45 protein-coding genes, 1 tRNA gene, 2 pseudogenes and 3 riboswitches (2 of these 51 only partly in view) are annotated in these 57,671 nt (G+C 62.0%); of the genes and pseudogenes, 24 read left to right on the top strand and 24 right to left on the bottom strand.

Annotated elements, in window-relative coordinates; translation table 11 throughout:
• The 4 genes from fliD to A3AC_RS0107800 all read left to right on the top strand — a co-directional run.
• Nucleotides 1-846, top strand: partial view of a flagellar filament capping protein FliD gene (gene fliD / locus A3AC_RS0107815; protein WP_025598209.1) — the 3' portion only. The gene continues 681 nt to the left of window position 1, outside the view; only the last 846 of its 1,527 coding nucleotides appear in the window; the start codon falls outside the window, past its left edge; it ends in the stop codon at nucleotides 844-846.
• An 18-nt stretch (nucleotides 847-864) separates the two neighbouring features.
• The gene (gene fliT / locus A3AC_RS0107810) at nucleotides 865-1,164 is read left to right on the top strand and encodes a flagellar protein FliT (protein ID WP_025598208.1); all 300 of its coding nucleotides are present in this window, start codon (nucleotides 865-867) and stop codon (nucleotides 1,162-1,164) included.
• A 226-nt stretch (nucleotides 1,165-1,390) separates the two neighbouring features.
• Nucleotides 1,391-3,859, top strand: a complete 2,469-nt coding sequence (locus A3AC_RS0107805) for an O-linked N-acetylglucosamine transferase family protein (RefSeq protein ID WP_025598207.1) — start codon at nucleotides 1,391-1,393, stop codon at nucleotides 3,857-3,859.
• Nucleotides 3,860-3,904: 45 nt separating this feature from the next.
• Nucleotides 3,905-5,050, top strand: coding sequence for a DegT/DnrJ/EryC1/StrS family aminotransferase (locus tag A3AC_RS0107800; protein ID WP_025598206.1), 1,146 nt, complete (start codon nucleotides 3,905-3,907; stop codon nucleotides 5,048-5,050).
• A 118-nt stretch (nucleotides 5,051-5,168) separates the two neighbouring features.
• Here the strand turns inward: A3AC_RS0107800 and A3AC_RS0107795 are convergent, their stop codons facing one another.
• The 13 genes from A3AC_RS0107795 to A3AC_RS0107735 all read right to left on the bottom strand — a co-directional run bounded on the left by A3AC_RS0107795 (nucleotide 5,169) and on the right by A3AC_RS0107735 (nucleotide 17,174).
• A complete protein-coding gene (locus A3AC_RS0107795) occupies nucleotides 5,169-5,897 on the bottom strand; it encodes an acetyltransferase (protein ID WP_025598205.1) in 729 nt (242 codons plus the stop codon).
• Nucleotides 5,898-5,977: 80 nt separating this feature from the next.
• Nucleotides 5,978-6,958 (bottom strand): transketolase family protein, encoded by a 981-nt coding sequence (locus A3AC_RS0107790; RefSeq protein WP_025598204.1) that lies wholly within the window; start codon nucleotides 6,956-6,958, stop codon nucleotides 5,978-5,980.
• 17 nt (nucleotides 6,959-6,975) lie between these two features.
• On the bottom strand, nucleotides 6,976-7,797 hold the full coding sequence (locus A3AC_RS0107785; RefSeq protein ID WP_025598203.1) for a transketolase: 822 nt from the start codon (nucleotides 7,795-7,797) through the stop codon (nucleotides 6,976-6,978).
• Between the two features lie 17 nt (nucleotides 7,798-7,814).
• On the bottom strand, nucleotides 7,815-8,558 hold the full coding sequence (locus tag A3AC_RS0107780; protein WP_025598202.1) for an SDR family NAD(P)-dependent oxidoreductase: 744 nt from the start codon (nucleotides 8,556-8,558) through the stop codon (nucleotides 7,815-7,817).
• A 17-nt stretch (nucleotides 8,559-8,575) separates the two neighbouring features.
• A complete protein-coding gene (locus A3AC_RS0107775; RefSeq protein WP_025598201.1) occupies nucleotides 8,576-8,992 on the bottom strand; it encodes a hypothetical protein in 417 nt (138 codons plus the stop codon).
• Nucleotides 8,993-8,994: 2 nt separating this feature from the next.
• Nucleotides 8,995-10,599: a GMC family oxidoreductase gene (locus A3AC_RS0107770; protein WP_025598200.1), complete on the bottom strand. Its 1,605-nt coding sequence runs from the start codon at nucleotides 10,597-10,599 to the stop codon at nucleotides 8,995-8,997.
• Nucleotides 10,596-11,096, bottom strand: coding sequence for a beta-hydroxyacyl-ACP dehydratase (locus A3AC_RS0107765; protein WP_232231912.1), 501 nt, complete (start codon nucleotides 11,094-11,096; stop codon nucleotides 10,596-10,598). The genes A3AC_RS0107770 and A3AC_RS0107765 overlap by 4 nt, the downstream gene beginning before the upstream one ends.
• Nucleotides 11,093-12,310 carry an acyl-CoA reductase gene (locus tag A3AC_RS0107760; protein WP_025598198.1) on the bottom strand — a complete coding sequence of 406 codons (1,218 nt, stop codon included), beginning with the start codon at nucleotides 12,308-12,310 and terminating at the stop codon, nucleotides 11,093-11,095. Before A3AC_RS0107760 ends, A3AC_RS0107765 begins: the two co-directional genes overlap by 4 nt.
• Nucleotides 12,291-13,373, bottom strand: coding sequence for a LuxE/PaaK family acyltransferase (locus A3AC_RS29105; RefSeq protein WP_035474907.1), 1,083 nt, complete (start codon nucleotides 13,371-13,373; stop codon nucleotides 12,291-12,293). Before A3AC_RS29105 ends, A3AC_RS0107760 begins: the two co-directional genes overlap by 20 nt.
• Entirely contained in the window at nucleotides 13,352-14,767 is a 1,416-nt protein-coding gene (locus tag A3AC_RS0107750; RefSeq protein WP_025598197.1) for an AMP-binding protein, read from the bottom strand. Before A3AC_RS0107750 ends, A3AC_RS29105 begins: the two co-directional genes overlap by 22 nt.
• Nucleotides 14,764-15,003: a hypothetical protein gene (locus A3AC_RS0107745; RefSeq protein WP_025598196.1), complete on the bottom strand. Its 240-nt coding sequence runs from the start codon at nucleotides 15,001-15,003 to the stop codon at nucleotides 14,764-14,766. Before A3AC_RS0107745 ends, A3AC_RS0107750 begins: the two co-directional genes overlap by 4 nt.
• A gap of 12 nt (nucleotides 15,004-15,015) precedes the next feature.
• On the bottom strand, nucleotides 15,016-15,678 hold the full coding sequence (locus tag A3AC_RS0107740) for a NeuD/PglB/VioB family sugar acetyltransferase (RefSeq protein WP_025598195.1): 663 nt from the start codon (nucleotides 15,676-15,678) through the stop codon (nucleotides 15,016-15,018).
• 485 nt (nucleotides 15,679-16,163) lie between these two features.
• Nucleotides 16,164-17,174 carry a sodium:calcium antiporter gene (locus A3AC_RS0107735; RefSeq protein WP_025598193.1) on the bottom strand — a complete coding sequence of 337 codons (1,011 nt, stop codon included), beginning with the start codon at nucleotides 17,172-17,174 and terminating at the stop codon, nucleotides 16,164-16,166.
• A gap of 92 nt (nucleotides 17,175-17,266) precedes the next feature.
• Nucleotides 17,267-17,444: riboswitch (yybP-ykoY riboswitch) on the bottom strand.
• A gap of 504 nt (nucleotides 17,445-17,948) precedes the next feature.
• On the opposite strand from A3AC_RS0107735, the gene A3AC_RS29860 reads away from it, so the two are divergent.
• The 6 genes from A3AC_RS29860 to A3AC_RS0107700 all read left to right on the top strand — a co-directional run bounded on the left by A3AC_RS29860 (nucleotide 17,949) and on the right by A3AC_RS0107700 (nucleotide 23,128).
• Nucleotides 17,949-18,749: a TIGR04255 family protein gene (locus A3AC_RS29860; RefSeq protein WP_084515403.1), complete on the top strand. Its 801-nt coding sequence runs from the start codon at nucleotides 17,949-17,951 to the stop codon at nucleotides 18,747-18,749.
• Nucleotides 18,746-19,318: a hypothetical protein gene (locus A3AC_RS0107725; protein WP_025598191.1), complete on the top strand. Its 573-nt coding sequence runs from the start codon at nucleotides 18,746-18,748 to the stop codon at nucleotides 19,316-19,318. Before A3AC_RS29860 ends, A3AC_RS0107725 begins: the two co-directional genes overlap by 4 nt.
• A gap of 7 nt (nucleotides 19,319-19,325) precedes the next feature.
• Nucleotides 19,326-19,952, top strand: a complete 627-nt coding sequence (locus tag A3AC_RS0107720; protein WP_025598190.1) for a hypothetical protein — start codon at nucleotides 19,326-19,328, stop codon at nucleotides 19,950-19,952.
• A gap of 553 nt (nucleotides 19,953-20,505) precedes the next feature.
• Nucleotides 20,506-21,414 carry an endonuclease/exonuclease/phosphatase family protein gene (locus A3AC_RS0107710; protein ID WP_035474872.1) on the top strand — a complete coding sequence of 303 codons (909 nt, stop codon included), beginning with the start codon at nucleotides 20,506-20,508 and terminating at the stop codon, nucleotides 21,412-21,414.
• Complete coding sequence (locus A3AC_RS0107705) at nucleotides 21,407-21,844, top strand: hypothetical protein (RefSeq protein ID WP_025598188.1); 438 nt, start codon at nucleotides 21,407-21,409, stop codon at nucleotides 21,842-21,844. Before A3AC_RS0107710 ends, A3AC_RS0107705 begins: the two co-directional genes overlap by 8 nt.
• 99 nt (nucleotides 21,845-21,943) lie before the next feature.
• Nucleotides 21,944-23,128, top strand: coding sequence for a hypothetical protein (locus A3AC_RS0107700; RefSeq protein WP_025598187.1), 1,185 nt, complete (start codon nucleotides 21,944-21,946; stop codon nucleotides 23,126-23,128).
• 172 nt (nucleotides 23,129-23,300) lie between these two features.
• Here the strand turns inward: A3AC_RS0107700 and A3AC_RS0107695 are convergent, their stop codons facing one another.
• Nucleotides 23,301-24,305, bottom strand: coding sequence for a phage portal protein (locus A3AC_RS0107695; protein WP_025598186.1), 1,005 nt, complete (start codon nucleotides 24,303-24,305; stop codon nucleotides 23,301-23,303).
• Nucleotides 24,305-25,266: pseudogene (locus A3AC_RS30355) on the bottom strand (phage terminase large subunit family protein); the annotation flags it as partial. The pseudogene A3AC_RS30355 and the gene A3AC_RS0107695, both read right to left, overlap by 1 nt.
• Before the next feature lie 170 nt (nucleotides 25,267-25,436).
• Between A3AC_RS30355 and A3AC_RS30350 the strand changes: the two are divergent.
• The 3 genes and pseudogenes from A3AC_RS30350 to A3AC_RS29095 all read left to right on the top strand — a co-directional run bounded on the left by A3AC_RS30350 (nucleotide 25,437) and on the right by A3AC_RS29095 (nucleotide 26,712).
• Nucleotides 25,437-25,649, top strand: coding sequence for a hypothetical protein (locus A3AC_RS30350; protein WP_156924584.1), 213 nt, complete (start codon nucleotides 25,437-25,439; stop codon nucleotides 25,647-25,649).
• Nucleotides 25,636-25,815, top strand: coding sequence for a hypothetical protein (locus tag A3AC_RS31275; protein WP_232231911.1), 180 nt, complete (start codon nucleotides 25,636-25,638; stop codon nucleotides 25,813-25,815). The genes A3AC_RS30350 and A3AC_RS31275 overlap by 14 nt, the downstream gene beginning before the upstream one ends.
• A gap of 27 nt (nucleotides 25,816-25,842) precedes the next feature.
• Nucleotides 25,843-26,712: pseudogene (locus tag A3AC_RS29095) on the top strand (tyrosine-type recombinase/integrase).
• A gap of 74 nt (nucleotides 26,713-26,786) precedes the next feature.
• On the opposite strand, the gene A3AC_RS0107670 reads toward A3AC_RS29095, so the two are convergent.
• Nucleotides 26,787-26,862 (bottom strand) — tRNA-Arg (locus A3AC_RS0107670).
• A 317-nt stretch (nucleotides 26,863-27,179) separates the two neighbouring features.
• On the opposite strand from A3AC_RS0107670, the gene A3AC_RS0107665 reads away from it, so the two are divergent.
• A complete protein-coding gene (locus tag A3AC_RS0107665; RefSeq protein WP_025598182.1) occupies nucleotides 27,180-28,088 on the top strand; it encodes a c-type cytochrome in 909 nt (302 codons plus the stop codon).
• 163 nt (nucleotides 28,089-28,251) lie between these two features.
• On the opposite strand, the gene A3AC_RS0107660 is transcribed toward A3AC_RS0107665, so the two are convergent.
• The gene (locus A3AC_RS0107660; RefSeq protein ID WP_025598181.1) at nucleotides 28,252-30,351 is read right to left on the bottom strand and encodes a UvrD-helicase domain-containing protein; all 2,100 of its coding nucleotides are present in this window, start codon (nucleotides 30,349-30,351) and stop codon (nucleotides 28,252-28,254) included.
• A gap of 276 nt (nucleotides 30,352-30,627) precedes the next feature.
• On the opposite strand from A3AC_RS0107660, the gene A3AC_RS0107655 reads away from it, so the two are divergent.
• The 8 genes from A3AC_RS0107655 to A3AC_RS0107620 all read left to right on the top strand — a co-directional run bounded on the left by A3AC_RS0107655 (nucleotide 30,628) and on the right by A3AC_RS0107620 (nucleotide 41,872).
• Entirely contained in the window at nucleotides 30,628-31,677 is a 1,050-nt protein-coding gene (locus tag A3AC_RS0107655) for an oxidoreductase (protein WP_025598180.1), read from the top strand.
• 178 nt (nucleotides 31,678-31,855) lie between these two features.
• A complete protein-coding gene (locus A3AC_RS0107650; protein WP_025598179.1) occupies nucleotides 31,856-32,206 on the top strand; it encodes a hypothetical protein in 351 nt (116 codons plus the stop codon).
• A 69-nt stretch (nucleotides 32,207-32,275) separates the two neighbouring features.
• Nucleotides 32,276-32,374, top strand: a riboswitch (glycine riboswitch).
• A 43-nt stretch (nucleotides 32,375-32,417) separates the two neighbouring features.
• Nucleotides 32,418-32,571, top strand: a riboswitch (glycine riboswitch).
• Between the two features lie 79 nt (nucleotides 32,572-32,650).
• Entirely contained in the window at nucleotides 32,651-33,769 is a 1,119-nt protein-coding gene (gene gcvT / locus A3AC_RS0107645) for a glycine cleavage system aminomethyltransferase GcvT (protein ID WP_025598178.1), read from the top strand.
• Between the two features lie 72 nt (nucleotides 33,770-33,841).
• Nucleotides 33,842-34,222, top strand: coding sequence for a glycine cleavage system protein GcvH (gcvH, locus tag A3AC_RS0107640; RefSeq protein ID WP_025598177.1), 381 nt, complete (start codon nucleotides 33,842-33,844; stop codon nucleotides 34,220-34,222).
• 72 nt (nucleotides 34,223-34,294) lie between these two features.
• Nucleotides 34,295-37,234 (top strand): aminomethyl-transferring glycine dehydrogenase, encoded by a 2,940-nt coding sequence (gene gcvP / locus A3AC_RS0107635; RefSeq protein WP_025598176.1) that lies wholly within the window; start codon nucleotides 34,295-34,297, stop codon nucleotides 37,232-37,234.
• 115 nt (nucleotides 37,235-37,349) lie between these two features.
• Nucleotides 37,350-38,480 carry an alginate lyase family protein gene (locus tag A3AC_RS0107630; RefSeq protein ID WP_025598175.1) on the top strand — a complete coding sequence of 377 codons (1,131 nt, stop codon included), beginning with the start codon at nucleotides 37,350-37,352 and terminating at the stop codon, nucleotides 38,478-38,480.
• A gap of 26 nt (nucleotides 38,481-38,506) precedes the next feature.
• On the top strand, nucleotides 38,507-39,895 hold the full coding sequence (locus A3AC_RS0107625; protein WP_025598174.1) for an L-serine ammonia-lyase: 1,389 nt from the start codon (nucleotides 38,507-38,509) through the stop codon (nucleotides 39,893-39,895).
• 258 nt (nucleotides 39,896-40,153) lie between these two features.
• Nucleotides 40,154-41,872, top strand: a complete 1,719-nt coding sequence (locus A3AC_RS0107620) for a thiamine pyrophosphate-binding protein (protein ID WP_025598173.1) — start codon at nucleotides 40,154-40,156, stop codon at nucleotides 41,870-41,872.
• A 160-nt stretch (nucleotides 41,873-42,032) separates the two neighbouring features.
• On the opposite strand, the gene A3AC_RS0107615 is transcribed toward A3AC_RS0107620, so the two are convergent.
• Together A3AC_RS0107615 and putA are read right to left on the bottom strand one after the other, a co-directional pair.
• Nucleotides 42,033-43,181, bottom strand: coding sequence for a branched-chain amino acid ABC transporter substrate-binding protein (locus A3AC_RS0107615; protein WP_025598172.1), 1,149 nt, complete (start codon nucleotides 43,179-43,181; stop codon nucleotides 42,033-42,035).
• A gap of 93 nt (nucleotides 43,182-43,274) precedes the next feature.
• A complete protein-coding gene (gene putA, locus A3AC_RS0107610; protein WP_025598171.1) occupies nucleotides 43,275-47,213 on the bottom strand; it encodes a trifunctional transcriptional regulator/proline dehydrogenase/L-glutamate gamma-semialdehyde dehydrogenase in 3,939 nt (1,312 codons plus the stop codon).
• Between the two features lie 153 nt (nucleotides 47,214-47,366).
• Between putA and A3AC_RS29090 the strand changes: the two genes are divergently transcribed.
• Nucleotides 47,367-47,672: a hypothetical protein gene (locus A3AC_RS29090; RefSeq protein WP_035474869.1), complete on the top strand. Its 306-nt coding sequence runs from the start codon at nucleotides 47,367-47,369 to the stop codon at nucleotides 47,670-47,672.
• Between the two features lie 336 nt (nucleotides 47,673-48,008).
• Here the strand turns inward: A3AC_RS29090 and A3AC_RS0107600 are convergent, their stop codons facing one another.
• Both A3AC_RS0107600 and hemE read right to left on the bottom strand, forming a co-directional pair.
• Nucleotides 48,009-50,264 (bottom strand): primosomal protein N', encoded by a 2,256-nt coding sequence (locus tag A3AC_RS0107600; protein WP_025598170.1) that lies wholly within the window; start codon nucleotides 50,262-50,264, stop codon nucleotides 48,009-48,011.
• Between the two features lie 475 nt (nucleotides 50,265-50,739).
• Nucleotides 50,740-51,840 (bottom strand): uroporphyrinogen decarboxylase, encoded by a 1,101-nt coding sequence (hemE, locus tag A3AC_RS0107595; protein WP_025598169.1) that lies wholly within the window; start codon nucleotides 51,838-51,840, stop codon nucleotides 50,740-50,742.
• 213 nt (nucleotides 51,841-52,053) lie between these two features.
• Between hemE and A3AC_RS0107590 the strand changes: the two genes are divergently transcribed.
• The gene (locus A3AC_RS0107590) at nucleotides 52,054-52,869 is read left to right on the top strand and encodes a transporter substrate-binding domain-containing protein (RefSeq protein WP_025598168.1); all 816 of its coding nucleotides are present in this window, start codon (nucleotides 52,054-52,056) and stop codon (nucleotides 52,867-52,869) included.
• A gap of 928 nt (nucleotides 52,870-53,797) precedes the next feature.
• Here A3AC_RS0107590 and A3AC_RS0107585 read toward each other — a convergent pair.
• The 3 genes from A3AC_RS0107585 to atpD form a co-directional block, all read right to left on the bottom strand.
• On the bottom strand, nucleotides 53,798-55,528 hold the full coding sequence (locus A3AC_RS0107585; protein ID WP_025598167.1) for an AMP-binding protein: 1,731 nt from the start codon (nucleotides 55,526-55,528) through the stop codon (nucleotides 53,798-53,800).
• 242 nt (nucleotides 55,529-55,770) lie between these two features.
• Nucleotides 55,771-56,196: a F0F1 ATP synthase subunit epsilon gene (locus tag A3AC_RS0107580; protein WP_020067428.1), complete on the bottom strand. Its 426-nt coding sequence runs from the start codon at nucleotides 56,194-56,196 to the stop codon at nucleotides 55,771-55,773.
• Between the two features lie 111 nt (nucleotides 56,197-56,307).
• Nucleotides 56,308-57,671, bottom strand: partial view of a F0F1 ATP synthase subunit beta gene (gene atpD, locus A3AC_RS0107575; RefSeq protein ID WP_013340936.1) — the 3' portion only. 31 nt of this gene lie beyond the right edge of the window; 1,364 of the gene's 1,395 nt are visible here — the last part of the coding sequence; its start codon lies off the right edge, out of view; its stop codon occupies nucleotides 56,308-56,310.

The raw sequence follows: 57,671 nt of genomic DNA, 5'->3' as shown, positions 1-57,671 counted from the left end.
GGTCTGTCGAGCCTCGGCGTGACGTCCACGGCGAGCACTACAGGCGGCCAGTCGACGATTGCGTCGGCAAACAGCAGCAACGCATGGACGCAAAGCGCGGTGGCGCAGGACGCGGCATTCACGGTCAATGGTATAGCGGCGACCAGCTCGACCAATGCCGTCACCAGCGCGATCGCGGGCGTCACATTGAACCTGACATCGGCTGCGGTGACGACTCCGGCGACCACGCAAACGCTGACCGTCGCAGCGGACACGACGACCCAGGCAAGCACGATCAACAACTTCGTTTCGCTGTACAACACTGTGGTGACCACGATGGGCACGCTCGCCCAGTACACCTCGGGTGCGACGACGCAAGGGCCGCTGCTTGGCGATTCCACGCTCAACACGATCAAGAACTCGCTCGCGTCGATCATCGCCGGCGGCGTGAAGAGCGGCAGCACGACCACCAGCCTCGGCTCGATCGGCATCTCGCTGCAGGCCGACGGCACGCTGCAGGTGGACAGCACGGCGCTCAACAATGCACTGACGACCAACTCGGCAACCGTCGCCTCGTTGTTCAATTCCACGGACGGCATAGGCGCCAAGCTCAGCGCCAGCATCACCAACTTCACGCAGACGGGCGGCATGATCGACGCGCGAACCAGCGCGCTGAACGCCGACCTGACGAGCATCACGACGCAGCAGACGAGCCTGAACGATTACATTGCGCAGTTGACGAGCCAGTACTCCGCGCAGTTCACGGCGCTCAACACGTTGATGGCGACGACGACGAACAACTCGCAGTACCTGACGCAGCTCTTCGGCGGCACGAACAGCGCCGGCGCGCTCGCGACCAACAAGTAAGAGCACGGAGAATCGCACATGGATCAATCTGCCCTGATCGGGAAAGTGCTGTCGCTGACCGACGAAATCGAGCACGCGGCCGCGCTGGCCGACTGGCCCGAAGCCGCGCGGCTTGCCGAGATCCGTTCGCCGCTCATCATGTCGCTCAGCGCTCAGGACGTGCAGGCGTCGGCCGACGCGATCCGCTCGATCATCGCGCGCAATGCCGCCATCTTCGCCGACGCGCAAACCACCCAGATCGAACTGGAGGCCGAGTACACCGCTGCGATGCGCCGCGTGAGCGCTGCAAACCAGTATCAGAAGGCCGCGCAACTGTGAGCAGATGAGCAGGGCGCACGCCCTCCCAGGCTAACTAACAACAACCGCGCACTCGAATGATGGTGCGCTCGTTTCACTCTCGCCCGCCTTGTGCGGGCGCTTCTTTTTGCGCTCCCGGCAGTCTGCGTAATCAGGTGAATTGGTGGCCATTTTGCCGTCACTTCCACCCTTCAGGCCGCGAATTCCGACTTGATAATCCAACGTACAGCTTCCTCGTGCGAGCATCATGTCCATCCAATTCGACTTCCCGGCTTCCCAGCCTCTTTCCCCTGAACAGCAGCGCGCTCAGGACATCGCTCTCGTCATGCAGAGCGCCATCGAGCAATATCACAAGGGTGAGATCGACGACGCGCGGGCGCTTTTCGAAGCCATCATCGAGGCGGTGCCGCAGCATCCGGATGCGAACTACAACCTCGGCGTGATCAAGGTCCAGACGGACCTCCCAGCCGAAGCCGTGCCGCACTTCGAGGTCGCGCTGGGCATCCGGCCGCAGAACGGTCAATACTGGGTCGCGTATATCAACGCGCTGTTCCAGAGCGATCAGGTGGCAGCCGGCTGGCTGGCTGTCGAAATGGCGCAGCAACAGGGCGTCAACGGACCCGCGCTCAACGGCCTGATTACGCAGCTCGCCTATCCGGACCGCAAGCTCGAGACCACGCCAAACGCAAGCCCCACGACGCCGAACAACATCAAACTGATCGTCAACGAGACGGCGGACGACGCGTCGCAACAGGAGCCCGCAGCACAGCCGACGGAGGCGCAACAGCAGCAGCCGCAGCAAGCGGCGCCCGTACCGCTGAAGACGACCAAGCACCGCCAGGCCGACAAGGGCGAGCTGCACAAGCACAACATGCTGGTACACAAAGGCCAGATCGCGGAGTCGGTCGCGGTGGCGCGCAAGCTGGTTGCCCGCTATCCGAAGGACAGCGAATGCTGGCGCGCGCTGTCAATTTCGCTGCACAAGAACAGCCAGTTCCGCGAGGTGATTCCGGCTGCACGCAAGGCGATCGAACTCGATCCGAACGACGTGATCTGCCGCCTGCTGCTCTCCGACACACTGCGCCACACCGGCGCATTGGCCGAAGCCGAGGTCCAGGCGCGCGAGCTGCTCGCCATCGTTCCCGATCACGCGGAGGCGCACCGCATTCTCGGCGTCACGCTTATCGCGCTCGGCAAGCGCGCGGAGGCCATCGCATCGTGCCAGCGCGCCGCCGACCTCGCGCCGCGCTCGGCTGCCGTGCATAGCTCGCTCGGCACGTTGTATCTTGGCATCGGCGCAATGGATCTCGCGGAAAAAGCGTTGCGTCTTTCGCTGGAACTCGAACCGACCAACAGCAACGCGCGCAGCAACCTGCTGTTCTGCCTGACGCACAACAGCACGATCGACAAAGCGGCGCTCTACAAGGAGCACTGCGTGTTCGGCGAGATTCACGACGTGCCCGGGGCCAGCAACCGCCGTTATCCGAACAAGCGCAATCCGGAGCGCAAGCTGCGCATCGGCTTTGTTTCCGGCGACTTCTGCAATCACGCGGTCGCGTATTACTTCCTGCCGATCGTGCAGCACCTGTACCGCGATCCGAATCTGTCGCTGCATTTCTATTACACGTTCGGCCTGCAGGATCACATGACCGCGCAATTGCGCGAGTGTGCGCACGTGTGGAACGCGGTCGCCGACATGAGCGACGCCGCGCTCGTGAAGAAGATCCGCGACGACAACATCGACATCGTGGTCGACTTGTCCGGACACACCGCGCATACGCGAATCGTCGCGCTCGCGCAGAAACCTGCGCCGGTGCAGGCATCGTGGATCGGTTATCCGGGCACCACCGGCATGGCCGCCTTCGACTACTACATCGCGGACCGTTTCGTCGCGCCTATCGAAGAGTTCACCGAGCAGTTCACCGAAAAGCTCGCGCTGCTGCCTTCGTCGACCGCCTATATGCCGCCGCCGAATTGCCCGCCGGTCAACGGTCTGCCCGCCTTGCACAAGGGCTACATCACGTATGGCAGCTTCAACCGGTTGAACAAGCTGAGCCCTGAAGTGATCGCGCTGTGGAGCACGATTCTGCGTGCGCAGCCGACTTCGCGCATGGTGATCGGCGCGATCGGCAGCAAGCTCGACGAAGAGACCTATCTGGAGTGGTTCAGAAACGAAGGCATCGACACGTCGCGGCTCACGTTCTGCCCTCGCACGACGTTGCCGGTTTACATGCAACAGCATCACCACGTGGACCTCTGCCTCGACACGTTCCCGTACGTCGGTTCGACGACGACCCTCAACGCGCTGTGGATGGGCGTGCCGACGGTGACAATGCCCGGCATTTCAATGCCGAGCCGCTGCGGCGCCGGCTGGCTCGAACAGGTCGGCCTGCATGAGTTCGTCGCGCGCGACAAGGACGAGTTCGTGAAGAAGAGCATCGAGCTGACGCGCGATCTCGACGCGCTCAGCGCGCTTCGCATCGGCATGCGCGAGCGGTGCCTGGGCTCCGTGCCGTTCCACCCGGAAAAAGTGGCCGGCGGTCTGTCGATCGCGCTGCGCACGATGTGGCAGCGATGGTGCGCCGACGAAACGCCGACTCCATTCGAGGCGACCTTGCCCGCAGACTGGTGCCCGCCGCCCGCGCCTGAGGCAAAGCCCGCAGCAAAGGCCGAAGCCGAAGCTGGCGCCGGGGCCGAAGTAAAAACAGCGGCCTGACCGATTCGTGCGGGCATTTGTCCTCAATAAAGTGAAGACACGATTATGAATGCGAGCCTACCGGCGCAAGCGCTCTCGGCGCTGACCCAGGAAACGATCTATGTCACGCAGCCGCACTTGCCGCCGCTCGACGACTTCATCCCGTATCTGCGGGAGATCTGGGACCGTAAGATCCTGACCAACGGCGGGCCGTTCCACCAGCGTCTCGAGAAGGCGCTCGAAGAATACCTCGGCGTCGATCATCTCGCGCTGCTGTCCAACGGCACGCTCGCGCTCGTCACCGCGTTGCAGGCTTTGCGCATTACCGGCGAAGTGATCACGACGCCGTATTCGTTTGTCGCGACCGGACACTCGCTGCTGTGGAACGGCATCAAGCCGGTGTTCGTCGACGTCGATCCGGTGACGCTCAACATGGACCCTGCGAAAATCGAAGCCGCCATTACGCCGCAAACCACCGCGATCCTGCCGGTGCATTGCTACGGCTATCCGTGCGACATCGACGCGATCCAGAAGATTGCGGACAACTACAACCTGAAGGTGATCTACGACGCCGCTCATGCATTCGCCGTGAAGACCGGCGGCAAGAGCGTGCTGCGCCACGGCGACCTCTCGGTGCTGAGCTTTCATGCAACAAAGGTGTTCAACACGTTTGAAGGCGGCGCAATCATCTGTCCGGACGCGAAAACCAAGCAACGTGTAGATCACCTGAAGAATTTCGGCATCGTGGACGAAACCACGGTGGTAGCGCCAGGCATCAACGGCAAGATGAGCGAGATCAACGCGGCGTTCGGTCTGCTGCAACTTGAACATATCGACGAAGCGCTTGCGCGCCGCCGCGAGATTTCCGCGCGCTACTGCCAGTTGCTGGCCGACGTGAAGGGCATTCACTGCCTGCCCGCGTGCGAGGACAACGTCTCGAATCACGCGTACTTTCCGGTTCTGGTCGGCGACGAGTATCCGCTCAGCCGTGATGCGCTGTACGAGCGGTTCCGCGAACACAACGTGATTGTGCGGCGCTACTTCTATCCGCTGATTTCCGACTTCCCGATGTACCGTGGCCTGCCGACCGCACATCGCGCGAATCTGCCGATTGCCTCCGACGCCGCGCAGCGCGTGCTGTGCCTGCCGATCTTCCCGAATCTCCCGGACGCGCAGATGGATCGGATCATCGACATCATCACGTCGTGCTGATGGTGCCAGGCGCGCGCACGGCGGTACGAGCGAGCGAGCGCTGAAGAAGCGCGATTACGGCGCGCGCCGGCGCGCGCGCCTCGCTACAATTTCGATCAACCTGAAACGGCCGCCGGTTTTACACAGCGGCCGCGCGCGTTTTCTCCAGCGCGTTGTTCTTCGCGAGCTGAAGCTCTGCGAGCATCTCAAGTGCGAGGCCTTCGTCTTTCGTGAGATCCGCGAGGAATGCGCCGTTGTTCGCCTTGATCCAGTCGAGCGGCATGTCCCACCACGCGAGTTCCAGCAGACGTTCGCGCACCTTCTCCGCAAAGCGGAAGCGCACGAGCCGCGCCGGCGATCCAACATAAATACCATACGGCTCGCTGCGGAAGTTCGGCGGCACCACCGTGCGCGCGCCGATCACACACCCGCTTTCGATTACGCTGCCTCCGAGAAACATCGCCTCGTCGCCGATCCACACGTCGTTGTGAATCACGGTGTCGCCGTATTGCGGCATCACGCAGTTGTCGAGGCCGCTGCCATAAAGCGAGAACATGGTCATCGCAATGCTCCTGATTTCGTGCTGACCGTTCAGCAGAAACTTGAGCCGCAGTCCGCCGGCGACGTTCTTGCCGATCACGAGCTTCTGCGCGTCGCCGTCGTATTTGACGATCGAGCCGACGCCGAGTCCTGAGCATCGGCCGATATGGAATGAGCCCACCGTCGCTTCCTCATCGAGCCAGTTGCGAAAGCAGTTGCGTGGAATCGTCGAGAAAGCGCCGTCCCGATAGCCGATTACGACGAAATGCTTCGAGAGAGGGTGATTGGGCACAATGCCAATGCTGTCGTCCGAGGTCACAACGTTCATATCGTTCTAATGCTTTTGTCTGGTTGAACTACCAATGAGAGGGGCGTAAAAAACCCGGCACGAGCCGGGTTGGGTATTACTCAAGCGTCGCTCGCCGCCGCAAACTCCACGATGCGCTCCGCGATCTTCGCGCCGACAAGTCCGGTTTTCTCCAGCATGTGGCGATACTCGCCGGCCTTTTCGAAGCGGTCCGGCAAGCCGAGAATCAGTTGCGGCGGCGCCGATCGCTTCGCTGCCTTGTACTCCGCAACCGCGCTGCCGAGGCCGCCGATCACCGAATGCTCCTCTACGGTGACCAGCACTTTCGATGTCGCCATGGCCGCGTCGATAGCATCGGTATCGAGCGGCTTCAACGTATGCATGTTGATCACGCCGACCGACATGCCTTGCGCTTCGAGAAGCTTCGCCGCTTCGAGCGATTCATACACCATCGTGCCGTTCGCGATGATCGTCACGTCCGAACCCTCGCGCAGCGTGATCGCGCGGCCAATGCGGAAGTCGTAGTCTTCGGTATAGACGGGCGGATTATTCACCGCACCCGTCAGGCGGATGTACATGGGCCCTTTGAAATCCGCGGCCGCTTGCACCGTCTTAACGATCTCCGCGCAATCGGCGGGACACACCACGGTCATGTTCGGAATCGAGCGCATTACGGCGGCGTCTTCAATGCCGTAGTGCGAGTTGCCGAGAAACGCCATCGACACGCCGCTGCCGATCGCCACGGCCTTCACGTTCATCTCCATGTAGCCGAGGTTCATGCGGATCTGCTCGGCCGCGCGCATCGAAATGAACGGCGCGAACGACGTGGCGAACACGTTGTAGCCTTCCTTCGCGAGGCCCGCCGCGACGCCCACCAGGTTCTGCTCGGCAATGCCGATGTTCAGGAACTTGTCCGGATAAGCCTTCTTGAAGCGGTCCAGACCGGATGAGTTGCCGAGGTCAGCGGACATCAGCATCAGATCGTCATGGGTCTCGCCAATCGACAAAGCCGCGAGACCGAACACGCCGCGCGAGCCAAGTCGCGACCACTGACGTGCATTGCTTGCATTGATTTCCAGCATTTTGATCGCGTCTCCGTTCAGTCCGCCATGACGCTCAACTCGGCGAGCGCGAGATCGTAGTTCGTCTTGGTCAGCCGGTTATGGTGCCATTCGTTGTTGTTCTCCATGAAGGAGATGCCCTTGCCCTTCACCGTGTGCGCGACCAGCACACGCGGCCGGCCGGCAACCCTGGGCGCCTCGAATGCGGCGACGAGTTGCGCGATGTCGTGGCCGTCCACTTCGTGAACGTCCCAGCGGAAACTGCGAAACTTCTCCGCAAGGTCGCCGAGGTCGACAATCTGATTCGCTTCGCCGTCGCTTTGCAGCTTGTTGTAGTCGATCATCGCGACGAGGTTGTCGAGGCGCAATTGCGCGGCGGACATGATCGCTTCCCACACCGAGCCTTCGTTGCATTCGCCGTCGCCGAGCAGCACATAGGTATTGAACGCCTTCTGCTTCTTCCTGGCTGCGAGCGCGATGCCGATCGCCATCGAAAGACCCTGCCCGAGGCTGCCGTTCGACGACTCGATGCCGAGGTCCATGTTCATCACCGGATGAGCAATCAGGTGACTGTCGTTGGTCTGAAACGTGTTGAAGACTTCGTCGTCGATGATTCCGGCTGCGCGCAGCGCCGAGAAATAGCCGAGCACGCCGTGGCCCTTGCTCAGAATGAAACGGTCGCGATCGGGCCAGCGCGGATTGCCGCGCTCATAGCGCAACTGCCGCGCATACAGCGTGGCCATGATTTCCACCATCGACAACCCGCCGCCGAGATGCGCGCTCAGATTGCAGTGGTGGCTCACCTCGAGAATTTTCTGGCGCATCAGCAGAGCCATGCGCTCGATGTCGGAATAGTTCATCGTTTCGGGTCCTGAATTCAAACCATGCCGCCGTCCACGCGCATGATCTGTCCGGTCACGACCGTGGACAGATCGGAGGCGAGGAAAAGCGCCATGTTGGCAACGTCCTGGGGTTCGACCGCGCGTTTCATCGCCGACGAAGCAATCAGCTTGTCACGTGCCGCTTCGGTCATCTGATCGTACATGTCGGTGCGCGTCACGCCCGGTGCAATCGCGTTCACGCGAATGCCCGAGGCGCCGAGTTCGGTCGCCATGCTCTCTGTCGCGCGCGCGAATGCGGCCTTGCTTGAGCCATAGGCGAGCGTGCCCGGATCGGCGACCATCGCAGCGGTAGACGCGATATTGATAATCGAACCGGCCTTGTGGCGAACCATCGCGCGTGCCAGTCCCTGCGTGAGCAGAATCTGGCTGAAGAAATTGATTTCGAAGAGCCGGCGCAATTCCGTCATCGACGTCATCTGGAAGATCGCGCCGCTCGCCACGCCGGCGTTGTTCACCAACACGTCGATGCGTGGCGCGAGGCTCGCGATCTGGCGGATCGCGGCTTTCACCGAGGCCTCGTCGGCGAGATCGAGGCTCACTGCGTGCGCTGTCACGCCATGCTGCTCAGCGAGCGACGTGAGCCATTGTTGTTTCTCGTCGTTCACCTCGCGCATGCAGGCGATCACGCTCGCGCCGTGGGCCGCGAAGGTTTCGGTAATCGCGCGACCGATGCCCCGATTGGCGCCGGTAATGACCGCGAGCTTGTCTTTTAGCAACATCGAAAATTCCTGCCTGTTCATTCGGTATCGCGCCAGATTTGGCCGCGTAGATAGACGGGCTCGAGAATGCTCCAGTCGTCGGCGGGAATCTGGTTGCCTTCGGGAAACGGCGGCACCGCGCCCGCGGACAACTGGTTCAAGACGCGGCGCTCGGTGTAATAGGCGCGCATCGCGTGAGTGACGAAAGCCGAGAAAAGACGCACGTCGACGAGCTTGCAAGCGTTGATCGCGGCGAGCCGCTGGTTTGCATCGAGCTTGTCGAACGGCTGACCGAACTTTTCATGCGCGACGTTCGCAAGCATGCTCAGAAAAGCATCCACTTGGTCCGTCACGCGATGACGCAGCTGATATCCCTCGAAATCCAGCGTGGAAGCAGACGGCATGCCGAGTGCGGCGTCGCCTGGAAGCATGGTGTCGAGAACGAGTTCGATCATGCTCATGCCACCAGTGTATTGAGGTTGCGTTGCAGATGATCGCAAGCCATCAGCGTCAAAGCCTGAGCCGTCGCGACCGGATTGACCGCGCCAGCCGTCACGAAGATGCTGCTGTCCACAACGAACAGGTTCTTCACCGCGTGCGCCTGGCCGTATTTGTTCACGACGGAAGTGGCGGCGTTCTCGCCCATGCGCGCGGTGCCCATCAGATGCCAGCCGGTGTGCTTCACTGGCGCAAATGAAGCCGTCACCTTCGCGCCCGCAGCGGCGAAAACCTGCTTGCTCATTTCAATGCCGTGCTTGAGCATGCGGCTCGTGTTGTCGCCGAGCCTGTAAAACACCTTCACGCCGGGCATGCCGCTCGAATCGCAATGTTCCATATCCAGTTCAACGCGATTCTCCGGCTCGGGCAGATCTTCGGTGATTACCGCGATGCCCGCGGTGCGATTGAAGAGCCGGCTGAATTTCGCATGATGCTCCGCGCCGAGCGGCACGTGACGCATGAAGTAACCCGACACCGCGGTTTCAACGGGCGGTGCGCCGCGCAACACCTGCATCGTGTAGCCGCGCACAAAGCCGCGTTCCGCCGCGGTCTCGTAGAACTGCTGGCTGAGAATGCAGCAGCCATGCGGGCCGATGCTCGATTGCACGTCGTGGTCGAACACCGCTTCCGTATAAGCAAGCGGATGCAGCATCAGATTGCGGCCGACCAGGCCGTTATCGTTGAGCAGTCCATCGGGAAACGCGCTCGACCTGGAGTTGAGCAAGAGCCGCGGCGTGCCGACACCGCTGCACGCGACCACCACCACGCGCGCATCCAGCCGATGCTCGGCGCCCTGCGCATCCATGTAAAGCACGCCGTCTGCGTTGCCGCGCGCATCGAGCGTGATCTCGCGCACGCGGCATTGCGTCCTCACCTCGACACCTTGCTGGCGCGCAACCGGCCAGTACGTGACGTCCACGCTAGCCTTTGCGCCTTGCGTGCAGCCGGTATTGCACGGACCGAGATTGACGCACGCGCCGCGATTGCCATGCCGGTGCGTGTTGATCGCGCTATACGACGGCCACCAGTGCCAGCCGAGTTCGTTGAACGCGCCGGCCATGGTTCGTCCCATCGGACCGAGCGGAACGGGCGGCAGCAACGACTCATAGTCCGGATTTGCTGGGTCACCGACGAGTCCGGCCACACCCATCATCCGTTCGTTTTCAGTGAAGAACGGCTTGAGTTCTTCATAGCTGAGCGGCCAGTCGTCGCCGACACCGTCGAGCGAACGGGTACGAAAATCCGACGGATGAAAGCGCGGGAAGTGCGCCGAATACAGAATGGTGCTGCCGCCAAAGCCATTGAAGTTGGCGATGGAAATGGGCGACGCGGAATCGTCGATCGGATAATCGGCGGCGTTGCGGCGCACGGACGGGTTCGAGCTATACGCGCCCGAGCGGCTCAATTCCCAGTCGACGGACGCCGACGGGTATTCGGACGGTTGGGTGACCGAGCCCTGCTCGAGACACACAATGCGCAACGAGCGATCGCGGCTCAGACTCCAGGCCGCGGCTGCGCCGCTCGCTCCCGAGCCGACGATCACAATGTCCGCCACTTCTTTCATACCGGCGACTTCTTCTTCGGCAGATACTGCTCGAGGATTTCCGGAATCGTGATCAGCATGTCCGCTTCGCACGCAATCTCACCGTCGACCTTTGCCACGCCGCGTCCCTTGCAGATGCCGCGATTCCACGACAGCACCTCAGTGTCGATCTCGAACTTCTTGCCGGGCAAGACTTCCTTGCGATAGCGCACCGTATGCTGCAACGCGTGCGTCACCTTGCCCTTCAGACCAGGCAGCGTGGTGATCGCCACGGTGAGCATTTGCGCGAGCGCTTCGAGTTGCAGCGCGCCCGGCATGTTATGGCCGCCCGGGAAATGAACCGGAAAGTACCATTCGTTCATGGTGAGGTTTTTGTAGCCGCGCGCGTACTTGCCGGGCATCACTTCGTCGACATGGTCGATCATCAGGAAGGGATAGCGATTCGGCTGATAGTCCTGCAGCTCGATGCAATTGAGACTGAACTTGTCCATCTGTTCCTCAGGTGTCCGATGCGTCATTGAATGTCCACGATACGCGAGAGAGTCGCGACGACGTCGTAGCCATCCCATACGATATTCATATCCAGCGCGCGCCCTATCGGCACCACGCGGTCGATGCCGCGCAGCCGCCGCGACACGACGAAATCCCGCAACTGCGTTTTGTCGACGCCGAAGTAGGTAAGCGTCTGATAGCGCTCGTTGACGATAGGCGCGAGTTCATCGAGCGACGCGAGCGCGACCTCGTGGATCGTGCCAAAGTAGCCGCGGCATTCGTCCTGGTCCGCCGCGAGCGCGGACAACTCGACGCGATACAGCAGGTTGGCATGCTGACGGACAGCAACGACCTGGTCGTTATCAAATGCATGGCGGCAGGCCTGCACGTACTTGTCCATCACGTTCACCGGCTCCGGCGTGTAGCGCTGTGCCACGTGCTTGACGAACGCGGGCCACAGGCGCTCTTTCGCGGCCTCAACGACCTCTTGCGCGCCGACCCATGCGACCAGTTGCGGCGAAGAGCACGCGGCCTGATCCATCAGATACAGGTCGTTGAACAGTTGATGGCAGAGCGCGCGCAAAGCTTCGTCGTCGAGCGAAAGGATCGCTTGCGGTTCCATCACGCAGAGCGAATAGCGGTCGGAAAACGCGACTTCGCGCGAGCGCGGCCGGTTCGGCAACGCGCGCATGTGCTCGACAGTTTTATCGCCGCCCCACACGAGCCGCGCATCAGCGACGGAGAGCCAGAAGCGGTTGAGCACGTCGTCGCGCTCGAAGCGGGTGAGCAGAATGCAATCGGCCAGTGCAGCATGACGCTCGTCGTTCATCAGTTCGGCAATCGCTTCGACAAGAACCGTGGCCGCGGCCGACGCGCGAGACGGCAAACGCAACACGCACGTATTGCCCGATAGCAGCCCGAACGCGAGCGAGAACGCGAAGTTGACCGGCACATTCGAGGGGCAAACATGAAACGAGAGGCCAAGTCCCATGCGAACTTCACCGCGAGCGTTGAACTTCGCGGCCAACTGAGTGAGATTCGCCCGCCGGCACCAGTAAGCAAAGCTGACCACGTCGGGCAGCGAGCGCGTTTCAGCGCGAGCGAGCAACGCGCGCGAGAGGTCCGCGAGAAACTCCACGCGCGCGGCGTCGAACACCGGTGCGGGCGCGTTCGACACGCCGTCCCGACGGCCAGCAAGAATCTCGGTCTTGCCCTGGATGTCAGCGGGAATACGTATCACTGCAACCTCTCGTCTCGGCGTTCTGAATCCGGCCATGCACCTTGAAATAGGTGCCGCGGCGGCCGCATGCGCAATCGTCGACGCCGACAATCTCGCCTTGATCCTCGCTCAGCAGCGAATGTCCCGGGTAGCTGTGCGGTATCACCGACAGCAACTGGATGAGCCCTGGCTTTCCCGGCGGCAGCGCGCTGAAGTCGAGCGGATCGCGAACGATCACCTCCGACCACGACGACGCATGCAGGTGACCGTGCTCGCATTCGACGAAAATGGAACCGGTCTGCTCGACCATGCCGTAGTAGTTGTGCACGCGGCCAACGCCCGCGACGTTGCGCAAGCGGCGCTTGAATTCATCTGCGCTCACCGCTTGCGACTGAAGCTGCTTCCAGCCGCCGCCATGAATCAGAATGCCGCGTTCCAGCGGCAAGGTTTCGCCGCTGGCTTCGAGCGCCTGAACGAGGTGCTGCCACACGATGAAGGTAAAGCCGAACAGCAGCACCGGCTGGTCGCGATGCTTGTCGAGAAAGCGCCGCGTGGCTTCGAGATTGAGCGACATGTCGTCGTTCAACGCATATTCGACATCGCGCCCGAAGATCGAAAAGCCGAGAATGCCCGCCGTTCGTGCGGAAAAACGATAGCGATCGGCCACCGTCGCGCGGCAGTCGATCACGAGCATCGGCAAACGCTTCGGCCCAATGAAATCGCCGACGATGCGCGACAGCACTTTCACCTGAAGCGCCGCGGTCTGTTTGTCGAGAAAGATCTGCGAAACGCTCTGGCCGCTCGTGCCCGACGAGGTCATCGTCTTCACCACTTCGCTTTTCGGCACGCTCAGCAACTGCTCGTGCTTGAAGAGCCGCACCGGCAGAAATGGCAGGTCGGCGAGCGTCGCGGCTTCACGGTGTGCGCCGAGCTTGTCGACGATAGCGCGATATTGCGGGCAGCCGTCGTAATGAAGGTGCGTGAGGCGCTGCAGTTCGTCGAGCAGCGCTGGCTCCTTGTCCGCCTTCGCGAGCGCGAACACCGGCCATTGCGGCACGTCGCTCAGGACAATTGGGTCAGACATTGATAGTCCACCTTTCCTGTGGGTAGGCGCGGCAATTCCGGCAAGCGGCTGACGGCGACGACAGACGGATGCAGGCCAAGCGACTTCGCCATGGCGCTCCTGAAGTCGTCGGCGACGAGCTCAGGGCTGTCCACCACATGAATGACCAGTTGTTCGTCGGTGCCCTTGGCGGCACATGAAAAGCCCTTGTCCGCGGCGACCTGCTCGACCGCGTCGAGCGAGATGCGCAGGCCGAGTATCTTCAGGAAACGATGACGGCGTCCTTCGATAAAGAAGCAACCGTCTTCGTCCACGCGCGCCAGATCGCCCGTGCGCAGCGTGCCGCCGTTCAGATCGCCCAACGCGAGATCGGCCGCCTGTTGCGCGTAGCCCATCGACACATTGCCGCCTGCGTAGACGAGTTCGCCCACTTCGCCTGGCTCGGTGATCGTGCGGCCGTCGTCACTCTCCAGCCACAGGCGCCCGCCTGGAATCGCGCGTCCGATGCTGCCCGCCTTTTGCCCGATTTCTTCCGGGCTCAGATAGGCGATGCGCGCGGTCGCTTCCGTTTGACCGTACATCGAAAAGAAACGAATGCCTTTTTCGCGGCAGATTTCGCCGACCTGGCGCAGCTTCGCGGGGTCCATGCGGCCGCCCGCCTGCGTGAGGGTGCGCACCGACGGCATGTTGATTCGCGCAAGGCGCAGCTTGAGCAGAATGTCGTAGCTGTACGGCACGCCCGCAAAGCTCGTCGCCTGATGCTCGTTGAGTTGCCGCCAGAACGCGGCGTCCATCAGCGAGCGGTCCGACACGACAAGCGACGCGCCCGCGAGCAGATGGCTGTTGATGACCGAGAGACCGTAAGAGTAGTTGAACGGCAACGACGTGATCGCGCGCTCGTCTTTGGTGATGCCGAGATACTCGACAATCGACGCCGCATTCGCGCGCAGATTCGCCGCACTCAGCCGGACGAGCTTGGGCGAGCCGGTCGAGCCCGAGGTGGTCATCAGCAACGCGAGGTCGGGGTGAAGCTCGACGCGCGGCGCCTCGGCCCGGCGATACAAACCGTAGGCGCCTTCTTCGTGGACCAGCGTGCCGTGCGCGTGCGCTTGTTCGCCGCCGGTTGCAGCGAAGACGTACGCCGGATGGTAAGTGCCGATCAGGCGATTCAGTTGCGTCTGATCGAGCCCGTTGCTGAGCAGCAGAGGCACCGTGCCTCGTGCGAGCGACGCGAGATAGCACAGTACTGTCGGCAGATCGTTCCCGCCGACGATAAAAAGCAGTTGCCGTTCAGGCAACACGGCCGCCAGCCGGTCAACGGCCTGATGCAGTTCGGCATACGTGAGCGTGACGCCGCTCTCCGTGATGAGCGCTGCACGTTCAGGATGTTGCCGGCTAACGAACCCGGATTTCATAGCTCTACGCCGTACTTTTTCAGTTTGTCCACGCCGATGGTGTACGAGCCGAACTCGATGATGTCGTCCGTCTCCATCATGATGCCGAAGGTGTCCTCGAGCGCCGCGATCATGCCCATATGGCCGACCGAGTCCCACGCCGGCACGCACTGATACACGAACGCTTCGTTGAGCGAGTCGCGCGGAACGGCGAAGCAATCCATGAACACCTGATCGTATTTATCTCTGTTCGTCATTTATTACCAATCTCACTTGAAGACCTTGCGGTCGGTATTAGGACGGGCAACGCGCGCGGGGTTGCCCAGGGCGATCACGTCGTCGGGAATGTCGGAGTACACGACCGAGCCCATGCCGACGATCGAATTGGAGCCGATGCGCACACCTTCCTTGATCAGCGCGCCCATGCCGAGGTAGCTGTTCGCGCCGATCACGCAAGCGCCGCCGATGTTGACCATCGACGAGACGACCGTGTTTTCGCCCACCTCCACGTCATGGCCGACAATCGACATGGTGTTCACACAGGCGTTGCGGCCGAGCCTGGCGTCGCTCGAAATGGAGCACAGCGGCGTGACGACGAGCCCTTCGGCCAGCAACGCAGTGTCGGCAACGAGCGAGCTGACGTCGATCACCTGGCCGAGCCGGGCGCCGGCTTCGCGCAGCTTGTTGCCGAGCTTTTCGCGTCCCGCCGGTTCGCCCACGGCAATCACGAACTCGGCTTGGTCGAGATGCTGGGCGACTTCGGCGTCGTCGAAGCGCAATACCTGGGTGCCGTAGAAAGTGCGTTCGGCGCGGATGTCGTCGACGAAGCAGATCTGATCCCAGCGCCGGGTCGCCGCGTTCCGGCGACGGGCGACGTCCATCACTTCTTTACCGAAGCCGCCGGAGCCGTACACGAAAAGTCTGAGAGTCACGATATCTATCACTCGAACATGAATGCCGGCGTCGCGCGGCCCGTATGGCGGTGGATGCCGTGAGCCGCACATCGCCAGACTGACGGGCACCGAGGCCAATGGAACATGGTCGAAATTATGCCGCCCGCCCCCTGCGGGCGATTCCGGGAGTTAGCACGGGAAAAGCCTTTAAATCGGGGTATTGCAAGGTAGGCGGGCGAAGGGGGCGGGCCGGCCCGGTAGAGCGCGGATTATGCGTGGCCGGTCAGCGCGCCGAGGCGGCACAGCATGGATTTGCGTCGCCGGTCAACGGGCAGGAGCGGCACAGCGTGGATTTGCGTCGCCGGTCAGCGGGCCGAAGCGGCACAGCATGGCTTGCCTGACGCGTCGCCGGACCCGGCGGCAGGCCCAGCGGCGAGCGCCGACCAGCTGACGGGCGGCGTAAAGCGTCCCGGCCGCGCAAAATGCCGCCCGGACCGGGTGGCCGCGCGGCGAGCGGCGTCGACCTAACGCGTCAGCGTAATCGCCAGATAAGTCGCATACAGCGCGCCGCAAAACAGCAACGCCCACACCGGCGCGCCGCGCTCGCGCGCGTTGAGCCTCAGCCAGGCGGCCGCGGCGAGCGTGATGACGATGCCGGTCAGGACTTCGATGCGCGGCGTCCACGGCGTCAGCAGAATGCCGATGGCCGGCAGCAACGTGCCCTGAAACACCATGGCGCCGGTGATGTTGCCAAACGCCAGCGTGTCCTTGCCACGGCGGATCCACAGGATGCTGTTGACCTTCTCCGGCAATTCGGTCGCGATCGGAATGATCAGCAGCGACAGCAGCAGCGGCGACACGCCGAACGCCGCGGACACGCCCCGCACGCCGTGGATAAAGCCCTCCGCGCCCCACACCAGCAAGCCCACCGCGAGCAGCAGCTGGATGGCGATAGTGGCGAGGTTGGTCGGCACGCCGAGGCGGGCGAGCATCATCTTGCCGGGCGCCTCGGTACCGTGGCCCGCATCGACGAGATCGTTCGACGCGCGGAAAGTCGCGACCACATACGCGACATAGACGCCGACGAGCGCGACGCTGAAAAGCGCGCGCACGATGCGCTGCTCGTGCGGCACATACATGGCCGCCGCAGCCAGCAGGAACGCGAATAGGAAATAGTTGAGGTCACGCGTGAAGCCCGAGCGTTCCGGCACCACACGCCCGGCCATGCCGCGCGAGCGCAGCACCGCGAGTGTCATCAGGAAAGTGGACAGGGTGGACAGCATCAGCGGCGCGCCGAGAATGGCGCCCACGCCGATCTCTTCATTGACGGCATGGTCAGCCGTGCCGCCGACGATCGCGATCAGCGGCACCAGCGTCTCCGGCAGCGCGGTGCCGACCGCCGCGAAGAGCGAGCCGGTCACGCCCTCGGATATCTTGAGCCGCTCGCCCAGGTGTTCCAACGCGTTGGTGAAAAGCTCGGCCGCCACCAGAATGACGACCAGCATGACGGCCAGTTCGAAGAGAAGACCGGTCATGCGCGGCTCCGTGCATCGACGGAAAAGGCGCGGCGCGGCAGATGGCGCAGGAAGGATTCGAAGAGGGGACGAGGTAATTTCACAGCGGCTCCGCGGTCGGACGTAAGACGAACCATGACGCACCGCTACCCGTCCGACCAGAACGAAGCGGTGCGCCAATGGTCTCGCCAAACCGACCGGTCGAACGCGCCATGACCCAAAGGCCAAGTATGTTGACGCGCTCTCCTTCACGCGACGCGTGAAGGAAGGCTACTCCCCAGTGACTGGGCGATTCTAGCGGGAGTGGGTGCGGGGAACAAGGTTGGGGTTGGAAGGCGTGAGTGCGCGGAATGCTGCGGGGAAATAGAGAAGGCTTGGGCGCGGAAGCCTAAACCCTTGATGATGAGCCAATGCTTGTTTGGCGATGTCTGGCAATTGTTTGATTGGCGCGCCCGGCTGGGATCGAACCAGCAACCCCTGCCTTCGGAGTTTTACCCGCGCGCAAGGTCTCTTTATAAATCAATGCCTTACGCAACTCGCAAACTGAAAAACCAAGGCTAAACAAGGCCATTCAAGGCCAACCAAGTCCATCCAAACTGTATTTCCACTGTACAGCGGGGATCGCGCAGGCGCCGGACGATCCATGGACCCACGGGTCTTTCACATCCTATGGTTAGGAAATCACGCCGAAATCCTGCTTGGTGGCTTACTTCGTCAGCAACGTAGCGCGGAGCAATCTTTTGGGGCCCAGGTCTGATATGCTTCACAGAAAAGCCAGCCTTATTGAAGAGTCGAATGGGCACAATTTATAAAAATCCTGCGCTGGTCGAGCTCATCGTAGAGCTACGATGGGAACTTACGCCTACAATTATGCCGCCGGGCGGCGGACTTGACCCGTTTTTTGACGTGTTACGAGCGGATATGGCTCCGCGCCTGGCGACTGCAGGGTATCCTCGCACGCAAGACCTTGTGCCTGCTAATGTGCCTCGCGAACTATTAGCATGGCAACCGTTCGTCCGCTTCGAGCCAGCGCCTGATACATGGCCAAAGGTCCAACTTGGACCCGGACTGTTTTCAGCACACATGGCGGGGCCGCAATACACCGGCTGGCCCGACTTCGAACCCTCGGTTCGCGAAGCGTTCGATCTGCTTCTGCAGTCTTTCCCAAGCTACCAAAAGCTGTTGAGGCTGAAACAGGTGGTGATTCGCTATATTAATGCGTTCACGACTTTGCACGGGCTTGAGAACTATGCTCAATTCACGTCTCGGTACTTGGGGCTCAAGTCGGTCATGCCACAACCGTTTCTCCAGTCTTTGGGGGTGCAGCTTGGAGACGTTTCGACCACGTCGCAGAGCAAGTTCCCAATTAGGGGGCTTGCAGCCTCCCATCTGAGCATCCAAGCCGCAGAGGGAGCGGTTAATGGCGCTCCAGCATGCATACTCCAGTTAGCCGTCGAGGGCGGAAATGTCATCAAGCCTGAACACGCCGATCTAATGGCATGGTTCAACGGGGCGCATGACGTGGCAAGGCAAGCGTTCACTTCACTTGTCACACCTGAACTCATCCAAGTGATGCAGCCGGAGGAGAAACCATGAGCGATATCAGTATTCGCACTCCATTTGACCTCGGCACGGATTTCGCGTCCGAGGCTGTCTCTTTCACAGGTATCTCCCGAATCACCACTTCCTTGCAAAACGGGGCGTTCGCGTTTACTCGGCCGTTTTCGGTAAGGCTCATAAAAACCTATGCCATAAATGAGTTAGAGATAGGTGCCGCAGAAAACCTATCGATGGCAGAAGAAATAGTACAAGTAAGCAAAAGCGCCGAGAAGTTAGCGCTCGAAAAAACGATTTTGGGATTTCTGGACGGCGATTATTTGGACGACTCTGAGGCGGAACAACAGCTTACGGAAGCTGTTCCCGAGGCCTTAGTATTTTTAAACGAATTACCTCCGCAAGCCCCTCTTCCAATTGCTTCATTGGCTGCAGATGGCATCATTACTCTTGAATGGAACGAAGACAATAAGAAGGCCGCAGCTATGTTTGAAGGGGAGGAAGACTACGGATACACGTATTTCAATGGGGATCGGTATATACCTGGCGAAACCACCGGCGTAGCTGGGGCTGGCATACCTCAAGACCTGAACATGTATCTTACGAAATAATTTTTCGATGGTTGACGACTACGAAATAGAAAAAAGAAAGCAAGGTCGGCTGTCACTCGGAATTGTCAAAAGAGGAGAGCGGATTCTTATTGCTTTTGTCCAACCGCTGAATTGGGAGGACAATGATTTTACGCGGGATGCTTTTAAGAAGAAGGATTTCGTCGAATGCAAGCAGTCTGTTGCAAGGCAACGGTACTCCTCACCACCGCGCATCCGCTTCTTTGTATTCGACGTCTTGCTTTCGAAAAAGCCAGGTCGTGAGGCGAAAGGGCTTATGCAGTTTTCCGCGCGCCAACTCCGCAAAATGACTACAGAGGGGGGGCAGCGAGAATTTCTTATAATCGACGCCCCGCTCGTCAGCAACGGAAAAATCGACTATGCCCACGCTCATGTTGGATTTTCCCCGGAAATAGCCTCGGCAAATAGAAGTGTGCAGGCGGCGGCGATACAGAACTTCAAAGACGTTGTGAGAGCCGGCGGCGGGCCGGCAGCTCCTGAGAAATTTTTTCTTCCATATCCGTTTCTGTATATCCGACCCGCTGAAGTCAAGCTTCTGTTTCATCGATTGCGCGTGTGGTATTTGCGAAGGATCGCCGACCCGGAAATTCGAGGCGCGATCGGCGCCCACGACTAACGCTTTGCGCTTTGCACTTTTTCTGGATCGTTGCACAGCTGACGGTCAACGCGCATCAAAGTGCAGCACGCCGGTGCGCGAAAAGTCCCCCTGCGCCCCTTGCGCTGCGGGAATCGCCAAAGTGAGTCACCCGCACTAAAACGTCTCCCCTTGGCGAGGCATCCAGGCGTGGGGGGGACTGCGGTTTGAGCAATTAGGTCCTTCATCAACGACACGACGGCCCTTTGGAGTCCCGCTTCCGCGCCGGCGATCGGTGTGAGTCCGCCACGTCTTGGCGTTCCGAGGATCGTCGCTAACGTCCGGTCCTAGTCCGGCAAGAGCCGATATGACTGGTCAGCTCGAATCGGGGAAATACAGGCCTAGCGGCGCCCGACATACCGCTAGCTAGGCATCAGCCGTTGTGGCAGGCATTAGGGTTGTCGCCAAGATAGACCCGGTCCGAAAGATTCGACGAAGAAATACGTCATAATGCGCGTTTCTCGGCCGTTCGAAGGAGGACGACTCCTAGGCTATCGATTGATAGGTATTGACGCCGCCAGCCAGGAACCTAAACATGCAGATATCAATGATCTGGTGGAATACCAGTCTTTCCCCGACCGCTAAGCGAAGACGATCCACGGACGCGGAACGGGCGATCGTTTTCAGCATGATTGATTTTTTCGCAGGAACGTTATCAATCGATGTGATCTGCCTTGGTGAGATGTCTGCCGCGGACGTGGTTGCTATGCGCAATACTTGCACTATCTCTGAGTATTCGATTTACGAGGGTTTTTCACGCGCCGGGAGGAGTTCTTTTGATGTCTGTGTGATTTTTCGTAAAAACGCATTACTTATGCTCGATCACAAGGAAATTGTGAGTTTCAGCGGGCCAAGTGCGCTCAAGGTCGGCCAGCGAGTAGATTTCGCGTTGGCGGACAACGAGACGGTGATACACCTGTTCGTATCGCACTGGCCTAGCCGACTATGGTGCGACGAAAATCACACTGACCGTCATCGGCTGGGCATGCATCTGCGAGAAGCAGTGAATGACGTCTTGGGGGCAGATAATTCGGGCCACGTTGTGGTCCTCGGCGACTTTAATGACGAGCCGTTCGCTCCGTCCTTAGAAGACCACCTTATGGCAACGCGTGACCGCGCTCTTGCCTCCCGACGTCGACACCTGATGTATAACCCTTTTTGGCGCCATCTTGCTTCAAATGTTTTGTATTCTTCCGGATCGGCGGAGGGAGTTTCACATGGAGGCAGCTACCACTACACATCGGGCCGCCTTACTCAATGGCACACCTTCGATCAGATTATTTTTTCTTCATCGTTTCTTGGCAACTCTCAGTGGCACCTTAGAGAAGATGCTGTAAAAGTCCTCGATATCCCCTCATATACAGACCTGGTTCGAGATCGGGACGAGTCGTTCGATCATATGCCTGTATTTGCGCTAATTGAAAAGGTGAGCTTAAATGGTTGATTTTATAAAATCTCTCCATGTAGGACTGGATGCCGCGAAAACAGCCGAGCAGAATCGCGCAGAGATTGACGCGATATTCGAAGAACTGAATCGGCAATTATCCCAAGCGACCGACGGCAAGGTTCGATTAAAGCGCGCGGAATTTAATCAAGGTTTGCAATTTACCGCGACTTTTCAGCGCGTGACGTATTGGGCCTTGGCTGTGTTTTCGACGATAGAGGGAATACAGCCTACCGAAATTGCAAAATGGCACATGGATCGCTCAGGCTATCCTTGCACTATCGATACGGAGTCGTCCAGTAAATGGCATTGCCAAGACAAAGAAGGGTTAGAACGTGCGCTTGGTTTGCTGCTCCAAGATCCACTTGTCGGTGAGATAATTCAAAAATATATCCGCATGACGCCTCCGAGTCCGACCGAAGCAACGTAAGCCGCAGATCGCGGAACTCACCTACTGTGGTAGTCGCGGGAACACCAACGACTGCGTTACATCTGAGGCAGCGGACATTCATCATGAACGGGACAATCTATGTTCGATCACGTTGTCTTGCGAAGGGCTGAAGGCGGATCGCCAGTGACCGCTGGTCAGGTCGCGGAAGCGCTGCTCTACTATCAGAAGGTGCACCTCGTGATCGATCGGGGGACGTTGTTTCAATTGGTCAAGCAGGTTGGAATCGATTGCCTCAGACTGCTGCTGCAACGTCCGGAATTATCAAGTGTCTATTGCGAGGAAAACCTTGGTACACACAGCACGTCAGTGGGTGTCACGCAGTTTCACGACTACGTAGCTTTCTCGTTCGCAGGTGACCAGACGAAGACGCTTCGTTCGCCGGAGGAACGGTTGACCTATGAGCTCGAGCGCCAAGGAGTCCCCCGAAAGGCAGCTAGGGATTTTTCAAAGTGGTTTTCTGTTCGTATTCCACTTCGGAAGTACTCCGGGAACCATTTTGTGAAGGGAGGGATTCCGGGCGCCGCGAGGCGTGATTTGTCTGATGCCGAATTTGTCCACGAAGCTATCCGGCAGGCTATCGGTGCATCGGCTGAAGGATACAAATCGGACCAGGGTTTGCAATTCGAACTCGTGCAGACTGAGCAGGGTTACTGTGCTTTTTCAAACATTGACTTTGCCGCAATAAACTCACATCGTGCGACGATGAGGCCGCCGATGGAAGCTGTGACAGTCGCCCATTTGTTAAGCAACATTTTGGAAGCGCGGGCAGACCTGGCAATGGCCTCCTACTACGGAGGCGATTTCGTGACTTCCAGTGTTGCGTCTTCGATCATTCGCGTGCGGTACGCCGAGCTGCTGCGGCGCTCTCAGTTGAACTCCGAATCTCGCCAACAGTTTGTCGATGTGCTTCTTCCGAACGCCCCGAGCTTAGCCGAAGCTATCGACTCGGGTGAGCGTTCGATCGCCGAATTTTTTCGCTTGTTGGACAAGGGCGACCGATTCAAAAATTGGCTCGGAGCGGTAAATCCAGACGACAATTTGGTCCACGCCTACATTCGTGACATCACGTCAGAACCTTGGACTCAGGGAATCACCGCCAAGACGATTCGATATGCGATGACAACTGCGCTCGGCTTCGTAGGTCCAGTAACGGGTACATTGTCGGCGCTCGCGGACAGTTTCGTGGTCGATAAACTATTGTCAGGGTGGCGGCCCAACCATTTCGTCGTTAAGACACTGTCGCCGTTCCTGCACGGGCACTGATTGCACACCCGGTCAACCGTTGCGTGTTCGGAAGACGGCCGGTGAATCGGCAGCAAGACCGGACGGCAGTGAAGAGCAGATCAGTAACGATCTCAATGCGAACGTCCAACGCGTCCGGCGCGGCATTCGGGGTTGCGGCCGTTGAAACGCTGTAGGCTGCTCAGGGCACGGGTCACAACCGCTTGATTCCGTACAAATTGAATCGCACTACTTCATCGCCGAGCCAGTCATTGAGCTGTGTAAAGCGGCGTTGCAGGGGCGCGATTTCGTTCGCACCGAACCCGCCGGTATTGCTTGGCACGGTCCCCATGAGTTGCGGCGGGATACGATGCGCCGCGAGCAAGTCGTCGCGCGTGACATTCTTGATGTTGAAAAACTCGTCTTTCGCCGTGACCTCTGAAACGGGAATGAGCTGAATGCCGTCTTTCTTGCCGTTCGGCGCATACATGAAAAGGTTTCGGAAATTCCCCGGCCCGTTGCTGTTCTTCAAAGCCTCGCGCATTTTGTCGACATCGCTTTGACTCTGCGCCGCATCCGTCATGTACAGGATGAAACCGGCGTGCGAACCATTCCCGTAATACTTGCGACGAAAGAGCGTCGCCGACTCGTTCAACCATGCCGAGTGCAGCGCGCCGAGATATTCGGGCAAGCCGTACACCTCCTGATTAATGTCAGGCTCCATCAAGTGATGCACGGCACCCGGCTCGAACTCGTGTTCGATCTGCTGGTATCCGTTGAGCTGCACGAAGCGTTGCAAGTCGATCCGCCGGCGCATGTATTTCGACGGCGCACGTTTGAGGGCGAGTGTTCCGCCGAGCCGGTTCGTGCGGCGATCGATGTACCCGTTGCCGAACGTAAGGAAATCGAGCGCCCATTTGTCGAATTCCTCGCGCGTGAGCAACTTGTGCGGAATGAACGTCGACGAAAGCACATTGCGTTTGAAGTAGATCGCCGAGCCGTGATGCACGCCGGCGCGAAACGTCTTTGCCAGTCCCGACCATGACACGGGCGGCTCATACCAATCGCCGGCCGACCACGCTTGCACGTAGTCAAGAATTTCGGCCCGATCCATCACCGGCACTGGATCGTCGAAGGTAAAGGCCTCGGCCCTTGCCGGCGTCGACGTGGCCGCCGGCGTCGTGCTCGATGTGTTAAAACTGCGCTTGCGCTTGCTCATTAAGAGAACTCCATAAAGCCGGTATTGTTTGCGGTCACACCCTCTAGCGGCTCGTTATCGAGCGCGTGCAGACACGCCCAAGCTAGATCGGCATGCCCTGTTTCTTCACTGCGGCTCGCCTCGTATGTCACCTTTCGGCCGCTCGCCGTTATGGTTTTTCGAATGGCCATGAACGATTGCGCTAGGTCTGTCCAACCCGCATCGAATTCGAGCCGGCCCTTGCTGATGACCGACAAGCCTTTCAGCACGAGCCGGCCTTTGATTCTGGCGAGTAGTTAAGCGCGACCGCGCTCGGATAGAACTGTTTGACGAGCTGATAAACGCCCTGGCCGATGCCGGTCGTATCGATCGACATATCTTCGACGTTGTATTGCTGCGTGATCTGTCGAATCGCCTCGGCTTGCGCCTCGAAATCCATGCGGCGAAACTGCTGCTTGTGCAGTACGCGGAACTTGCCCCCCGCCACCGCCGGCGGCGCAACGACGACAAGGCCGGCCGAGTCGCCGGAAAGCGCCGGGCCATAGCCCACCCATACCGGCCGGAACCCGAAAGGGCGGGGCGCGAGCGGCTTGAAATCGTCGGCCCATTCTTCCGACGAGTCGACCATGCAGCGTTGCAGCTCGACGAGCGGAAAGAGCGACGCCGTATCGTCGATAAACTGACACATCAAAAGGTTCGCGTATTCCTGCGCGCTTTATTCAAGTCGCAGCTCGTCAATATCGAACAGGTCACACCCGCCGGCGACGGCATCCTCGACCGTGACGATCTGGCGAAACTGCCGATCCTCGCAAAGCCGGCCGCGAGCGAGCGCCGCATGCGACGTATCGAGATGAATGTGATCGGCCTTTGCGCGCCCCCTGTTGTAGTGCTCGCCAGTCCAGAAGGTATAGGCCTCGTGAGTGATGCTCGACGGCGTAGAGAAATACGTCTTACCGCTGTTTTGCCACGAGTCAGACATGCTGCCTATTTTTTAGGCCATCAGTCAGCCATGCCGGAATCGGCTGACTCATGGCAACTGATGGCAGGCGTTTCCTTACCGATCAATGACTTGCGACCGCCCGCCCGGCAATCCACGTGTCCACGAGTTGCGCTGCGTGTGCCCCCATCGCGCGTCCGTCTGGAGAGCGGCCGATGAGTACTGTCGATCTTGTTCAGGCCGCGGCAATGCTCGGCGCGCATCCGGAAACGGTGAGACTCAAGGCGAAGGCCGGCGAACTGCCGGGCCGGAAGGTAGCAAGCGCTGGATGTTCTCCACGATTGCGCTGCATCGTTACCTCGCGGGAGAATGGATTCCGCGAGTTGTGCAGGGCGATCACCAGGAAGATGAAAAATGTCGCTCTATAAACGAAGTAAAAGTCCGAACTGGTATTACCGACTTTCCCCGCCCGGTGGCGGCCCGGTCGTACAGGGCAGCACTGGCACCAGCAACAAGGAGCAGGCGCAGGAGTTCTACGACCGCCTGAGAGTGGATCTGTGGAATCAGGCCAGGCTCGGTCACAAGCCGCGCTAAACCTGGAATGATGCAGTGGTCCGATACGTGAGCGAACGTGAGGGCATCGCCAGTCTGGAAACCAGCAAGACGCATCTGCGGTGGCTCGACCAGCACCTCTCGGGCGTGCTGCTGACCGATATTGACCGCAACCGCATCGACGCGATTGCGCACATCAAGCGGATGGAGCCGCGGGTTGTCCAGACCCGCAAAGGTCCCCGGAAGCTCGGCCGCAACGTCAGCGCCGGAACGGTGAACCGCGTCGTCGGCGTGCTTAAGGCGGTCCTGAATGCAGCTGTCGAGTGGGAGTGGATCGACCGGGTGCCAAGGACGAAAAAGGCCAAGGTCGTGTCGCGCCGGATACGCTGGCTGACGCTCGCGGAAGCCGAACGTCTGCTGGCCGAGCTGCCGACGCATCTGGCCGACATGGCGCAGTTCAGTCTCGAGACCGGGTTGCGCCGTGCCAACGTGACGGGCCTCCAGTGGTCGCAGGTCGATCTGGTGCGGGCCGTCGCCTGGATTCATCCGGACCAGGCAAAAGCCCGCAAGGCGATCACGGTGCCGCTGTCGGACACGGCAATCGCGGTGCTACGGCGACAGCGCAGCAAGAAGCGCATGCCTGAATACGTCGAAAGCGTGTTCGTGTACCACGGCAAGCCGGTTTATCAGACGGTGACGGCGGCATGGACCAAAGCGCTCAAGCGCGCCGGCATCCGCGATTTCCGCTGGCACGATCTGCGCCATACGTGAGCCAGCTGGCATGTGCAGCGCGGCACGCCGTTACAGGTTCTGAAGGAGCTGGGAGGGTGGGAAACGCTGGAGATGGTGCAACGCTACGCGCACCTGTCGGCCGATCACCTGGCACGCTGGGTCCAGCCGCACACGCAGGTCGTCGACCTGCAGACGGCCGCTCGCTGACTGTGCCAACTGTATTTTGACTGTACTGGAGAGAAATGCTGAAACTGGAAAACCGCTGAAATCCTTGTCAGGATTGGCGCGCCCGGCTGGGATCGAACCAGCAACCCCTGCCTTCGGAGGGCAGTACTCTATCCATTGAGCTACGGGCGCTTCGACTTGACAGCGCGGCGATCCGAGCGGATGCGGCGCCAAAGCGAGACCGAAAGGATACCCGGTTTCGGCCATACCGTCCACCGCACGGCCTCCGGGGCCTTTTTCCCGCACATTGCCGCCTATTGCCGGCGCTTCAACACGCTCTCCCAACTCACCCCCATCACTTCGCACGATGCGGGTAAACGCCTGCTGAACACCTGGCCGCGCCTCTCGCCGCCGTCGAAAGCTTGCGTCTATAATCGTCCGTGGCTGATCAAGAACAAGAAGTTGCCGTCGCGCTGTACCGCTCACATACCCACGGAGACGAGACAAGCATGAGCGAAGCACCACACGGAGCCCCGATCAAAACCCCAGGACAGCTCATCGCCGCGGTCATCGCCGGGTTTGCTGTGCCGATCATCATCATCGTGCTGCTGGCTTACTACGTCGACAATTCGACACGCACCGGCGCCGGCACCGACAGTCTCTCCGAAGCCGAAGTCACCGCCCGCATCAAGCCTATCGCCCAGGTCGAGATTCGCGACGCCAACGCGCCGCGCGTGTACAAGACCGGCGAGGAAGTCTACAAGGCGGTCTGCTCGGCCTGTCACGCATCGGGCGCCGCTGGCGCGCCGAAATTCACCAACACCGCCGACTGGGCGCCGCGCATCTCGCAAGGCTTCGACACGCTGTTGCACACCGCGCTCGCCGGCAAAGGCGCCATGCCCCCGCGCGGCGGCACGAGCCCCGACGATTACAGCGACTTCGAAATCGCCCGCGCGGTTGCATACATGGCGAACAATTCTGGCGCGAGCTTCCCCGAACCGGCACAGCCGGCATCAGGCGCCGCGGCGGCATCCGCGGCGGCTGGGGCGTCCGCTGCAACGGCAGGCGGCGCTTCCGACGCAGGCGCGGCCCAGGCGGCCGCGGCAATGGCCGCCATGGCAAGCGTTCCGCAAGCCGCCGCCGCTCCCGCGTCGGGCGCGACGCAAAGCGCCGATGCATCGCAAGCGGGCAAGGCGTTGTATCAGCAGGTCTGCCAGGCATGTCACGCAGCCGGCGTGCTCAACGCACCAAAATTCGGCGACAAGGAAGCCTGGGCGCCGCGCCTGAAAGAGCCGATGGACACCGTCTACAACTATGCGCTGCACGGTAAGGGCGCGATGCCGCCCAAAGGCGGCTCGAATGCGTCCGACGCGGACGTGAAGGCCGCCGTCGATTACATGGTCAGCGCGGCGAAGTAACGCGCGCGTTCATCGCGCGCAAAGACCTTCCATTCCCGGCGCTTGCAATCCACACGAATCCCTGCACCGCAGCCATGCGGGCAGGGATTTTTTCATGCGCAACGAGTTTGAGCGGCTTCGTCGCGGCTATCAGACAACTGCCTCGGGTGAACGCCCCGCCCCCTCACGCCTTCTGCAACAGCGCCTTTAAACTCGCGAGCCGGTCTTTCGGCGACATCGGCGCTTCGTCCGCCGTGGGCGGCGGCGCATCGTCGAGCAGCATTTCGGGGATGAACCGCGACGGCTCGCACACCACCGTCTCCCGCGCGCGCTTGCGCTTCTTGCACCAGTTCAGATGCAGGCTGCGCTGCGCACGTGTGATCGCCACATACATCAAGCGGCGCTCTTCCTCGATGCGCGCGTCGTCGATCGGTTCGTCGTCCGCGCCGCCACGATGCGGCATGATGCCTTCTTCGACGCCTACCAGAAACACATGCGGATACTCCAGGCCCTTCGACGCGTGCACGGTCGAGAGCCTGACCGCGTCGGGATCTTCTTCGCGCCCTTCGAGCATCGACATCAGCGCGACTGTCTGAATCAGACCGAGCAGGTTCTTGCCGGTATCGGCGAGACCGTCCGCCGTGTCATAACCCGTTGCCTCGCTGTTCGCGCCACCAGCCGCGTCTGCTGGCTCGGCCTTGGTGCCCTTGCGCTTCAGCCATTCGATAAACTCCAGCACGTTTTGCCACTTCGCCTGCGCCTGGCGTTCGTCGAATGCGTCGTATAGATACGCTTCGTAATGGATCGCGTCCATCAACTCGTCGAGCAGCGTGCCCGCCGCATCTTTTTCGGCGCGCTCGGTCAGGCGCTGCATGAAGTCGCAGAACACGCGCATCGGTTCGATCTGGCGCGGCGACAGGCGTGCCTCGATGCCGCCCATATACACGGCCTCGAACAGCGACACCTTCGCCTGCCCCGCGAACGAGCCGAGCGCCTCGAGCGTCGTATTGCCGACCCCACGGCGCGGCGTCGTGATCGCGCGGATAAACGCGGGGTCGTCGTTCGCATTCGCGATCAGACGCAGATACGCGCAGATGTCCTTGATCTCCGCCTTGTCGAAGAACGACTGCCCGCCCGACAGCACATACGGAATCCGCTCCCGGCGCAACACCTGCTCGAAGATGCGCGCCTGGAAGTTGCCGCGATAGAGAATCGCGTAATCGCGGAAGTTCGCGCGCCGCTCGAACTTGTGCGCGGACAGGCGGAACACCACAGATTCGGCTTCGTGCTCTTCGTCGTTGCACCCGGTCACCGTGATCGAATCGCCCATGCCGTGCTCGGACCACAGCTTCTTTTCGAAGAGCTTCGGATTGTTGGCGATCACGTTATTCGCGGCCGTGAGAATGCGCACCGTCGAACGATAGTTCTGCTCCAGCTTGATCACGTGCAGCTTCGGAAAGTCCTTGCCGAGCTGCGCGAGATTTTCGAGCGTCGCGCCGCGCCAGCCGTAGATGGCCTGGTCGTCGTCGCCTACCGCCGTGAACGCCGCGCGCTGTCCGGCCAGCAGCTTGAGCAATTCATACTGGCACGCGTTGGTGTCCTGATACTCGTCGATGAGCAGATAGCGCAGCTTGTTCTGCCAGCGGTCGCGCACCTGCTCATTCTTCGCGAAAAGCTCGGCGGGCAGGCGGATCAGATCGTCGAAATCCACCGCCTGATACGCATGCAGCGTCGCCACATAGTTGCGATAGACGATCGCAGCCTGGTGCTCGTCCTCGTTCGCGGCAATTGCAATCGCCTCTTCGGGCATGATCAGGCCGTTTTTCCACAGCGAAATGATCGACTGGATCTTGCGGATGAAACCCTTGTCCGTCGAGCCGACCTGTTCCTGGATCATGCCGAAGCAGTCATCCGAATCCATGATCGAGAACTGCGGCTTCAGGCCGACGTGCTCCGCTTCCTGCCGCAGAATCTGCACGCCGAGCGAGTGGAACGTGCAAACCGTCAACTGATTGACGGGCACTTTGCGGCCCTCTTTGCCGGGCGTGGTGAGCGTCTTGCCCTCCAGCAGCTTGCCCACGCGCTCGCGCATTTCCGCCGCGGCCTTGTTCGTGAAGGTGACGGCCGCGATGTGGCGCGGCTCGAAGCCCTTCGCTTCGATCAGGTGCGCGATTTTCTGCGTGATGACGCGCGTCTTGCCACTGCCTGCGCCGGCGAGCACGAGACACGGCCCGTCGAGATAACGGACCGCTTCACTTTGAGCGGGATTCAGGCCTGCGGACATCTTGTGTGGATGGGGTGTTGCGGTTGAAATGCGGCTGCGAAGACGCTGCGGCGCGCCCCGTTTTGCGCGAGAGGAGCGATGCTATCACGGATGAAAACGGCGCATGAATTCGCGGCGCCCATTCGCGTGGACCACCTCATCAGCCAGCGGTTCGTGATGCAAAAGACCCCGTTCATGCCTTTGGCGCAGTCCGCGTTCGCGCCATGCCACAATGACGGCGTTGCGCGCCGTCGCCGCGGTGGCAAAGCGGCGCGCCGTTTTTGCAGGAAGACACGCATGTCCGCATCGCTGAAAATTGGATTGATGGGTTACGGGTTCGCCGGCGCGACCTTTCATGCGCCGGTGATCGAGCACTGCGGCCGCGCGAGCGTCGCGGCTATCGCCACGGGCCGCCCCGAAGCCGCGCTCGCCGACTATCCGCACGCGAAAGTCGTCGCCGATCTCGACGCGTTGCTCGCGCTCGACGAGATCGAGTGCGTGGTGATTGCCACGCCCAACGACACGCACTTCGACCTGGCGCGCCGCACGCTCGAAGCGGGCAAGCACGTCGTGGTCGACAAGCCGGTGACATTGAGCGCCGCCGACGCGCACACGCTCGCCAACATCGCGCTCGCGCGCGGCAAGCTTTTCGTGCCCTTTCACAACCGTCGCTGGGACGGCGACTTCATGACCGTGCGCGATCTGCTCGCGAGCGGCGAGCTTGGGCGCGTTACGCACTATGAATCGCATTTCGACCGCTTTCGGCCCGAAGTGCGCCAACGGTGGCGCGAGGACGCATCGCGCGGCGGCGGTCTGCTGTTCGATCTCGGGCCTCATTTGATCGACCAGGCGCTCGCGCTCTTCGGCGCGCCGCAGACCGTGGCCGCGACGGTGCGCACGCATCGCGATCAGGCTAGCGCACCTGACTATGTGCACATTCAACTAGGCTACGGCGACTTCGAAGTGGTGCTCCACGCGAGCGCGCTGACGGCTATCGTCGCGCCACGCTTCGTCATTCACGGCACCCGCGGCAGCTACGTGAAGTACGGACTCGACACGCAGGAAGACCAGTTGAAAGCAGGCCTGCGTCCGGGCGACGAAGGCTTCGCAGGAGGCAATGCGGCAGGCATGCTGCGCGTCGTGGACGGCGATCGTGAGGTCGAGCGCGAACTGCCCACGCGCAACGGCGAGTATGTGAACTTCTACATCGCGCTCGCCGACGCGATTCAACACGGCGCGAAGTTCCCCGTGACGCCGCAAGACGCCGTCGATGTGATGACGATCATCGAACTCGCGGCGCGCAGTTCCGACGAAGGCCTGCGCCTTCCGTTCGAGCGCATCCGCTGAGCGAGCATGGCCGGCGCGCATCGAAGAATCTCGCGCTGGCCTCGCTAACCGCAAGCTGACAAGCCCGAAAGCAATACAACGTTACAAATCAGCGGGCTTCAGTGGTCGGCGCGATTCAGCCGTGATCCGTTGCTACGCGTGTAGCACCGCAAAACGACAACGACTTCACGGAGAGTCCATGCCACGTACCATCCGCGCGCTCGCTGCATGCGCATTGCTCAGTTCCCTCGCCGCCTGTGTGGTCGCGCCGCAGTCGGAGCCGGCGCCGCGTCCGAGCCCGCAGCAGATTGCCGACAAGCGGCTGCGGCAAGTCGACGGCCGCATCGATAACCTGAGCCGCCGTATCGACAATCGTGTGAATCTCGGCTATTACCCGCCCCCGCAAGGCGGCGAGCTGCACCATCGGCTCGACGTGATCCGGCGCGAAGCGCACGACATGGCCGCGCAGCACGGCGGCGGCCTCTCCGCCGACGAACAGCGCGTGCTCAACGAGGAACTGGATACCGCGGCGCACGCGATCGGCGAATGAGCACGCAGGGCCGGACGTCGTCGGATGAGCCCTTTATTTGACAAGCCCCCGGGCCTCGCGTAAATTCGCCGCACGCGTCGGGAGAGCGCGCTGGCCGCTGATTTCGCAGGCCGCGCCGCCGAAGGGGCACACCCGCAAACTCTCAGGCAAAAGGACCGAACGCGTCGAAAGACTCGCGCCCACGCAGCACCCAGCAACATCAAGGCGCCGTTTTTCGCACTCTGGAGAGCGGCAGTAGCCGTCTGCACCGCACACGCCGCGCAGACCCGGCAAGCTGCCCACCGAAGGGGCGCGCGTTCAACCGCGGCGAATCAAGATCGCCACGGCAGCGCAATCTCTCAGGTATCGAGGACAGAGGGGCCATGCAGCACCACGCTCGCAGCCATAAGGCGCGAGGCGCGGCGCCGCATGGCCTTTTTTGTTTCGCGAGACGCCCGAGGCCCCATGACCGAACTCAAACATACTCCGCTCAACGCCACCCATCGTGCGCTCAATGCCCGCATGGTCGATTTCGGCGGCTGGGACATGCCCGTCAACTACGGCTCGCAGATCGACGAACACCGCGCGGTGCGCACCGACGCGGGCATGTTCGACGTCTCGCACATGTGCGTCGTCGATTTCACCGGCGAGCGCGTGCGTCCGTTCTTCGAATACGCTCTCGCTAACAACGTCGGGAAGCTGCAAACGCCGGGCCGGGCGCTGTACTCGTGCCTGCTGAATCCGGACGGTGGCGTGATCGACGACCTGATCGTGTATTACTTCGGCGAAAACCATTTCCGCGTGGTCGTCAACGCCGGTACCGCCGACAAAGACATCGCGTGGTTCAAGCAGCTGAATGAAGGCGGCTTCGACCTGACCATCACGCCGCGCCGCGATCTCGCGATCGTCGCCGTGCAGGGTCCGAACGCGCGCGAGAAGTTCTGGCAAACGGTGCCGGCCACGCGCGCCGCCACCGAGGTGCTCAAGCCCTTCAACGCGGCGCGCGTCGACGGCACGCCGTTTGGCGAGCTGACGGTCGCCCGCACCGGCTACACCGGCGAAGACGGCTTCGAGATCATCGTGCCGGCGGATCATGTAGTCGCGCTGTGGAACGCGCTGCAAGCGCAAGGCGTGCGCCCGGCGGGTCTGGGCGCGCGCGACACGCTGCGCCTCGAGGCCGGCATGAACCTGTACGGCCAGGACATGGACGACAACATCTCGCCGCTCGACGCCGGCCTCGCGTGGACCGTCGACCTCGCTTCGCACCGCGAATTCGTCGGCAAGAGCAAGCTGGAAGTGGACGGCTCGAAGGCCGCGTTCGTCGGCCTTATCTTGCGCAAGGAAAACGGCAAGGCCGCGGGCGTACTGCGCGCGCATCAGAAGGTCATTACGCCGCACGGCGAAGGCGAAATCACCAGCGGCACTTTTTCCCCCACGATGCAGGAATCCATCGCCTTTGCGCGCGTGCCGAAAGGCGTACAGCCAGGCGATACGGTCCACGTGCAGATTCGTGACAAGTCCGTCCCTGCAAGCGTGGTAAAACTGCCGTTCGTGCGCAACGGTAAAGTGCTCGCGGCGGCCTGAGCCGCTGCAGGCAACCGCCGCCCACGTCCCCTCTTTTAGCCATTACCGAATCACCCCGCATAGGAGCATCCGATGAGCATCCCGGCCGATCTGAAATACACCGAATCGCACGAATGGGTCCGCACCGAAGCGGACGGCACGCTGACGGTCGGCATTACCGACCACGCGCAGGAAGCGCTCGGCGACATCGTCTTCTTCGAGGTCCAGGAACTGGGCAAAACCGTGACCGCCGGCGACACCGTCGCGGTGATCGAGTCGGTGAAAGCCGCTTCGGACATTTACGCGCCGGTCTCGGGAGAAGTCATCGAGGCGAACAGCGCCGTGGCCGATTCGCCGGATTCGGTCAACAGCTCGCCGTACGAAAGCTGGCTCTTCAAGATCAAGCCGGCCTCGGACGCCGCGCTCGACCGCCTGATCGACGCCGACGCGTATTCGAAGTCCATCGGCGCCTGATTCACTTTTACGTATAAACCGACAGGTGCGGCGCGCCCTTCGCATAAGGACAGCCGCACCGCCAGGAACACCATGAAGCTCGAACACCCGGATCGTCTGATGAACCGCACTCCTCTCTCGCTTGCCGCGCTCGAAGTGCATGACGCCTTCGCCGAACGGCACATCGGCCCGGATTCGGCCGACCAGCATGCCATGCTCGAAGCCTTGGGCTTCGCGTCGCGCGCCGCGCTGATCGACGCCGTCATTCCGCAGACGATCCGCCGCACCGAGCCGTTGCCGCTCGGGCCCTTCGCGCAGCCGAAGAGCGAAGCCGAAGCGCTCGCCGCACTGCGCGAGCTAGCGGACAAGAACCAGGTGTTCCGCTCGTACATCGGGCAGGGCTATTACAACGCGCATACGCCGACGGTGATCCTGCGTAACGTGCTCGAAAATCCGGCGTGGTACACGGCGTACACGCCGTATCAGCCGGAAATCTCGCAAGGCCGCCTGGAAGCGCTGCTGAACTTCCAGCAGATGGTGGTCGATCTGACGGGCCTCGCGATTTCCAATGCATCGCTGCTCGACGAAGCGACGGCCGCGGCTGAAGCCATGACGCTGCTGCAACGCGTCGGCAAGCCAAAGTCGAACGTGTTCTATGTTGCCGACGACGTGCTGCCGCAAACCATCGAAGTGGTGAAAACGCGCGCCACGCCGGTCGGCATCGAAGTGAAAGTCGGCCCGGCGGATGAAGCCGCGAATGCGAATGCATTCGGCGTGCTGCTGCAATATCCGGGTGTGAATGGCGACGTGCGCGACTACCGCGCGCTCACCGAAGCAATCCACGCAGCCGGTGGCCACGTGGTGGTCGCCGCCGACCTGCTCGCGCTGACCGTTCTGACGCCGCCGGGCGAATGGGGCGCGGACGTGGCTGTGGGCAATACGCAGCGCTTTGGCGTGCCGGTCGGCTTCGGCGGCCCGCATGCGGCTTATCTCGCGGTGCGCGACGAATTCAAGCGTCAGATGCCGGGCCGTCTCGTCGGCGTGACCGTCGACGCGCAAGGCAACCCCGCGCTGCGTCTCGCGCTGCAAACCCGCGAACAGCACATCCGCCGCGAGAAGGCCACGTCGAACGTGTGTACCGCACAGGCGCTGCTCGCCATCATGGCCAGTATGTACGCGGTGTACCACGGCCCGCGCGGCCTGAAGACCATCGCGCTGCGCGTGAACCGCATCGCCGCTCTGCTCGCGCAGGGCGCGAAACAGCTCGGCTACTCGCTGGTCAATGAAACGTTCTTCGACACGCTCACGTTCGAGACCGGCGCGCGTACGCAGGCGTTGCACGACGCAGCTACGGCGCGGCGCATCAATCTGCGCCACGTGAGCGCGACGCGCGTTGGCGTCTCGATCGACGAAACCACCACGCGCGGCGATCTAGCGGATCTGCTCGCCGTGTTCGCGCAAGCGGCGTTCTCGAGCGACGTGCCCGATGTGGATGCGCTCGACGCTGAACTGGCCGCATCGCCAAACACGGCCTCGGTGCCTCAATCGCTGGAACGCACGAGCGCGTATCTCACGCACCACGTGTTCAACCGTCATCATTCGGAAACGGAAATGCTGCGTTACTTGCGCAGCCTGTCCGACAAGGACCTCGCGCTCGACCGTTCGATGATCCCGCTCGGCTCCTGCACGATGAAGCTGAACGCGACCTCGGAAATGCTGCCGGTCACGTGGCCCGAGTTTGGTCAGATCCATCCGTTCGCGCCGGCTGAGCAAACCGTCGGTTACCGCGAAATGATCGATCAGCTCGAAGCAATGCTGGTCGCCGCAACCGGCTATGCGGCCGTCTCGTTGCAGCCGAACGCCGGCTCGCAAGGCGAGTACGCGGGGCTGTTGATCATCCACGCCTATCACGCGTCGCGCGGCGAAGGGCATCGCAACGTCTGCCTGATTCCCGCGTCGGCGCACGGCACCAATCCGGCGTCGGCGCAAATGGCCGGCATGCAGGTCGTGGTGGTTGCATGCGACGCGCAAGGCAACGTCGACATCGAAGACCTGAAGAAGAAGGCCGATCAGCACGCCGACAAACTCGCTGCGATCATGATTACGTATCCGTCCACGCACGGCGTGTTCGAGGCGAACGTCCGCGAAATCTGCGAGATCGTGCATGCTCGCGGCGGCCAGGTCTACGTGGATGGCGCGAACATGAACGCAATGGTCGGCTTGACGGCGCCCGGCCAATTCGGCGGCGACGTCTCGCACCTGAACCTGCACAAGACCTTCTGCATTCCGCACGGCGGTGGCGGACCGGGCGTCGGTCCGGTCGCGGTCGGCGCGCACCTCGCGCAGTTCCTGCCCAACCAGATTTCGTCGGGCTACGAACGCGCGCCGAACGGCATCGGCGCTGTGTCCGGCGCGCCGTACGGCTCGGCGTCGATCCTGCCGATTTCGTGGATGTACATTGCGATGATGGGCGCGAAGAACCTGACGGCCGCCACCGAAACGGCGATCCTCAATGCGAACTACGTGGCGAAGAAACTCGCGCCGCACTATCCGGTGCTGTACTCGGGCCCGGGCGGCCTCGTCGCGCACGAATGCATTCTCGATCTGCGTCCTATCAAGGAAACGAGCGGTATCACCGTCGACGACGTCGCCAAGCGCCTCGCCGACTACGGATTCCACGCTCCCACCATGAGCTTCCCGGTGCCGGGCACGCTGATGGTCGAGCCGACCGAATCGGAATCGAGGGAAGAACTCGATCGTTTTATCGAAGCGATGATCGCGATCCGCGAGGAGATCCGCGCCGTGGAAGAAGGCCGCTCGGACCGCGAGGACAACCCGCTGAAGCACGCGCCACACACCGCCGCAGTCGTCATCGCCGACGAGTGGAAGCATGCGTATGCACGCGAAACCGCCGCGTATCCGCTGCCCACGTTGATCGCGAAGAAGTACTGGCCGCCGGTCGGCCGCGCGGACAACGTGTATGGCGATCGCAACCTGTTCTGTTCGTGCGTGCCGGTCGCCGATTACGAGTAAGCGTTGCCTTTGCCGCGCATCGTCCGTACTGGTAGCCGGGCGATGCGCGGTTCTGTCGCTTCACGCCGCAAACGGCTAACATCTCACACCGAATCAGCCCAACGAGGAGTTCCGCATGGTGCGAAAGGTGCGATTGATGCAAGGCCCGGCCGATGCAACGCGAGATCGCAGGCGGCGGCAAGCTTGTGTATGGCTCTTGGCCGGCGCGGTCGCGTGGCTGCCGCTGCGGCATGCGCAAGCCGCAATGAATTTCTGCGCGGCCCCCGCATGGCAAACCAGCGAGCGCACAAACGCCGATCCTGGCGTGAAGGCTTTGGTGAGCAATGTGCAGGCGCATCTGAACGACCAGCCGCACGCGCAGCCGAAGCTGCACACGGAAGGCACCCTGCCGCACGAAGGCATCTACGATCAGAGCGTGGAAGCGGAGAGGGACCTCGCGCTGCTGCGCGACGCCGCGCTTGCCTGGCGCGCCACTAGCGACGACCGCTATCTGAAGCTCGTCGACCGCTTGCTGTACGCGTGGGTCACGACCTATCAGCCGAGCTTCAATCCCATCGACGAAACGCATTTCGAAGGCCTGATTCTCGCGTATGACATGACCGCGAGCGCGCTGCCCGTAAAAACGCGCAATGCGTCGATGGCGTTTCTGACGAAACTCGCAAACGGCTATATCGCACAGATCGACGAGCAGCCGCGTCCGCTCAAAGGCAATTACCGGAACAACTGGCAAAGCCACCGGATCAAACTGATTGCAATGGCCGCCTTCACGCTCGACAACCGCAAGATGATCAACGCGGCGCAGCGTCTCTTTGTCGAGCATGTCGGCGACAACATCGAGCCAGACGGCTCGACTATCGATTTCGCCGAACGTGACGCGCTGCACTACGTCACCTACGACCTGCAGCCGCTCGTCACTGCCGCGCTCGCCGCGCGCCGTCACAACCGCAACTGGCTGCCGGAGAAGGGGGCGAACGGCGCGTCGCTGCAAGCCGCGCTCAACTGGCTCGCGCCCTATGCGGCCGGCAGCAGGACGCACGACGAATTCGTACATTCCAGCGTCGCATTCGACGCAAAGCGCCGCGAAGCCGGCTTGCCCGGCTATTCGGGTCAGTGGGATCCGAAGAACGCGGCGGAACTGTTTCATCTGGCGGCGCGTCTGGACGGACGCTACACGCCAATCGCGCTGCAACTCGCAGCAACGCCGCCCGCATGGCTTGCCGTGTGTTTGCCCATGCCGGCGCGCTAAACCATAGTCACTAGTAGGAGCAGTAAATGGCAGTCAGTGTGTTCGACCTCTTCAAAATCGGCATCGGTCCGTCAAGCTCGCATACGGTCGGGCCGATGCGCGCGGCGCTGATGTTCGCGCAAGGGCTCGAACGCGACGGGCTGTTGGCAAACACGGCGTCCGTCAAGGTGGATCTGTACGGTTCGCTCGGCGCGACGGGCAAAGGCCACGGCACCGACCGGGGCGTCATGCTCGGCCTGATGGGCGACGCGCCCGACACCGTGAATCCAGACACGATTGGTGAGCGCCTGGAAGCGGTCCGCACCACGCGCAAGCTGGCCTTGCTCGGCACGCACGAGGTGCCGTTCGTGCAGAAGGACCATATTTCTTTTTATCGGCAGGCGCTGCCCGAACATCCGAACGGCCTGAAGCTGCGCGCCTTCGACGCGCAAGGCGAGACCTTGCGCGAGTCGACGTATCTGTCGGTGGGCGGCGGCTTCGTCGTGACGGCCGGCGCGCCGAACACCAAGGTGCTCGCCGCCGTCGATCAACTGCCGCATTCATTTCGCAGCGGTAACGAGTTGCTCGCGCTGTGCGAATCGACCGGCAAAAGCATTGCGCAATTAATGTGGGAAAACGAACGCGCGTGGCACACAGAAGAGGAGACACGCGCGGGCCTGCTGAAAATCTGGGACGTGATGCAGTCGTGCGTGGCGCGCGGGTGCGGCATCAATAACCCGGACGCGGACGGCAACTTGCCCGGTCCATTCCAGGTGAAGCGCCGCGCGCCGCAGTTGTATCGGGCGCTGTCGGGCAACCCTGAGCTGGCGCTGCGCGATCCGCTTTCCATGGTCGACTGGATCAATCTGTACGCCATCGCCGTTAACGAGGAAAACGCCGCGGGCGGCCGCGTCGTCACCGCGCCGACCAATGGCGCCGCCGGCATCATTCCGGCCGTGCTGCATTACTACACGCGCTTCATGCCCGGTGCGAACGAACAGGGCGTGATCGACTTTCTGATGACGGCGGCAGCCATCGGCATCCTGTACAAGCTGAACGCGTCCATTTCCGGCGCGGAAGTAGGGTGCCAGGGCGAGGTCGGCGTCGCGTGCTCGATGGCTGCGGGCGCGCTCGCGGCGGTGATGGGCGGCACGCCGAAACAGGTAGAAAACGCGGCGGAGATCGGCATGGAGCACAACCTGGGGCTCACCTGCGATCCGGTCGGCGGCATGGTGCAGATTCCGTGCATCGAGCGAAATGCAATGGCGTCGGTGAAGGCAGTCAACGCGGCGCGCATGGCGTTGCGCGGCGACGGCAGCCATTACGTGTCGCTGGACTCGGTCATCAAGACCATGCGTGAAACCGGCGCGGACATGAAGACGAAGTACAAGGAGACTTCGCGCGGCGGTCTGGCGGTGAATATAGTCGAGTGCTGAGGCCTGATTGTCCGGTTATGTGCCGGACGTCGGTTGACTGATTCGCAGCGTAGGGAAACGCGGGCTCTTGGGCTCGCGTTTTTGTTTGCGCATTCGCCAACCGGCATCTTGCTCGCGACCTGCATGCATTGCATTGCGCTGCGCCGTGACACCGCTCGCGGTGTCGGCGTAAGCTGTTGGAGTGCCGGTCGACCGACCGTGCTGTCGATCTGCCAACTCACCGCACTCATGCACTCACAGCCTGGAGGCTCCATCGCGATGTCGCTGCCGAATGCTCCCGTTTCCGATTCCGCTGCCGCCCGAACGACTGGCGCGCGCCTCGTCGTCGATGCTTTGCTCACGCACGGTGTCGAGCGCGTTTTCTGCGTGCCAGGCGAGAGCTTTCTCGCGGTGCTGGATTCACTGCACGATGAAACCGGCCGCATTCAGACGATCGTCTGCCGTCACGAAGCGGCGGCCGCGAACATGGCCGAAGCGGTCGGCAAACTGACCGGCCGCCCGGGCGTGGCGCTCGTCACGCGCGGACCCGGCGCGACGCATGCGTCCATCGGCGTGCACACCGCGTTTCAGGACTCCACGCCGATGATTCTGCTGATCGGCCAATGCGCGCGCGAACATCTCGACCGCGAAGCTTTTCAGGAAATCGACTATCGGCGGATGTTCGGGCAGATGGCAAAGTGGGTCGCGCAGATCGACGATCCGAAGCGCATTCCCGAATATCTGAGCCACGCCTTTCACACGGCGACTTCGGGGCGGCCGGGGCCCGTCGTGCTGTCCCTGCCTGAAGACGTGCTGAGCGATGCCTGCGAGGCCGTGCCGGGCGCGCCTGCTTATCAGCGCGTGGCGGCGTCGCCGTCGGGGGCGCAAATCGACAGGTTGCGTGAACTGCTCGAGCGCGCGCAACGGCCCATGGTGATCGCCGGCGGCAGCGGCTGGACGCCCGCCGCATGCGCGGACCTGCAACGCTTCGTCGAAAACTGGCAATTGCCTATCGGCCTCGCGTTCCGCTTCCAGGACACGCTGGATAACGAGCACCCGAACTATGCCGGCGATGTCGGCCTCGGCATCAATCCAGCGCTCTCACAGCGTATTCGCGACGCCGACCTGTTGCTCGCGCTGGGACCAAGACTCGGCGAAGCCACGACGAATGGCTACACGCTGCTCGACATTCCGAAGACGAAGCAGACGTTAGTTCACGTGCATCAGGGCGCGGAAGAGTTGGGGCGCGTTTATGCCGCCGATTTGCCGATCGTCTCCGGCATGCCGGAACTGGCGGCGGCGCTTGCGGCCTTGCAGCCTTCAGCCGGGAAACTCGCATGGGCGGGCGCGGCGGAAGAAGCGCATCGCGCATATCTGGAATGGCGCAAGCCTCGGCCCATTCCCGGCGACGTGCAGATGGGCGAAGTCATCCAGCAGTTGCGCGCGCATCTTCCTGACGACGCGATTCTGACCAACGGCGCCGGCAATTACGCGACGTGGCTGCATCGGCACTTTTCGTATCGTCAGTACCGCTCGCAACTTGCGCCGACGAGCGGCGCGATGGGCTACGGCGTGCCGGCGGCAATTGCCGCGAAGTCGCTGTATCCGCAGCGTGCGGTCGTGGCGCTGGCCGGCGACGGCTGCTTCATGATGGCCGCGCAGGAACTCGCGACGGCGATGCAATACGATCTGCATGTGCTTTTCATCGTCGTGAACAACGGTCAGTTCGGCACGATCCGCATGCATCAGGAGCGGCATTATCCGCATCGCGTGCATGGCACCGGACTCACCAATCCCGACTTCGCGGCGTTCGCGCGCTCTTTCGGCGCACATGGTGAAATTGTCGAGCGTACTGAAGATTTTCTGCCGGCGTTGCAACGTTCACTGGATGCAAAGCGCGCCGCGGTGATCGAGATACGCATGCCGCAGGAGGCGAGCACGCCGGGCGCGACGCTGGAGCAGATTCGGGAGCAGGGGAGAAAGCTGCGCGGGGAATAGGGGCAGCGGCAGTGCGGTGCGTAAATGCGTAAATGCGTAAATGCGTAAATGCGTAAATGCGTAAATGCGTAAAGCGCCGCGCGAAAGACGTGCGCAAAGCGCCATAAAAAACCCCGCCGAAGCGGGGTTTTCAACATCGAGCCAAGCTGAAGAGGGAAGCTTACTTGCCGCCCACGCTTTGCAGCGTCGTCCACTTGCCGTCGACAACCTTGTACAGCGTGATGCCGCCGTTCTTCAGGTCGCCCTTCGCGTCGTACGAGAGATTCGACGACGTCACAGCCGGCATCGACGTCTTCGCGAGCAGCGGCAGGTACTTCGCCGGATCCGTCGAGTTCGCCTTCTTCATTGCCGCGAACATCGCCATTGCGCCGTCGTAGGCGTACGGCGAGTACGTTTGCACGTCTTCGTTGAAGCGCTTCTTATACTTCGCGACGTAGTCCTTGCCGCCAGGCATTTCTTCCAGCGGCAGGCCGGCGAGCGATGCCACCGTGCCGTTCGCCGCGTCGCCCGCGATCTGGATGAACGTCGGCGTGTGAACCATTTCGCCGCCCATCAGCGGCGCCTTGATGCCGAGCGCCTTCATCTGCTTGACCATCGGCGCTGCTTGCGAATCCGCGCCGCCGTAGTAGATCAGATCCGGATTGACCGACTTCACCTTGGTCAGAATCGACTTGAAGTCCACGGCCTTGTCGTTCGTGTATTCACGATCGACGATCGTGCCGCCCGCAGCCTTCGCGGCCTTTTCGAACTGATCGGCCAGACCCTGGCCGTAGGCCGTGCGGTCGTCGACGATCACGATCTTCTTCACGCCCAGCGTCTTGACCGCGAACGTGCCGGCGACCGAACCTTGCTGCGTGTCGGACGTCATCATGCGGAACGTGGTCTTGAAACCTTGCTGCGTGTATTCAGGCGCCGTCGCCATCGCGATTTCGGGAATGCCCGCGTTCGCGTAGATGCGCGATGCCGGGATGGTCGTGCCCGAGTTGAAGTGGCCGAGCATGCCTTTGATGCCGTCGTCCACCAGCTTCTGCGCGACGGTCGTGCCGGTGCGCGGGTCAGCCTGGTCGTCGGCCGAATCGAGCACGAAGCGAACCGGCTTGCCGCCGATCACCGGCTTCGTCGCGTTGATGTCTTCCACAGCCAGCGTGATGCCGTTCTGGAAGTCCTTGCCGTAGTGCGCCTGCGCGCCCGTCATCGGACCGGCGAAACCGATCTTCACGTCTTCCGTGGATTGAGCGTTGGCCGTCCCCGCCAGCGACATCGCCGCAACCAATGCTGCGCCTGCCAGCTGTTTCATCTTGTGTTGCATATCTTCTCCTTGGTACCAGGTGTGGATGGAGCGGCTTTCGGGATCGCCGTTACCGCTTCCGTTTTAATGACTGCTTCAACCGGCGAGGTTCTCTCAACCGATCGTCATCAAATTCGCATTACCGCCGGCAGCTGCCGTGTTCACGCTGACCGAGCGCTCGGTCAACAGACGCTCGAGCGCGTAGTCTTCGTCGCCGTTTTCCAGCGCGCGCGAGGCGGCGCCTTGCACCGACACGATCGGGCCGGGGCGCTTCGCCACTTCCTTCACGAGCGTCAGCAGTTCGTCGCTATCGCCTTCGAACAATACGGCGTCGAACGGCGTGTCGGCGTTCTTGCGCACGCTTGCATAAGACTTCAGCGACGCCGGCAACTGCGCGACCAATTGTTCACCAGCGGCGCCTTCGAACAGCGCACGATTTCCCGTAGCCAGCACGGCTGCCAGCTGCACCCGCGCACCGCTTGCCGTCGACGCGATGCACAGCACCGTGCCGCGTGCTCCCAGCGTGTAGGTGTTGCGCTCGCCGGTCGGTCCGGACAGCACCGCCGTCGCGCCTGCCGGCATATGCGACAGGTAACCGTCGCAGCGCGCGGCGAGCTGCGGCTCGCGCTCGGCGATCAGCCAGTCGCGCAGCGCGGTCAGCGCGGCGGACGGATTGTCGCCCTTTTCGGCCGCTTGCGGTACATCGGCGATGAGCGCCTGCGCAAGAGACTTCGGCAAGCCGGCCGGACGCGTGGACAAGAGACGCTGCAAATACAGCGCGCCGCCCGCCTTCGGACCGGTGCCCGACAGACCTTCGCCGCCGAACGGCTGCACGCCGACCACCGCGCCGATCACATTGCGGTTCACGTAGATGTTGCCGACATGCGCGCGGCTGATCACGTGAGCAATGGTTTCGTCGATTCGCGTATGGATGCCGAGCGTCAGGCCATAGCCGGTTGCGCGGATCTGTTCGAGCAGCGTGTCGAGCTGGCTGCGGCGATAGCGCACCACATGCAGCACCGGGCCGAACACTTCGCGCTTCAATTCGTCGATGCTGTCGAGTTCGATCAGGGTCGGCGGTACGAATGTGCCTTGTGCACAGTTTTCCGGCATCGGCAGTTGCTCGACCTTGCGGCCTTTCTCGCGCATCGCGGCAATGTGCGCGTCGATGCCGCGCTTCGCTTCCACGTCGATCACCGGGCCCACGTCCGTCGACAAACGATCCGGATTGCCGACGCTCAGTTCGCGCATCGCGCCCGTCAGCATTTCGAGCGTGCGGTCCGCGACATCGTCCTGCAAACACAGAACGCGCAGCGCGGAACAACGTTGACCGGCCGAGTCGAACGACGACTGCATGACGTCCGCCACCACCTGTTCGGCGAGGGCCGATGAATCGACGATCATCGCGTTCTGGCCGCCCGTTTCGGCGATCAGCGGAATCGGCTTGCCTTCCGGGTCCAGACGGCCCGAAAGTGTCTTGTTGATGAGCCGCGCGACTTCCGTCGAACCGGTGAACATCACGGCACGCGTGCGTGCATCCGCCACCAGCGCGGCGCCGACGGTCTCGCCGTCGCCCGGCAGGAGTTGCACCGCGCCGGCAGGCACGCCGGCCTCGCGCAGAATACGCACCGCTTGCGCGGCGATCAACGGCGTCTGCTCAGCCGGCTTCGCGAGCACGGTGTTGCCGGCCGCGAGCGCGGCGGCCACCTGGCCCATGAAAATGGCGAGCGGGAAATTCCACGGGCTGATACACACCACCGGCCCGAGCGGACGATGCGTGTCGTTCGAAAACTCGCTGCGAATCTGCGTGGAGTAATAGCGCAGGAAGTCGATGGCTTCGCGGATCTCCGACACCGCGTTGGCGAGCGACTTGCCCGCTTCACGCACGACGAGACCCATCAGCGTATGCATTTGCGCTTCGAGCAGATCGGCGGCGCGCGCGAGGCAGTCGGCGCGCGCTTCGACGGGCGTGGCCTGCCAGATCGGCGCGGCGGCAACCGCGTGCGCCAATGCGGCGCTCACGTGCTCGGCGCTCGCTTCCACCACGGTTCCAACCAGATCGCGATGATCCGCCGGGTTGCGCACGTCGCGCGCGTTGCCGAGGGCGATCTGGTCGTCGGCGAGCATCGGCGCGGCGCGCCACGGATGATTCGCGCTTGCCAGCAGCGCCGACGACAGCGACGCAAGGCGATGCTCGTTCGACAGGTCGAGGCCCATCGAATTGAGACGCTCGGCGCCATACAGATTGCGCGGCAGCGGAATCTTCGCGTGCGGCGCGCCGAGCGGCACGATCTTCGACGCTTCTTCGACCGGATCGGCGATCAGGTCCTGGATCGCGACGCTTTCATCGGCAATGCGATTCACGAACGAGGTGTTCGCGCCATTTTCCAGCAGACGGCGCACGAGGTATGCAAGCAGCGTTTCGTGCGTGCCGACCGGCGCATACACGCGGCACGGACGGTTCAGCTTTCCAGCGGAGACGGGGCCCGTGACTTCCTCGTACAGCGGCTCGCCCATGCCATGCAGGCACTGGAATTCGTACTGGCCAGGATAGTAGTTGTTGCCCGCGAGGTGATAGATCGCTGACAGCGTGTGCGCGTTGTGCGTGGCGAATTGCGGATACACCGCGTCCGGCGCGCCGAGCAGCTTCTTCGCGCACGCGAGATATGACACGTCCGTATAGATCTTGCGCGTGTAGACCGGATAGCCTTCCAGGCCGTCCACCTGCGCGCGCTTGATCTCGGTGTCCCAGTACGCGCCTTTCACAAGACGCACCATGATGCGGTGACGGCTGCGTCGCGCCAGATCGACGATGTAGTCGATCACGAACGGGCAGCGCTTCTGATAAGCCTGCACCACGAAGCCGATGCCGTTCCAGCCGGCCAGGTCCGGGTCGAAGCACAGCGCTTCCAGCAGATCCAGCGAGATTTCGAGGCGGTCGGCTTCTTCGGCGTCGATATTCAGGCCGATGTCGTAGCGGCGCGCGAGGATCGCAAGCGAACGCACGCGCGGCAGCAGCTCGCTCATCGTGCGTTCCTGCTGCGAGCGCGAGTAGCGCGGGTGCAGCGCCGACAGCTTGATCGAGATGCCCGGGCCTTCATAGATGCCGCGGCCGCCGGCCGCTTTGCCGATCGCGTGAATCGCCTGCTCGTACGATGCGTAGTAGCGCTGCGCGTCGGCTTCGGTCGTGGCCGCTTCGCCGAGCATGTCGTACGAGTAGCGGAAACCACGCGCTTCGTATTTGCGGCTGTTCGCCAGCGCTTCGGAAATGTTCTCGCCGGTGACGAACTGCTCGCCCATCAGGCGCATCGCCATGTCCACGCCCTTGCGGATCAGCGGCTCGCCGCCTTTGCCGATCAGACGCGTGAGCGCCGACGAAAGGTTCGTCTCGCTGTTGGTGGTGACCAGCTTGCCGGTGATCATCAAGCCCCAGGTTGCAGCATTGACGAACAGCGACGGCGCCTGGCCGACGTGCGATTTCCAGTCCCCCTTGCTGATCTTGTCGCGAATCAGCGCGTCGCGCGTGGCGCGGTCGGGAATGCGCAGCAAGGCTTCAGCGAGGCACATGAGCGCGACGCCTTCCTGGCTCGACAGCGAGAATTCGTGGATCAGCCCTTCGACGCCGCCGCCACGGCTCTTGCCGCGCAGCGTCTCGACGAGCTTGCCGGCGAGCGCTTGCACATCGCCTGCCAGCTTGGCCGGCAGACGCGCCTGGCCGAGCAGGAACGGCACGCATTCCGGCTCCGGCCGGCGGTAGGCCGCCGTGATCGCCGCACGCAGCACGGACTGCGGTTGCACGTTCTGCGCAAAGTCGAGGAACGGATGAGCCGCACCGTCCTCGTCATGTTCGACGGCTGCGCCATCCGCCATATCGGCCGAACCGACCGCGCCCGACAACTCCGGCGGCAATTGGCCCTGCTCGATCTTTTCGAGGTACGCGAAAATCGCCTGCTTGATCAGCCAGTGCGGGGTGCGTTCGAGGCGAGTAGCGGCATCTCTCAGCCGGGAACGCAAGAGGTCGTCGACCTTGACGCCAAGGGTGGTGCTAGCCATGTTTCCTTCTTCGGAGACCAGACGCAATGCTGGTGAAAGACTAAAAGTTGGGCGAATCGTACGCTTCTCAATAAAAAGGTGCAACCGCCGGGCCGGATCGGTTGCACCCCGGCGTAACCCTTATCTGGCGCGGGTTTGCGGCCGGTGGCACCAATGCTGGGGAAGGCGGTAAGGATCGGTATTTTCCCTGGCCTGATTTCTTTTGTGTCGAGCCCTTATCAAACCGGATGGCGCGCCGTTATAGAAGTCATAGCGGGCGCGGCACCACAGCGCGCACAACAACACTACGGGGTAGAGGACAGCGAAATGGAAAAGTGGCTCGTGGTATTGGGCATCTGGGCAATGTGCGCAGCCTGCGCCGTGCTGTTTATTCGCGGTGCTACCGGCAAGTCGGGCAAACGCGAGGCGTCTGAAGCACGCGGATCTACGGGCGAGGCGCGCGCTGCGCTACACGAGTAGACGAGTGGGCACAACGGCAGCCCGCCGGGTCGCGCGAGCAATAGGCTAGCCTCCCGCGCGCTGTGGCGGCCGCTGCTGACAGCAACGCGACGAAACAAATACTGTGAGATCCACCATGCTCTGTTCAAGCGACTACCGAGCTTCCGCGCGCTACCGGCAACTTGCGGCGCGTGGTGCACATGTTTCCTCGCGCGCATCGGCGGTGTTGGCTACGCGGACGGCGAGGCGCGTCGCCGTTCCCGCTGCAAGTTATTCGAATTCGGTGCGAGCCCGGGCCCGCACCGCGCGCAGCCGCTGCCGGTACTGACAGATCTCGATTCGCCGCGCGGGGTGTGATCAGATGTCGAGCGGATCGACTTCGAGGCTCCAGCGCAGCACGCCCTTCAGGCTGCGCAGCAACGGCTGCCACGCGCGCAGCGTGGCCTGCAGCGCGGCGCGCGAGGCGCTCTCCACCAGCAACTGCGCGCGGTGCACGTGCATCACCTTCACGATGGTGAGGGGCACTGCATCGTAGACGGTCACACGTTCGGCAGCTGGGATGCCCACGAGCTCGGCTGCGGCCTGCTGTAGAAAGGCCAGCGCCGCTTCGAGCGTGCGGCCCTCGGCGCGCAGCAACGCCTGGTAGACGAACGGCGGCAAGTGCGCGTCGCGTCGCTCGCCCAGCGTCGAATTGGCGAAGCCGACGTAATCGTGACGCCCCAGCGCGTGATAAAGCGCATGACGCGGATAACGCGTCTGCACCAGCACCTCGCCGGGCAAGCCGGCGCGGCCGGCCCGGCCGCTCACCTGCATTAGTTGCGCAAAGAGGCGCTCGCTCGCGCGGAAGTCGTGGGAAAAGAGCGCGGTGTCGGCGTTCAGCACGCCGACCAGCGACACGCGCTGAAAGTCATGCCCCTTCGCGATCATCTGCGTGCCGACGAGAATGTCGACTTCGCCCGCATGCACGTCGGAGAAAAGCGCCTGGGCGCTGCCCTTGCGGCGCGTGCTGTCGGCGTCGATGCGCAAAACGCGGGCGCCCGGCACCGCGCTTGCCAGCGTTTCCTCCACGCGTTGCGTGCCCCGGCCCATCGGCGCAATGTCCACATTGCCGCACTCGGGGCAAGAGCGCGGAATGCGCGACTCCCAGCCGCAGTGATGACAGCGCAGCGCGCGCTCGGGCTTGTGCAGAACCACATAGGCGCTGCAACGCGGACAACCGGCGACCCAACCGCACGCGTCGCACGCGAGCTGCGGCGCATAGCCACGCCGGTTCAGAAATACCAGACTTTGCTCACCGCGCTCGAGCCGCGCCTTCAGCGCGGCGACCAGCGGGCCTGACAAACCTTCCACCGAGGCGCGGCCGCGCCGGCGCTCCTCTTCCAGATCGATCAGGCGCACCGTTGGCAACACCGCCTCGGCCACGGCGCGGCGCGACAAGGTAAGCCGCCTGTAACGCCCCTGCTCGGCCTGCCACCAGCTTTCCAGCGATGGCGTGGCGGAGCCGAGAACGACCGGCAGGCCAAGCTGCTTCGCGCGATAGATGGCGAGGTCGCGTGCCGAATAGCGCAAGCCTTCCTGCTGCTTGTAAGCGGGATCGTGCTCCTCGTCCACAACGATGACGGCCAGCCGCGGCAGCGACGCCAGCACCGCGAGGCGCGTCCCGAGCACGATCCGCGCGCGGCCCGCGTGCGCCGCGAACCAGTTGCGAGCCCGCTCGCCTTCCGCGAGGCCGCTGTGCAGCGTGACGATCGCGCTATCCGCGAGCACCGCGAAGCGCGCGCGGAACGCCGCCTCGAACTGCGGCGTCAGATTGATTTCGGGCACCAGCAAGAGCGCCTGCGCATCCGGCTTGGCGGCAAGAATTTCAGCCAGCGCGCGCAAATAGACTTCCGTCTTGCCGCTGCCGGTCACGCCATGCAGCAGGAAGGGCGCGAAACCGCGCGCGTCCCGAATGGCTTCGACGGCGGCGCACTGCTCGCCGGTAAGCGTCGGCAGCGTTTGCGGTAGCCGCGGCGGCGTTGCGGTGAATGATGCTGCGGGCTGGGCCGCGGCGGCATCCACGAGACCGAGTGCAACCCAGCCCTCGGCTTGCCATGCGGCGAGTGTCGCGATGGCTTTCGGGTGCAGCGCCCGGGCCTCGGCGGCAAGCAGGAAGTCGGCGCCGGCAAGCGCCTGCGCGAGACCTCGCAGTGCAGTGGCGCGCGCGGGCAAGACATCGGGCAGCGCGGCGCGGCCTTGAGGCGTCAGGCTGTACCGTTCTTCCGGCGCGAGCAGGCGCGGCCAACGCGAAGCGTCGCGCAGAGCCTGTGGCAGCGCCGGCAGCGCCACTTCGCCAAGACCGCGCTGATAGTAGTCGGCGGCAAAGGCGGCAAGCGCGAGCCATTCGGCCGACAGCGGTGGACACGCGGTGCAAACTCCGTTCACGGTCCTCAGACGATCGGCGGGAACCTCGCTGTGAGTCGTCACTTCGCACACGAGCCCCACCACGTCACGTCTGCCGAACGGCACGCTGACCAGAGTGCCCGGCACTGCGGGTTCGGACGCGCTCCAGCGGTAGTCGAACAAGGTCGGCAACGGGTGATCCAGTGCGACGCGGACGAACATGTCGGTCATTCGGCTGCGTGAGCTCCCGCGGCGGCGACTAGCGTCATAGCGCCGCAGCCCGCGCCCCGGATTGTGTGACTATGAGGCGCCCGCCCGAAGTTAAAGTAAAACTTCAATTTCGACGCTAAGTTTTGGATTCGGCTGAACAATTAGTGTCGACCCCGCACGCCTGTGGATAACTTTGTTGAGAACTTCGCTCGAACGGCCCGCAAACCGCGCCGCAGCGGCCTTCTGTGGGGTTCCGCACACTTCTCGCCGCAGCCGCGAAACCCTTGCCAGACAAGGCTGAGATCAAATGTGCGGGCAATGTGCAAGGGTCGGGACACGACTAAACGTTCTACCGCGCCGCAACGTGATGAATGTGTATAAGTCAAGTCTTGACAACTGTGAGAGCGCTTGCCGGCGGCCCGCATCTCGCGAATTTTCCCTTAGCCGCAGAGCCCAGCGCGCTGCATTGCAGCAAAAAACGGTAGAAGTTACAGGGTCAACCAGGTGCATGCGCGCCGCTGCGAATGGCGCGACTATGGCGATGCACTTCGTCGACGAGTTCCGCGACGTTTTCCGGCGGCGTGAATTGCGAGATGCCATGGCCGAGGTTGAAAACATGCCCCGGATGGTTGCCGAAGCTGTCCAACACGGCGCGCGCCTCCATGCGGATACACGCGGGCGGCGCGAACAATACGGACGGGTCGATATTGCCCTGCAAAGCGACCTTGCCGCCGACACGCTCGCGCGCCTTACGCAGGTTGACCGTCCAGTCGAGGCCCACTGCATCGACACCCGTCCCGGCGATTTCGTCGAGCCACAGGCCGCCGCCCTTGGTGAAGGTAATGACCGGCACTTTGTCGCCGTCATGCTCGCGCTTCAGCTGATTCACGACCTGCTGGATGTAGTGCAGCGAAAAGCGCTGATATGCGCCGTCGGCAAGTGCTCCACCCCAGGTGTCGAAGATCATCACGGCTTGGGCGCCGGCTTCGATCTGCGCGTTCAGATAGGCCGCGACCGAATTTGCATTGATCTCCAGGATGCGATGCATCAGATCCGGGCGCGCATACAGCATCGACTTGACGGTGCGAAAGTCCGCCGAGCCGCCGCCTTCCACCATATAGCAGGCCAACGTCCACGGGCTGCCCGAAAAGCCGATGAGCGGCACGCGTTGCCGGCCTTGAGCGTCGGTCAACGCGCTGCGGATTTCGCGCACGGCGTCGGTCACGTAGCGCAGCGTGGCGTCGATGTCCGGCACCGCAAGGCGCGCCACGTCGTCTTCCGTGCGTACGGGTCGCGCGAATGTCGGCCCTTCGCCGGCGACGAACTCCAGGCCGAGGCCCATTGCATCCGGCACCGTGAGGATGTCGGAAAACAGTATGGCGGCGTCGAGCGGATAGCGCTCGAGCGGCTGCAGCGTGACTTCCGTCGCGAACGCCGGATTCTTCGCGAGGCCGAGAAAACTGCCCGCGCGAGAACGCGTGGCGTTGTATTCCGGCAGATAGCGGCCGGCCTGCCGCATCAACCAGACAGGTGTGTAGTCGGTGGGCTGGCGCAGCAGCGCGCGCAGGAAAGTGTCGTTCAGGAGGTTATGGGCCACGTTGCGTGCGACTAAGGGCAAAGGGGCATTTTACCGGACGGTGGCCGCCGCATTCGGCGGCATGCGGGCAATAACTGCGGTGCTCGGGTTGAGGGGCCATTTTCCGCACGTGCCCGCCCTAACGCAACCTGGCCGAACGGCCGATGTTCATGGACGAATTGCCGGGCTATCATCCGACAAACTTACACTACAACGCATAACCAAGGAGACTCCATGAAGAAAGTTGCAGTTGCACTGCTCGGCGCGCTGACAGGCGTCCTGATACACGGCGGAGCCGCTCAGGCGCAAGCGTCAGGCGCGGCCGGCACTGCTGGCACTGCCGCGGCGGCCTCGCGGCTTGATGAAATTCTTGCTCGGGGCACGCTGCGCGCGTGCACCACAGGGGACTACAAGCCGTATTCGTTTTACAAGACAGACGGTCAGTTCGAGGGCATCGACATCGACATGACTGAGTCGCTTGCGAAGTCGCTCGGTGTCAAGGCGGAGTACATCAAGACTTCATGGCCGAACTTGATGAACGATTTCGTCGCCAGATGCGACATCGGTGTGGGCGGGGTTTCGCCGACGCTCGAACGGCAAAAGCGCGCCTTCTTCACGCAGGCTTATATGGTGGACGGGAAGACGCCGATTGTCCGATGCGACGACGTCAACAAGTACCAGGCGGTGGCGCAGATCGACCAGCCGGCAACGCGCGTGATCGTAAATCCGGGCGGCACCAACGAACGTTTCGCGAAGCAGTACCTTTCGCATGCGAACCTGACGGTCTATCCGGACAACGTGACGATCTTCAAGCAGATCCTCGCCGGCAAGGCCGATGTAATGGTGACCGATGCGTCAGAAACTCTGCTGCAGCAAAAGTTGAATCCCGGCCTTTGCTCGGTGCATCCCGACAAGCCGTTCCAGTACGGCGAAAAAGCATGGCTGCTGCCGCGCGGCGATGTGGCGTTCCAGCAGTACGTGGACCAGTGGCTGCATCTGGCGCGCGCTACCGGCGAATATCAGGCTGTGTCGGATAAGTGGTTGAAGTGAAGTGACGCGGATCGGTGGCAGGTGTTGTTGACCGGCGGCGTACGCCCGGGGTGCTTGGCGCGCTGGGTGCGTCCAGTGCGCCGGAGAATGGCTCGCGGCCATGTCGATAACATCGGCTCGCGGGCCGCATTGTGTAACGCCGGGCACTTGAGGCGAGACGGCAGTCCAGTGGAGGCGAGTATCTGCCGGGCCGGCGAACGGACCCCTTGTATGGTTGCAGTTCGCACGGAGTTTGTTGCGACGCATCCGGCGTCGCGCGCGGGCGGACGCAAAATCCCGCGGCGCCTGAACCGGTTGTAACAGCGGCAATCCGGCAGGGAAAAGATGAAGATGCAACCATTCGATGCGGAATCGGCTTAACCCTTTATGCGGCGCTATGCTTCGCGAATATCATGAAACAGACGTATTAAATTGCTGCGCAGTCATCGGTAAAATGTACTTATTTAACGTTTCCTTTCCGCAATAAATCCCGGAGCGCCTTATCTGGCGGGCGTTACAACCTGAAACACTTTGTTACGGCGCTCCCTGGTTAATTCGCCCACAATGCCCTCAACGGTTTCAACACGGATGTGGCTGGGTGCGTGGTGTGAGCGGATACGATGCACTTGCCGGTCGGCTTATGCCGAAGCCCTGAGAAGGGGCATCCCTGCTGGGACCGTAGTCGACGCCGGGTCGTCGTCTCAGTCGGTTCCTACTTTGGTCTCCTCGCGCTAACCCCGTAGCGTGTGGTTTTTAGCGGGCTCCAGGCCCGCTTTTTTTTCGTCCCGTCAAACGTTTGCGCAGTGCAAGATGGCAGATTTTACGCGCTGTTTGGCAATTGTTCGACGTTTTCCTTTTCTCCCGCCGCAACCGGCAATGGCGAGCGCGATAAAAAGATCGCCGCAGACGGCTTTTCTCTTTGCCGCGCTACCTTCTGTGCGCTCTTCGGTCAGGCGGTCTTCCCTTCCTGCAGCTTCAGTTCGTCCATCATGCGCTGGCGCATGATGAATTTCTGAACTTTGCCAGTCACTGTCATCGGCAATTCGTCCACGAAGCGGATGTACTTCGGCACCTTGTAGTGCGCGATCTGCCCATGGCAAAACTGCTGGATCTCTTCTGCGGTAGCCTGCTCGCCTGAATGCAGGACCACCCAGGCGCACACCTCCTCGCCGTATTTGGCGTCTGGCACGCCGAACACCTGCACGCTCTGAATTTTCGGGTGCCGAAAAAGGAATTCCTCAATCTCGCGCGGGTAGACGTTCTCGCCGCCGCGAATCAGCATGTCCTTCAGGCGACCGACGATATTGCAATAACCTTCGGCGTCGAGCGTCGCCAGATCGCCGGTGTGCATCCAGCCGTCCACGACACTCTCGCGCGTTTTTTCTTCGTCGCCCCAGTAGCCTTGCATCACGGAATAACCACGCGTACAAAGCTCGCCGATTTCGCCGACGGGCACGATGTTGCCGAGCGAATCGATGATTTTCACTTCCAGATGCGGCTGGATCCGGCCCACCGTGGTTGTACGCTTGTCGAGCGGATCGGTCGTCGAACTCTGGAACGAAACCGGACTAGTCTCGGTCATGCCGTAGGCAATCGTGATCTCGCTCAGATGCATTCTCGAGACGACCTTCTTCATCGTCTCAATTGGGCACGGCGAGCCGGCCATGATGCCCGTGCGCAAGCGTGAGAGGTCGTAGGAAGCAAAGTTTGGATGGTCGAGTTCGGCGATGAACATGGTGGGCACGCCGTGCAGAGCCGTGCATTGCTCATCGGCGACGGCCGCGAGGGTCGCGGCGGGGTCGAAGCCCTCGCCCGGAAACACCATGTTGGCGCCAACGGATACGCACGCCAACACCGCGAGCACCATCCCAAAGCAGTGATAGAGCGGCACGGGAATGCACAGCGCGTCCTGCTCGCTCAGGTTCATGGCCATCGCGATATAACGCGCGTTGTTGACCACGTTGCTGTGCGTGAGTGTCGCGCCTTTGGGATTGCCCGTCGTGCCGCTGGTGAACTGAATGTTGATCGGCTCATGGCACGACAGCGTCGCACCGATCGCATCGAGCCTCGCGACGTCGAGTGTCGCACGTCCCTGCTCGATCACGTCGGAGAAACTCAGCATTCCCGGCGTTTCGGTGTCGCACATGCGAATAACGTAGCGCAACTCCGGCAATCTTGCCGCATGCAGACCGCCAGGCGTGTGCGTCGCAAGTTCGGGCGCGAGTTGCTGCAGCATTTCCAGGTACATTGACGTCTTGAACCGCTCGGCGGCCACAATCGCCTTGCAGCCGACCTTGTTCAGTGCGTATTCGAGCTCTGCCAGCCGATATGCCGGGTTGATGTTGACCAGTACCGCGCCAATGCGCGCGGTCGCAAACTGGGTCAGCAGCCATTCCACACGATTGGGCGACCAGATGCCAACGCGGTCGCCCTTCGTAATGCCTAGCGCCAGGAATCCGGCGGCCAGAACGTCGACTTCTTCGGCAAACTCCTTCCATGTCCACCGAATTCGCTGCTCGCGGAACACCACAGCCGGTCGATCCGGGAAGCGCCCGGCGGTCTCGCGCAGGAACTCACCGATCGTCGCTTCGCTCAACGGAACGTCTGTCGATCCGCGGACGTACGAGAGTCCGTCTTTCGGCTCGATGATTGCGCCTTCGCCCGACACTTGCGTTGCCATGGTGCTGTCTCCGTGAGCAGATCGCCCTATTGAAATGGATTTGAAACCGATTGTGCCACCGGCGCGCGCCCGTCCGGCATCAAGTCTTACCCGCAGCGGACTAGCGCGTCTCGCCGCCCTTTGGTGGCCGCATTTGGGACGGCAAACTAAGGACACACAATGTCTCTGACCTTTCCGTAAACGTCAAGCTAAGGTCAAAAAAAAGCAGCCACGCGGGCTGCTTTTTCTCTGAAACGTGCTGCTTAGCTTTGACCGCGCAGCTTGCGCAGACGCTGGATCGCAGCGAGCTGGGCCGTCGCGTACGCCAATTCCGCCTGTGCGGTTGCGTACTCGAGGTTCGAGCCCGTGTTCTGCAGCGCTTCTTCCGCACGCTTGCGCGCGTCTTCGGCTTTGGCTTCGTCGAGATCCTTGCCGCGGATTGCCGTGTCGGCGAGAACCGTCACAGCGCCCGGCTGGATTTCGAGGATACCGCCGGCGACGAACACAAATTCTTCTTCGCCGTTTTCAGCTTCGATACGCACCGCACCCGGACGAATCCGCGTGATGAGCGGCGTGTGGCCCGGCAGAATGCCGAGTTCACCCGCTTCGCCCGGCAGCGCGACGAACTTCGCCTGGCCCGAGAAGATCTGCTCTTCCGCGCTGACGACGTCTACTTTGATGGTTGCCATAAGTGTCGACTCCTGTGGCGGGTTGAGCGTAGTGAGACGCCGGCTCAGCGAACAACCGCCGCTTGGCAGTTATCGCGCGGACGCCGGCGCCCGCTTCGTTACACCCGACCTTTACTGGATCTTCTTGGCCTTTTCGAAGGCTTCGTCGATCGTGCCGACCATGTAGAAGGCTTGTTCCGGCAGGTGGTCGCACTCGCCTTCAACGATCATCTTGAAGCCGCGGATCGTTTCCTTCAGCGGAACGTACTTGCCCGGCGAGCCCGTGAACACTTCAGCGACGTGGAACGGCTGCGACAGGAAACGCTGGATCTTACGAGCGCGCGCCACGGCGAGCTTGTCTTCCGGCGCCAGTTCGTCCATACCCAGAATCGCAATAATGTCGCGCAGTTCCTTGTAGCGCTGCAGCGTTTGCTGCACTCCGCGCGTGATCGAGTAGTGCTCTTCGCCGATCACGTTCGGGTCGATCTGACGCGAGGTCGAATCGAGCGGGTCCACTGCCGGGTAGATACCCAGCGAAGCGATGTCACGCGACAGCACGACGGTTGCGTCCAGGTGGCCGAAGGTCGTTGCCGGCGACGGGTCGGTCAAGTCGTCCGCAGGGACGTACACGGCCTGAACCGACGTGATCGAGCCCGTCTTGGTCGACGTAATACGCTCTTGCAGCTTGCCCATTTCTTCAGCCAGCGTCGGCTGATAGCCCACTGCCGACGGCATACGGCCGAGCAGTGCCGACACTTCGGTACCGGCCAGCGTGAAACGGTAGATGTTGTCGACGAAGAACAGCACGTCGAGGCCTTCGTCACGGAAGTGCTCAGCCATCGTCAGGCCGGTCAGCGCGACGCGCAGACGGTTGCCCGGCGGTTCGTTCATCTGGCCGTACACCAGCGCGACCTTGTCGAGAACGTTCGAGTCCTTCATTTCGTGATAGAAGTCGTTCCCTTCACGGGTACGCTCGCCAACACCGGCGAACACCGAGTAACCACCGTGTTCCTTCGCGATGTTGTTGATCAGTTCCATCATGTTCACGGTCTTGCCCACGCCGGCGCCACCGAACAGACCCACCTTGCCGCCCTTCGCGAACGGGCAGATCAGGTCGATAACCTTGATGCCGGTTTCGAGCAGTTCCGTCGACGGCGACAGTTCGTCGAACGCCGGGGCCTTCTGGTGGATCGAGCGCATGTTGTCGCTTGCGATCGGGCCAGCTTCGTCGATCGGACGACCCAGCACGTCCATGATGCGGCCGAGCGTCGGCTTGCCGACCGGCACGCTGATCGGCTTACCGGTGTTCTTCACGACCGTGCCGCGGCGCAGACCGTCCGATGCACCCAGACAGATGGTACGGACGACGCCGTCGCCCAGCTGCTGCTGGACTTCGAGGGTCAGTTCCGAACCTTCCAGAATGAGCGCGTCGTAAACTTTCGGCATGTCCGAACGCGGGAATTCCACGTCGATCACCGCGCCGATGCACTGTACGA

The organism is Burkholderia sp. WSM2230, from assembly GCF_000472445.1.
Taxonomy (GTDB): Bacteria; Pseudomonadota; Gammaproteobacteria; order Burkholderiales; family Burkholderiaceae; genus Paraburkholderia.
Note: the sequence above shows the minus strand (reverse complement) of the source record. Positions and strands in the feature narration are given on the sequence as shown.

What these genes read in the sequence shown, in the direction of transcription:
- A3AC_RS0107710 (WP_035474872.1), top strand. Translation starts at nt 20,506, where the DNA reads ATGCAGATATCAATGATCTGGTGGAATACCAGTCTTTCCCCGACCGCT.
- A3AC_RS0107590 (WP_025598168.1), top strand. Translation starts at nt 52,054, where the DNA reads ATGAAGAAAGTTGCAGTTGCACTGCTCGGCGCGCTGACAGGCGTCCTG.
- A3AC_RS0107805 (WP_025598207.1), top strand. Translation starts at nt 1,391, where the DNA reads ATGTCCATCCAATTCGACTTCCCGGCTTCCCAGCCTCTTTCCCCTGAA.
- A3AC_RS0107745 (WP_025598196.1), bottom strand. Translation starts at nt 15,003, where the DNA reads ATGACGAACAGAGATAAATACGATCAGGTGTTCATGGATTGCTTCGCC.
- fliT (WP_025598208.1), top strand. Translation starts at nt 865, where the DNA reads ATGGATCAATCTGCCCTGATCGGGAAAGTGCTGTCGCTGACCGACGAA.
- A3AC_RS0107705 (WP_025598188.1), top strand. Translation starts at nt 21,407, where the DNA reads ATGGTTGATTTTATAAAATCTCTCCATGTAGGACTGGATGCCGCGAAA.
- A3AC_RS29090 (WP_035474869.1), top strand. Translation starts at nt 47,367, where the DNA reads ATGCTGGGGAAGGCGGTAAGGATCGGTATTTTCCCTGGCCTGATTTCT.
- A3AC_RS0107775 (WP_025598201.1), bottom strand. Translation starts at nt 8,992, where the DNA reads ATGATCGAACTCGTTCTCGACACCATGCTTCCAGGCGACGCCGCACTC.
- A3AC_RS31275 (WP_232231911.1), top strand. Translation starts at nt 25,636, where the DNA reads ATGTCGCTCTATAAACGAAGTAAAAGTCCGAACTGGTATTACCGACTT.
- A3AC_RS0107765 (WP_232231912.1), bottom strand. Translation starts at nt 11,096, where the DNA reads ATGACGCATCGGACACCTGAGGAACAGATGGACAAGTTCAGTCTCAAT.
- A3AC_RS0107665 (WP_025598182.1), top strand. Translation starts at nt 27,180, where the DNA reads ATGAGCGAAGCACCACACGGAGCCCCGATCAAAACCCCAGGACAGCTC.
- A3AC_RS0107615 (WP_025598172.1), bottom strand. Translation starts at nt 43,181, where the DNA reads ATGCAACACAAGATGAAACAGCTGGCAGGCGCAGCATTGGTTGCGGCG.
- A3AC_RS0107770 (WP_025598200.1), bottom strand. Translation starts at nt 10,599, where the DNA reads ATGAAAGAAGTGGCGGACATTGTGATCGTCGGCTCGGGAGCGAGCGGC.
- A3AC_RS0107795 (WP_025598205.1), bottom strand. Translation starts at nt 5,897, where the DNA reads ATGAACGTTGTGACCTCGGACGACAGCATTGGCATTGTGCCCAATCAC.
- A3AC_RS0107660 (WP_025598181.1), bottom strand. Translation starts at nt 30,351, where the DNA reads ATGTCCGCAGGCCTGAATCCCGCTCAAAGTGAAGCGGTCCGTTATCTC.
- A3AC_RS0107585 (WP_025598167.1), bottom strand. Translation starts at nt 55,528, where the DNA reads ATGGCAACGCAAGTGTCGGGCGAAGGCGCAATCATCGAGCCGAAAGAC.
- A3AC_RS0107750 (WP_025598197.1), bottom strand. Translation starts at nt 14,767, where the DNA reads ATGAAATCCGGGTTCGTTAGCCGGCAACATCCTGAACGTGCAGCGCTC.
- gcvH (WP_025598177.1), top strand. Translation starts at nt 33,842, where the DNA reads ATGAGCATCCCGGCCGATCTGAAATACACCGAATCGCACGAATGGGTC.
- A3AC_RS30350 (WP_156924584.1), top strand. Translation starts at nt 25,437, where the DNA reads ATGAGTACTGTCGATCTTGTTCAGGCCGCGGCAATGCTCGGCGCGCAT.
- A3AC_RS0107580 (WP_020067428.1), bottom strand. Translation starts at nt 56,196, where the DNA reads ATGGCAACCATCAAAGTAGACGTCGTCAGCGCGGAAGAGCAGATCTTC.
- gcvP (WP_025598176.1), top strand. Translation starts at nt 34,295, where the DNA reads ATGAAGCTCGAACACCCGGATCGTCTGATGAACCGCACTCCTCTCTCG.
- A3AC_RS0107725 (WP_025598191.1), top strand. Translation starts at nt 18,746, where the DNA reads ATGAGCGATATCAGTATTCGCACTCCATTTGACCTCGGCACGGATTTC.
- A3AC_RS0107650 (WP_025598179.1), top strand. Translation starts at nt 31,856, where the DNA reads ATGCCACGTACCATCCGCGCGCTCGCTGCATGCGCATTGCTCAGTTCC.
- A3AC_RS0107695 (WP_025598186.1), bottom strand. Translation starts at nt 24,305, where the DNA reads ATGAGCAAGCGCAAGCGCAGTTTTAACACATCGAGCACGACGCCGGCG.
- A3AC_RS0107655 (WP_025598180.1), top strand. Translation starts at nt 30,628, where the DNA reads ATGTCCGCATCGCTGAAAATTGGATTGATGGGTTACGGGTTCGCCGGC.
- A3AC_RS0107785 (WP_025598203.1), bottom strand. Translation starts at nt 7,797, where the DNA reads ATGAACTATTCCGACATCGAGCGCATGGCTCTGCTGATGCGCCAGAAA.
- A3AC_RS29860 (WP_084515403.1), top strand. Translation starts at nt 17,949, where the DNA reads ATGGGCACAATTTATAAAAATCCTGCGCTGGTCGAGCTCATCGTAGAG.
- A3AC_RS0107600 (WP_025598170.1), bottom strand. Translation starts at nt 50,264, where the DNA reads ATGACCGACATGTTCGTCCGCGTCGCACTGGATCACCCGTTGCCGACC.
- A3AC_RS0107630 (WP_025598175.1), top strand. Translation starts at nt 37,350, where the DNA reads ATGGTGCGAAAGGTGCGATTGATGCAAGGCCCGGCCGATGCAACGCGA.
- A3AC_RS0107800 (WP_025598206.1), top strand. Translation starts at nt 3,905, where the DNA reads ATGAATGCGAGCCTACCGGCGCAAGCGCTCTCGGCGCTGACCCAGGAA.
- A3AC_RS0107720 (WP_025598190.1), top strand. Translation starts at nt 19,326, where the DNA reads ATGGTTGACGACTACGAAATAGAAAAAAGAAAGCAAGGTCGGCTGTCA.
- A3AC_RS0107735 (WP_025598193.1), bottom strand. Translation starts at nt 17,174, where the DNA reads ATGACCGGTCTTCTCTTCGAACTGGCCGTCATGCTGGTCGTCATTCTG.
- A3AC_RS0107620 (WP_025598173.1), top strand. Translation starts at nt 40,154, where the DNA reads ATGTCGCTGCCGAATGCTCCCGTTTCCGATTCCGCTGCCGCCCGAACG.
- A3AC_RS29105 (WP_035474907.1), bottom strand. Translation starts at nt 13,373, where the DNA reads ATGTCTGACCCAATTGTCCTGAGCGACGTGCCGCAATGGCCGGTGTTC.
- gcvT (WP_025598178.1), top strand. Translation starts at nt 32,651, where the DNA reads ATGACCGAACTCAAACATACTCCGCTCAACGCCACCCATCGTGCGCTC.
- A3AC_RS0107790 (WP_025598204.1), bottom strand. Translation starts at nt 6,958, where the DNA reads ATGCTGGAAATCAATGCAAGCAATGCACGTCAGTGGTCGCGACTTGGC.
- A3AC_RS0107625 (WP_025598174.1), top strand. Translation starts at nt 38,507, where the DNA reads ATGGCAGTCAGTGTGTTCGACCTCTTCAAAATCGGCATCGGTCCGTCA.
- A3AC_RS0107700 (WP_025598187.1), top strand. Translation starts at nt 21,944, where the DNA reads ATGTTCGATCACGTTGTCTTGCGAAGGGCTGAAGGCGGATCGCCAGTG.
- putA (WP_025598171.1), bottom strand. Translation starts at nt 47,213, where the DNA reads ATGGCTAGCACCACCCTTGGCGTCAAGGTCGACGACCTCTTGCGTTCC.
- A3AC_RS0107780 (WP_025598202.1), bottom strand. Translation starts at nt 8,558, where the DNA reads ATGTTGCTAAAAGACAAGCTCGCGGTCATTACCGGCGCCAATCGGGGC.